Here is a 57,671-nt window from a genome sequence, read left to right as displayed (position 1 = left end):
GGAGTCGAGTTGCAGACTCCAATCCGGACTACGACATACTTTATGGGATTCGCTCACTATCGCTAGCTTGCCGCCCTTTGTATATGCCATTGTAGCACGTGTGTAGCCCTACTCGTAAGGGCCATGATGACTTGACGTCATCCCCACCTTCCTCCGGTTTATCACCGGCAGTCTCCTTTGAGTTCCCGACCGAATCGCTGGCAACAAAGGATAAGGGTTGCGCTCGTTGCGGGACTTAACCCAACATTTCACAACACGAGCTGACGACAGCCATGCAGCACCTGTCTCAGAGTTCCCGAAGGCACCAATCCATCTCTGGAAAGTTCTCTGGATGTCAAGAGTAGGTAAGGTTCTTCGCGTTGCATCGAATTAAACCACATGCTCCACCGCTTGTGCGGGCCCCCGTCAATTCATTTGAGTTTTAACCTTGCGGCCGTACTCCCCAGGCGGTCGATTTAACGCGTTAGCTCCGGAAGCCACGCCTCAAGGGCACAACCTCCAAATCGACATCGTTTACAGCGTGGACTACCAGGGTATCTAATCCTGTTTGCTCCCCACGCTTTCGCACCTGAGCGTCAGTCTTTGTCCAGGGGGCCGCCTTCGCCACCGGTATTCCTCCAGATCTCTACGCATTTCACCGCTACACCTGGAATTCTACCCCCCTCTACAAGACTCTAGCTTGCCAGTTTCAAATGCAGTTCCCAAGTTGAGCTCGGGGATTTCACATCTGACTTAACAAACCGCCTGCGTGCGCTTTACGCCCAGTAATTCCGATTAACGCTTGCACCCTCCGTATTACCGCGGCTGCTGGCACGGAGTTAGCCGGTGCTTCTTCTGCGAGTAACGTCAATGCCACTAGGTATTAACTAGTGACCCTTCCTCCCCGCTGAAAGTGCTTTACAACCCGAAGGCCTTCTTCACACACGCGGCATGGCTGCATCAGGCTTGCGCCCATTGTGCAATATTCCCCACTGCTGCCTCCCGTAGGAGTCTGGACCGTGTCTCAGTTCCAGTGTGACTGGTCATTCTCTCAAACCAGTTAGAGATCGTCGCCTTGGTGAGCCATTACCTCACCAACTAGCTAATCCCACCTGGGTTCATCCGATAGCATGAGGTCCGAAGAGCCCCCACTTTGGTCCGTAGACGTTATGCGGTATTAGCTACAGTTTCCCGTAGTTATCCCCCTCTATCGGGCAGATCCCCAGGCATTACTCACCCGTCCGCCGCTCGTCACCCAAGGAGCAAGCTCCTCTGTGTTACCGCTCGACTTGCATGTGTTAGGCCTGCCGCCAGCGTTCAATCTGAGCCATGATCAAACTCTTCAATTTAAAGTTTGTCGCTCGAATAAACTGGCAAATAAATTGTTCAGTCACTCGTTTAACTTAATATCTTTTGGATATCAGCATTCTCAAACGAGTGCCCACACAGATTGTCTGATTAACTTTTTAAAGAGCATTTTGCGCCAAGGTCACCCTTAACGACAGGACGCGAATTATTCCACTATCCTTAAGCAAAGTCAACACTAAGTGCTAACTGAAAGTTGAATCTCGGCAGTTCCCTACTCTCGCATGGGGAGACCCCACACTACCATCGGCGCTACGGCGTTTCACTTCTGAGTTCGGCATGGGGTCAGGTGGGACCACCGCGCTATCGCCGCCGAGAAAATCCTAATAAATAATGGTGCTGATACCCAGAATCGAACTGGGGACCTCACCCTTACCAAGGGTGCGCTCTACCGACTGAGCCATATCAGCACACTTATTTATTAGAACTAGACTCGTTCTAATAAAATTTTGATGCCTGGCAGTTCCCTACTCTCGCATGGGGAGACCCCACACTACCATCGGCGCTACGGCGTTTCACTTCTGAGTTCGGCATGGGGTCAGGTGGGACCACCGCGCTATCGCCGCCAGGCAAATTCTGTTTCTCTATCGCGTACACACTATGTTGTTGTGTCTCGCGCCAGAGCTAAAATCTAAAAACAAGCTAAATAACTGATGTATTGTTCTTTTGAACAAGTAACTGTGACTTCATTCTTCCAACATCACTTTGGCGTTGTATGGTTAAGCCTCACGGGCAATTAGTACAGGTTAGCTCAACGTATCGCTACGCTTACACACCCTGCCTATCTACGTCGTAGTCTCCAACAACCCTTTAGGAGGCTTTAAGCCTCAGGGATGACTCATCTCGGGGCAAGTTTCGCGCTTAGATGCTTTCAGCGCTTATCTCTTCCGCATTTAGCTACCCGGCAATGCCACTGGCGTGACAACCGGAACACCAGAGATGCGTCCACTCCGGTCCTCTCGTACTAGGAGCAGCCCCCCTCAATCATCCAACGCCCACGACAGATAGGGACCGAACTGTCTCACGACGTTCTAAACCCAGCTCGCGTACCACTTTAAATGGCGAACAGCCATACCCTTGGGACCAACTTCAGCCCCAGGATGTGATGAGCCGACATCGAGGTGCCAAACACCGCCGTCGATATGAACTCTTGGGCGGTATCAGCCTGTTATCCCCGGAGTACCTTTTATCCGTTGAGCGATGGCCCTTCCATTCAGAACCACCGGATCACTAAGACCTACTTTCGTATCTGCTCGACCTGTCCGTCTCGCAGTTAAGCTAGCTTCTGCCTTTGCACTAACCGCATGATGTCCGACCATGCTTAGCTAACCTTCGTGCTCCTCCGTTACTCTTTAGGAGGAGACCGCCCCAGTCAAACTACCCACCAGACACTGTCCGTATCCCGGATTACGGGACAACGTTAGAACATCAAACATTAAAGGGTGGTATTTCAAGGTCGGCTCCACGCAAACTGGCGTTCACGTTTCAATGCCTCCCACCTATCCTACACATCAAGGCTCAATGTTCAGTGTCAAGCTATAGTAAAGGTTCACGGGGTCTTTCCGTCTTGCCGCGGGTACACTGCATCTTCACAGCGATTTCAATTTCACTGAGTCTCGGGTGGAGACAGCCTGGCCATCATTACGCCATTCGTGCAGGTCGGAACTTACCCGACAAGGAATTTCGCTACCTTAGGACCGTTATAGTTACGGCCGCCGTTTACCGGGGCTTCGATCAAGAGCTTCGCTTTCGCTAACCCCATCAATTAACCTTCCGGCACCGGGCAGGCGTCACACCGTATACGTCCACTTTCGTGTTTGCACAGTGCTGTGTTTTTAATAAACAGTTGCAGCCAGCTGGTATCTTCGACTGATTTCAGCTCCATCCGCGAGGGACTTCACCTACCATCAGCGTGCCTTCTCCCGAAGTTACGGCACCATTTTGCCTAGTTCCTTCACCCGAGTTCTCTCAAGCGCCTGAGTATTCTCTACCTGACCACCTGTGTCGGTTTGGGGTACGATTTCTGGTAACCTGATGCTTAGAGGCTTTTCCTGGAAGCGTAGTATCAGCTACTTCAGCACCGTAGTGCTTCGTCATCACGCCTCAGTGTTAATGAAAGACCGGATTTGCCTAGTCTCTCCACCTTCACGCTTAAACCGGGACAACCGTCGCCCGGATAGCCTAACTTTCTCCGTCCCCCCTTCGCAGTTACCACAAGTACGGGAATATTAACCCGTTTCCCATCGACTACGCTTTTCAGCCTCGCCTTAGGGGTCGACTCACCCTGCTCCGATTAACGTTGAACAGGAACCCTTGGTCTTCCGGCGAGCGGGCTTTTCACCCGCTTTATCGTTACTTATGTCAGCATTCGCACTTCTGATACGTCCAGCATACCTCACAGTACACCTTCAACCGCTTACAGAACGCTCCCCTACCCAATAACACCTAAATGTCATTGCCGCAGCTTCGGTGCATGGTTTAGCCCCGTTACATCTTCCGCGCAGGCCGACTCGACTAGTGAGCTATTACGCTTTCTTTAAATGATGGCTGCTTCTAAGCCAACATCCTAGCTGTCTAAGCCTTCCCACATCGTTTCCCACTTAACCATGACTTTGGGACCTTAGCTGGCGGTCTGGGTTGTTTCCCTCTTCACGACGGACGTTAGCACCCGCCGTGTGTCTCCCGGATAGCACTCTACGGTATTCGGAGTTTGCAAAGGGTTGGTAAGTCGGGATGACCCCCTAGCCTTAACAGTGCTCTACCCCCGTAGGTGTTCGTCCGAGGCGCTACCTAAATAGCTTTCGGGGAGAACCAGCTATCTCCCGGTTTGATTGGCCTTTCACCCCCAGCCACAAGTCATCCGCTAATTTTTCAACATTAGTCGGTTCGGTCCTCCAGTTAGTGTTACCCAACCTTCAACCTGCCCATGGCTAGATCACCGGGTTTCGGGTCTACACCTTGCAACTAATTCGCCCTATTAAGACTCGGTTTCCCTACGGCTCCCCTATTCGGTTAACCTCGCTACAAAATGTAAGTCGCTGACCCATTATACAAAAGGTACGCAGTCACACCACGAAGGTGCTCCCACTGCTTGTACGTACACGGTTTCAGGTTCTATTTCACTCCCCTCACAGGGGTTCTTTTCGCCTTTCCCTCACGGTACTGGTTCGCTATCGGTCAGTCAGGAGTATTTAGCCTTGGAGGATGGTCCCCCCATCTTCAAACAGGATACCACGTGTCCCGTCCTACTCATCGAGCTCACAGCAATGCGTCTTCGTGTACGGGGCTATCACCCTGTATCGCCGGACTTTCCAATCCGTTCCACTAACGCATCCACTGATTCAGACTCTGGGCTGCTCCGCGTTCGCTCGCCGCTACTAACGGAATCTCGGTTGATTTCTTTTCCTCGGGGTACTTAGATGTTTCAGTTCTCCCGGTTCGCCTCGTTAAGCTATGGATTCACTTAACGATACCTAAGTTATCTTAGGTGGGTTTCCCCATTCGGACATGGTTGGCTATAGCGCTCCATCCCAGCTCACCAACCCTTTTCGCAGGGTAGCACGTCCTTCATCGCCTCTGACTGCCAAGGCATCCACCGTGTACGCTTAGTCACTTAACCATACAACCCAAAATAATGTCGGGCTGAATGCTAGTCACTAAACTGGTCGTTGCCAGTTTCTCAAGTCGCTTGTTCTTAAGAACTTCAGTTATTTTTCAGCTTGTTTTCAAATTTTTAAAGAGCATGTCGAGAATGACTTACGTCACAATGACCATATCGCAAAATAAACTGTTGATTTCAATTCATTTTGCGATATGGTGGAGCTAAGCGGGATCGAACCGCTGACCTCCTGCGTGCAAAGCAGGCGCTCTCCCAGCTGAGCTATAGCCCCGACGTTTTTCTTACTTTCCACTTTCTTGTACAAGAAGTGGTGGGTCTGAGTGGACTCGAACCACCGACCTCACCCTTATCAGGGGTGCGCTCTAACCACCTGAGCTACAGACCCATCGTAAGTGTCGCTCGTATTTATTAACCAAACAATCTGTGTGAACACTCAGCTTAAGCGCCGAATATCTCAGGTAAGGAGGTGATCCAACCGCAGGTTCCCCTACGGTTACCTTGTTACGACTTCACCCCAGTCATGAATCACAAAGTGGTAAGCGCCCTCCCGAAGGTTAAGCTACCTACTTCTTTTGCAACCCACTCCCATGGTGTGACGGGCGGTGTGTACAAGGCCCGGGAACGTATTCACCGCGGCATTCTGATCCGCGATTACTAGCGATTCCGACTTCATGGAGTCGAGTTGCAGACTCCAATCCGGACTACGACATACTTTATGGGATTCGCTCACTATCGCTAGCTTGCCGCCCTTTGTATATGCCATTGTAGCACGTGTGTAGCCCTACTCGTAAGGGCCATGATGACTTGACGTCATCCCCACCTTCCTCCGGTTTATCACCGGCAGTCTCCTTTGAGTTCCCGACCGAATCGCTGGCAACAAAGGATAAGGGTTGCGCTCGTTGCGGGACTTAACCCAACATTTCACAACACGAGCTGACGACAGCCATGCAGCACCTGTCTCAGAGTTCCCGAAGGCACCAATCCATCTCTGGAAAGTTCTCTGGATGTCAAGAGTAGGTAAGGTTCTTCGCGTTGCATCGAATTAAACCACATGCTCCACCGCTTGTGCGGGCCCCCGTCAATTCATTTGAGTTTTAACCTTGCGGCCGTACTCCCCAGGCGGTCGATTTAACGCGTTAGCTCCGGAAGCCACGCCTCAAGGGCACAACCTCCAAATCGACATCGTTTACAGCGTGGACTACCAGGGTATCTAATCCTGTTTGCTCCCCACGCTTTCGCACCTGAGCGTCAGTCTTTGTCCAGGGGGCCGCCTTCGCCACCGGTATTCCTCCAGATCTCTACGCATTTCACCGCTACACCTGGAATTCTACCCCCCTCTACAAGACTCTAGCTTGCCAGTTTCAAATGCAGTTCCCAAGTTGAGCTCGGGGATTTCACATCTGACTTAACAAACCGCCTGCGTGCGCTTTACGCCCAGTAATTCCGATTAACGCTTGCACCCTCCGTATTACCGCGGCTGCTGGCACGGAGTTAGCCGGTGCTTCTTCTGCGAGTAACGTCAATGCCACTAGGTATTAACTAGTGACCCTTCCTCCCCGCTGAAAGTGCTTTACAACCCGAAGGCCTTCTTCACACACGCGGCATGGCTGCATCAGGCTTGCGCCCATTGTGCAATATTCCCCACTGCTGCCTCCCGTAGGAGTCTGGACCGTGTCTCAGTTCCAGTGTGACTGGTCATTCTCTCAAACCAGTTAGAGATCGTCGCCTTGGTGAGCCATTACCTCACCAACTAGCTAATCCCACCTGGGTTCATCCGATAGCATGAGGTCCGAAGAGCCCCCACTTTGGTCCGTAGACGTTATGCGGTATTAGCTACAGTTTCCCGTAGTTATCCCCCTCTATCGGGCAGATCCCCAGGCATTACTCACCCGTCCGCCGCTCGTCACCCAAGGAGCAAGCTCCTCTGTGTTACCGCTCGACTTGCATGTGTTAGGCCTGCCGCCAGCGTTCAATCTGAGCCATGATCAAACTCTTCAATTTAAAGTTTGTCGCTCGAATAAACTGGCAAATAAATTGTTCAGTCACTCGTTTAACTTAATATCTTTTGGATATCAGCATTCTCAAACGAGTGCCCACACAGATTGTCTGATTAACTTTTTAAAGAGCGTTTCGCTTCGGGCTTCACCCTTAGCGACAGGACGCGCATTATTCCGCTTTCCTGCTGTGCCGTCAAGCATTTTTTATCATGCTTAACTGCGTTGTTTCGTTGACTACCGACCACTGTGATTTGCATCACTGCTGCCGTGTCAGTGGGGTCGCATTATAGGGCGTTTTGCGGCGGGCGCAAGAGGGAAAATTAGGTTTTCATCCTGTTTGATTAATTTCTGCGCCGAACGTCTGAAATGACAGCGTTTCCTTCGTTGAAAAGCCTAGATAGAGCCAAACTGACAGTAAAACTCAGAGCATGCTCAGGGCTATTTGTGCGGTTTAGGTTTATGACGATATAGAGGGAATGAATGTAGGGAGCGTGCACTGGAACAGTGTTTCGATTGATGCCGTAGAAGTAACGTGCAATCTAAAAGCCAAGCTCAGAATGCAACAACCGCTTTACTCATGTGGCTTTGCACATGGGATAAAGCGGCTGTCTATGACGTCTATCGCTAGCTGATACTGGTCGGTTCACGCTGTTCGCTGCTGAACCTTACTTTTATATAAGCTATATGCACTATATAAGATAGGCGTTCAGCGCTGTAGGAAAAGCGCGGGCCGACAACTGGTATCAGAACGGAATGTCATCATCAAAATCCATTGGAGGCTCAGCGCTACCGAAACCGGCGTTATTCGCTGGTGCCGCATTCGGGGTATTGTTGGCGTAGCCGCCTTGCGCTGGGGCATTGCCGTAGTTACCTTGGGACTGCTGTGGAGCAAAACCTTGGTTTTGTGGCTGCTGTGGTTGACCCCAACCGCCTTGTGATTGGCCTGCCGGTGCGCCCATGCCGCCACGGGAATCCAGCATTTGCATCTCATCGGCTTGAATTTCGGTGCTGTAACGCTCTTGGCCGTTCTGATCCTGCCATTTACGGGTACGCAGTTTACCTTCAATGTAAACCTTGGCACCTTTCTTCAGGTATTCACCCGCTACTTCTGCCAGACGACGGTACAGCACAACACGGTGCCATTCGGTCATCTCTTTTTGCTCGCCGGTATTCTTGTCGCGCCAGCTTTCAGAGGTCGCGATGCTGATATTAGCGACAGCATTACCGTTCGGCATATAGCGTACTTCAGGGTCCTGCCCCAAATTACCGATCAGGATAACTTTGTTAATGCCACCTCTGGCCATAACTCTCTCCGCTTCTTGGATGTCAATGATGTGTAATTTCTGATTGTATCACGCTCCTTTCGGATCTGAGCACCTTCCCAATAAAGAAGCGCGAAATCCTGCGCAAAGCAGCGCTCGCATGCTGTCAGTGTGGTGCACCGAAATCGGTACGGGAGAATTACTGGATATCTATTCAGTTATTTTTATTTTGTGCGATACTCAGATTTTGACCGTTTTCACCTTTATTACCTTCTCTTCCTTTACGACCTAAAGTGACGCTATGGATAAGATCGAAGTCAGGGGTGCCCGCACCCACAACCTGAAAAACATCAACCTGATTATCCCGCGCGACAAGCTGATTGTGATCACCGGTTTGTCCGGCTCCGGCAAGTCATCGCTGGCGTTTGATACGCTGTACGCGGAAGGTCAGCGCCGCTATGTGGAGTCACTGTCGGCTTATGCACGCCAATTTCTGTCTTTGATGGAAAAGCCGGATGTGGATCATATCGAGGGGCTGTCGCCGGCTATCTCTATCGAGCAAAAGTCCACGTCACATAACCCGCGCTCTACCGTCGGGACCATTACCGAAATTCACGACTATTTGCGCTTGCTGTTTGCCCGCGTGGGTGACCCGCGTTGTCCGGTGCACGATGTGCCGCTGGCGGCACAAACGGTCAGTCAGATGGTGGACAAGGTATTGAGCTTGCCAGAAGGGCAAAAGCTGATGCTGTTGGCGCCCATCATCAAAGAGCGTAAAGGTGAGCACAGTAAGACGTTACAAAATCTGGCCGCGCAGGGTTATATCCGCGCCCGTATAGATGGCGAGGTGTGTGATTTATCCGATCCCCCAGCGCTAGAGCTGCAAAAAAAACACACCATTGAAGTGGTGGTAGATCGTTTCAAAGTGCGCGCAGATTTAGCGCAGCGCTTGGCCGAAAGCTTCGAAACGGCGCTCACACTCTCTGGCGGCACCGTGGTGGTAGCCGACATGGAGGATAGCAACGCACCGGAGCTGGTATTCTCCTCCAACTTTGCCTGTCCGCACTGTGGTTACAGCATGCACGAGCTGGAGCCGCGTCTGTTCTCCTTTAATAACCCCGCAGGCGCATGCCCGACCTGTGATGGTCTTGGGGTACAGCAGTATTTTGACCCCGAGCGAGTGGTGCAGCATCCGGAGCTGTCACTCGCCGGCGGTGCAATTCGCGGCTGGGATAAGCGTAACTTCTACTACTTCCAGATGCTCAAATCGCTGGCGGAATACTATAACTTCGATATTGAAGCGCCGTTCAATTCACTGCCTCCGCGAATTCAAAAGGCGGTGCTGTCCGGCTCGGGGCGAGAAAATATCGAGTTTAAGTACATTAACGATCGCGGTGATACCACGATTCGCCATCATCCCTTCGAGGGGATCTTGCACAACATGGAACGGCGCTATAAAGAGACCGAATCCATGGCGGTGCGTGAAGAGCTGGCTAAATACATCAATAACCGCCCCTGTGCCAGCTGCCACGGGTCACGGCTGCGTGAAGAGGCACGTCATGTGTTTATCGAAGACACCACGCTGCCGGATATCGCACAGATGAGTATCGCCGAGGCGCTGACTTTCTTCCACCAGCTACAACTGGCTGGGCAAAAAGCGCAGATTGCCGAGAAAGTGTTGAAGGAAATTCGTGATCGCCTGATGTTTTTGGTGAATGTCGGCTTGAATTACCTGACACTGGCCCGCTCGGCGGAAACGCTGTCTGGCGGCGAGGCGCAGCGGATCCGTTTGGCTAGCCAAATTGGTGCAGGTTTAGTTGGCGTGATGTATGTGCTGGATGAACCGTCGATCGGCTTGCACCAACGCGATAACGAGCGCTTGCTCAATACGCTGATCCACCTGCGCGATCAGGGCAATACCGTGATTGTGGTAGAGCACGATGAAGATGCGATTCGCGCTGCCGATCATATTATCGATATCGGCCCGGGTGCTGGCGTGCATGGCGGGGAAATCGTAGCCGAAGGCACCGCCAGCGAGATTATGGCCAATCCGAATTCCGTCACCGGGCAATATTTGTCCGGTCAGCGTGAAATTGCGGTGCCGACGGAGCGTACACCGGCTGATCCTGCCAAAGTGCTGCGTCTGATCGGGGCGCGCGGCAATAACCTCAAAGACGTCACGCTATCGATTCCGGTCGGGTTGTTTACTTGCGTCACTGGGGTGTCAGGCTCAGGCAAGTCGACCTTGATCAACGATACCCTGTTTCGTATCGCCCATCGCGAGTTAAATGGAGCGACCGCTGAAGAGCCGGCGCCGTATCGTGAGATCCAAGGCTTAGAGCATTTCGATAAAGTAATTGATATCGACCAAAGCCCGATAGGTCGTACCCCACGCTCTAATCCGGCCACTTATACCGGCATTTTCACCCCGATCCGTGAGCTGTTTTCTGGCGTACCGGAATCGCGGGCACGCGGGTATACCCCAGGGCGCTTTAGCTTTAACGTGCGCGGTGGACGCTGCGAAGCCTGTCAGGGCGATGGCATGATTAAAGTGGAGATGCACTTCTTACCGGATGTGTATGTGCCTTGCGATCAGTGCCACGGCAAACGCTATAACCGCGAAACCTTAGAGATCAAATACAAAGGTAAGAGTATCCACGAAGTGCTGGATATGACGGTTGAAGATGCGCGCGAGTTTTTCGATGCCGTACCGGCACTGGCGCGTAAGCTGCAAACTTTGATGGATGTGGGATTGTCCTATATTCGTTTGGGTCAATCGGCGACCACCTTGTCCGGCGGGGAAGCGCAGCGGGTGAAACTGGCGCGTGAGCTGTCTAAACGCGATACCGGTAAAACCTTGTACATTCTGGATGAACCAACCACCGGTTTGCACTTTGCCGATATCCAGCAATTACTGACCGTGCTACATAAGCTGCGCGATCACGGTAACAGCATTGTGGTGATTGAACACAATCTGGATGTGATTAAAACTGCTGACTGGATTGTCGATCTGGGGCCGGAAGGCGGCAGTGGCGGCGGTGAGATATTGGTCGCTGGTACGCCAGAAACCGTGGCGGAAAGTGCCGACTCGCATACCGCGCGCTTCCTCAAACCGATTTTGCAACGCGCCCTGCATAACGCTAAACAGCAGGACTAACGGCACCTTACCGGAATGACGAGTATTACTGGATTACCGGTAAGTGTGTCAAAACAGGGGCGAGTTCTGACTCGCCCCTGTTTTACGCTGATTCAGCGCTTAACTGAGCACTTCTTGTAACGCCCGTAAGCACAGCGCCACGTTTTCACGCCGCGCACCGTATCCCATCAAACCGATCCGCCATGCTTTACCCGCCAGCGCACCTAGACCAGCCCCAATCTCCAAGTTGTATTCCTTCAACAACCGGCTACGTACCGCTGCATCATCCACCCCATCGGGGATATACACCGCATTAAGCTGGGGCAAACGCGCGGACTCGGCTACCACAAATTCCAACCCCAAGGCCTGTAACCCATCGCGCAGCAATTGGTGCATCTGGGCATGGCGCGCCCATGCCTGCTCTAATCCTTCTTGATGCAATGCCAACAAAGCTTCGTGCAGAGCATACAGCGTGTTTACCGGCGCGGTATGGTGATAACTGCGCTTCGCGCCGCCTTGCCAATACCCCAGCACCAAGGTTTGATCTAAAAACCAGCTACCGACTTTACGCTGGCGCCGCTCGATTTTTTCTACTGCCCGTGGTGAGAACGATAACGGCGAGAGACCCGGCACGCAGGATAAACATTTCTGACTGCCGGAATACACCGCATCAATGCCCCACGCATCCACATACAGCGGCACGCCGCCCAACGAGGTCACCGCATCCACAATCGTCAAGCAATCAAACTCACGGGCAATCTGACACAAGGTTTGTGCATCAGAGCAGGCGCCCGTGGAGGTTTCGGCGTGCACAAAGGCCAGCATTTTTATCTCAGGATCGGCGGCGAGCGCCGCGCGCACTTTGTCTGGCGACACCGGCTCGCCCCAAGCGTCATCCACCAGCACCGGGATCCCGCCGACGCGCTCCACATTCTCCGCCATACGGCCACCAAACACGCCATTCCGGCAGACCAGCACTTTTTCACCCGGCTCCACCAAATTGACAAAGCAAGCTTCCATCCCTGCCGAACCGGGGGCGGACACCGCGATGGTAAATGGATTTTGTGTTTGCAGCGCGTACTGCAGCAATTGCTTGAGCTCATCCATCATGCCGATGAACAGCGGATCCAGATGGCCCACGGTCGGACGCGAGAGCGCATTTAACACGGTAGGATAAACATCCGATGGCCCCGGCCCCATTAAAATCCGATGCGGCGGCATAAATGAACGAAAGTGCATAGCAGTGGACATAGAACTCTCCTTGTAGGTGTAGGGTGCAGAGTGCTGCATTTTCCAGTATCCGCAGCCACGGCAAAAATGGCAATACACTGCTCGGAGCACAATTCCGTTGACAGGTTAAAAATAAACCGATATTTCTGATGTCAACCTAGCTTGCCAGGTTTACGGACAACCGGCAGGCGGGCCAGAAGAGGTGCGTCATTCAGGCAGCTGCCGGTCAACCGGAAATTTGCGGCAGTCAGGGGAATGTACGCCGAGATAGTTCAGGGTTCCGGAGCCCTGCCTATCGGCCGCGGAGGCTGAATCCTTCCGGCTGTCACCTTGCGAGGTGGAGCGCTTCTGGGTGCAGGAATTACATCGGTAGGCTCGGGGCTTCCCTTGTTTTCGGACGGATTCCGTTCGCGTCTGCGACCCCCACGTTCAGCTCTTCCCGTTCTACGGGCCACGTGCCAAGACGTAAGGACTCATTTCTAGGACACGAGGAATTTTCATGATGTCTCATCTGACGGTCGCCAAATTCGGCGGAACCAGTGTGGCGGACCATACCGCCATGAATCGCTGTGCCAATATCGTCCTTGACGATCCGAACACCAAAGTGGTGGTGCTATCGGCCTCGGCCGGTGTCACCAACTTGCTGGTCGCTCTGGCCAATGGCTGCGATGCCGAGCAACGCGCCTACTATCTGGATGAAGTGCGCCGCATCCAACTGCGTATTTTGCAAGATCTCGGCAACCCCCCCGCCATCCAAGAAAAAATTAATCGGATGCTCGACAGCATTGCCGCTCTGGCCGAAGCCGCCAGTCTTGCCACCTCGGCGGCGCTGACCGACGAGCTGGTCAGCCACGGTGAGCTGATGTCGACCCTGCTGTTTACCGAGCTGCTGCTGCAACGCGGCGAGCGTGCGGTCTGGGTGGATGTACGCAAAGTTCTGCGTACCGACAGCCATTTTGGCAAAGCCGTACCCGATCTGGTGGCGACGGCCGCCTTGTGCGAACAACATCTGCTGCCACATCTGGATGCCGGTCTGATTATCACCCAAGGCTTTATTGGTTCAGACGACAAAAAGCGCACCACCACCCTCGGTCGCGGCGGTAGCGACTACAGCGCCGCACTGCTGGCCGAAGCGATGAAAGCGGATAGCCTGATTATCTGGACCGATGTGGACGGTATCTACACCACCGATCCGCGCATTACCGCGGCCGCCAAGCGTATCGATGAGATCAGTTTCTCGGAAGCCTCTGAGATGGCGACCTTCGGCGCTAAGATCTTGCATCCGGCTACTTTGCTGCCAGCGGTACGCAGTGATATCCCCGTGTTTGTCGGCTCCAGCAAAGAGCCAAAAGCGGGCGGTACTTGGGTTACCCGTAATGCCAGCCGCAAACCGCTGTTTCGCGCGGTGGCGGTGCGCCGCGATCAAATTTTGCTGACCCTGCACAGCCTAAATATGTTGCACGCCCAAGGCTTTCTGGCCGAAGTGTTCAATATTCTGGCGCGACATAAGATTTCAGTGGACTTAATCACCACCTCGGAAGTCAGCATTGCCCTGACCCTAGATAAAACCGGCTCCGCCTCCTCCGGCGCCAGTTTGCTCACCGATGGCCTGCTCGAAGAGCTCAGTCAGTTGTGCCGCGTGGAAGTGGAAAGCGATTTGGCTCTGGTGGCCCTGATTGGCAATCAGATGAGTCATACCGCCGGCGCCGGTAAGCAAATCTTCGATACCTTGAGCGCCTTTAATATCCGCATGATCAGCTATGGTGCCAGCGCCCACAATCTATGCCTGCTGACCCGAGGCGATGATGCCGATAAGGTCGTGCAAACCTTGCATCGTCATTTGCTGGAATAATGACCGGCAATAACACCGGAACTAACAAGGCCACCTTATCGGTGGCCTTTTTGTCGCGACGGATGAACGACGCATTGGTACGCTAAGTATGTTAACTCAAGCGTCTTGGTCATAACCCAAGTTCGGGGTTAACCAGCGTTCGGCTTCCGACAAGGTGATCCCTTTGCGCGCGGCGTAATCTTGTACCTGATCGCGCTGAATTTGTGCCACGGCAAAATACTTGCTCTGCGGATGACTGAAATACCACCCCGACACCGACGCCCCCGGCCACATGGCATACGATTCAGTCAGCCGCATACCAGTACGCTCCTGCGCTTGCAACAATTGCCAGATCACCGCCTTTTCACTGTGCTCGGGGCAAGCGGCATAGCCTGGCGCGGGGCGAATGCCCTGATAGTTTTCACGGATCAGCTCTTCATTACTCAGAGCTTCATCCGGTGCATAGCCCCACAGCTCAGTTCGTACGACTTGGTGTAAATATTCGGCAAAAGCTTCCGCCAACCGATCGGCCACCGCTTTGACCATGATTTTGTTGTAGTCATCCTGCTGGGCATCGAAGGCATCGGCCAGTGCGTGCTCTTCCAAGCCGCCGGTCACCGCAAACGCGCCCAGATAATCGGCCAGCCCAGTCTCTTTCGGCGCTACAAAATCACTCAGGCAGTAATTAGCAAACTCCTTTTTCTCGGTTTGCTGACGCAAATGGTGGCTGACCGCGACACACTGCTGACGGGTCTCATCGGCATAAATTTCAATATCGTCTCCGACACTGTTGGCCGCAAATAACCCGACGACCCCGCGCGGTTGCAATAACTGCTCGGCATGCAAGGTATCCAGCAAGGCATTGGCATCGGCAAATACCCGCTGCGCCTCTTCGCCGACCACCTCGTCTTGCAAAATCATCGGGTATTTACCGGCCAGTGACCATGTCATGAAAAACGGTGTCCAATCGATATACTCGCGCAGCACATCAATCCCCACCTCGATACTTTGCACGCCAAGCCACTGCGGCTTCGGCGGTTGGTATTCCGACCACGCTATCGCCACCCGATTAGCACGCGCCTGCGCCAAAGTCACCGGCGGGGTACGCGGCTTTTTCCGCGCAAATTGCACTCGGAGCTGCTCATATTCACGGCGGGTGCGCGCTAGCAGAGGTTCACGCTGCTCCGCGGACAGCAAGTTGGAGCAAACCCCGACCGTGCGTGAGGCATTTTGCACATACAAGGTCGGCCCGCTGTAGTTCTGCTCAATTTTCACCGCGGTGTGCGCCTTGGAAGTGGTCGCACCACCGATGAGTAGGGGCAGCGTAAAGCCTTGCCGCTCCATCTCTTTGGCCACATGCACCATCTCATCGAGTGACGGTGTGATCAGGCCCGATAGCCCGATAATATCCACCTCTAGCTCACGGGCAGTTTTCAAGATCTTCTCGCACGGCACCATGACCCCGAGATCGATAATCTCGTAGTTATTACACTGCAGCACCACCCCAACAATGTTCTTGCCGATGTCGTGCACATCGCCTTTTACCGTCGCCAGTAAGATTTTCCCCGCCGATGAGCCTTGCTGTTTGGCGGCTTGAATAAACGGCTCCAAATAAGCCACCGCTTGCTTCATCACCCGCGCCGACTTCACCACCTGCGGCAAGAACATTTTGCCCTCGCCAAACAGATCGCCGACCACATTCATGCCAGCCATCAATGGTCCTTCGATCACCTGCAATGGCTTGTCCGCCTCCAAACGTGCCGCTTCGGTATCCTGTTCGATAAACTCGGTGATCCCTTTAACCAGCGCATACTCCAAGCGCTTACTGACCGGCCAGCTGCGCCACTCGGCCGCTTGCTTATCTTCGCTCGCGCCCTCTTTACTGCCGCGATAACGTTCGGCCAAGGCCAGCAAATTATCAGTCGCCTGCGGATGACGGTTGAGCACCACATCTTCCACCGCTTCGCGCAGTTCAGCAGGCAGATCATCATAAATCGCCAATTGGCCGGCGTTGACGATCCCCATATCCATGCCGTTTTTAATGGCGTAATACAAGAACACCGCATGGATGGCTTCGCGCACCGGATCATTACCGCGAAACGAGAACGAAACGTTGGACACACCGCCCGAGATCAGCGCATGAGGCAAGTTCTGTTTGATATCCGCGCAGGCACCAATAAAGTCGAGCGCGTAGTTATTGTGCTCTTCGATACCGGTGGCAATCGCAAAAATATTGGGGTCAAAGATAATATCTTCCGGAGGGAAACCAGCTTGCTCGGTCAGCAAACGGTAAGCACGCTGGCAAATGGCAAACTTGCGCTCACGGGTATCGGCCTGCCCCACTTCATCAAAGGCCATCACCACCACCGCGGCACCGTAGCGGCGCACCAACCGCGCTTGGGCTAAAAAGCGCTCTTCGCCTTCTTTCATCGAGATGGAGTTGACGATCCCCTTGCCCTGAATGCATTTCAGGCCCGCTTCAATCACTTCCCACTTGGAGGAATCGATCATCACGGGTACGCGTGCGATATCGGGCTCGGCGGCAATCAGATTTAAAAAGCGCACCATGGCCAGTTCGGCATCCAGCATCCCCTCATCCATATTGATATCGATGATCTGAGCGCCACTTTCGACCTGCTGGCGCGCCACTTCCAGCGCCTCATCATACTTTTCTTCTTTAATCAGCTTCTTAAAACGCGCTGAACCGGTCACGTTGGTGCGCTCACCAACGTTCACGAACAAGGTCTGGGCATCAATGGTACAAGGCTCGAGACCTGACAACCGGCACGCCACCGGACGCGTGCTGATCGTTCGTGGCCGTAAATCGGCGACCGCCGCAACAATCGCCGCGATGTGCGCTGGAGTTGTCCCGCAGCAGCCGCCCACTAAATTCAGAAAGCCTTGCTGCGCCCATTCCCGGATCTGCGCCGCCATCGCCTGCGGCCCTAAATCGTATTCGCCAAAGGCGTTCGGCAAACCGGCATTCGGGTGCGCTGAGACGGCACATTCGGCAATTCGCGCCAGCTCCGCCACATACGGACGTAGCTCATCAGGGCCCAGCGCGCAGTTCAAGCCGAACGATAGCGGGCGCACATGGCGCAGCGAGTTATAAAACGCTTCAGTGGTTTGCCCCGACAAGGTGCGACCAGAGGCATCAGTGATGGTGCCCGAGATCATCACCGGCAACTGGATCCCGAGCGATTCGAACACACTTTCCACCGCAAACAGCGCGGCTTTGGCATTAAGGGTATCGAAAACCGTTTCAATCAACAGCAGATCGACGCCGCCGTCAATCAACGCCAAGGTCGCTTCTTGGTAGGCGCTCACCAGCTGATCAAAACTGATATTACGAAAGGCCGGATCGTTCACATCCGGTGAGATTGACGCAGTACGGTTGGTCGGCCCCAATACACCCGCCACATAACGCGGTTTATCTGGGGTTTTGGCACTCCACGCATCGGCGCAAGCGCGCGCTAAACGCGCCCCTTCACGGTTAATTTCCGCCGCCAATGCCTGCATCTGGTAATCGGCCATCGCAATCGAGGTGGCATTGAAGGTGTTGGTTTCTAAAATGTCGGCTCCCGCCTCCAGATAGGCGTGGTGAATGGCGCTGATCACCTCGGGTTGAGTCAACACCAACAGATCGTTATTGCCTTTCAAATCGCTCGGCCAATCGGCAAAGCGTTCACCGCGGTAATCCTGCTCCTGCAGCCGGTATTGCTGGATCATCGTCCCCATACCGCCGTCGATGATTAAAATGCGCTCTGCCAGCTGACGGCGTAATGCCTCTGTTACCGGATGCTCAACCATGATTCCCTTTGCACTCCCTGCGTCTACAACCTATCCATGAGCGTTAACTATGTCATATGGAAATCTAGACGTCTATATCCGATAAGCGTTAACCACCTCTAAAATAATCGCTTACGGCTATTTAATAACGGCAGATAATCCTCTACCGTGTTGGCACATATAAAAAGCAAAATCTTTGTAACACGCACACCCTGAGGTTGTTATGGATGTCTATTACATACTCTGTTTCTTAGCGGCAATCGCCATCATGATTGCCTATCTGAATCAGTACATTAATAAGGTACAAACCACGATAGCGATCACCGCCGGTGCCCTGATCTGTTCGCTGGGCATTATTCTGGCCGGTCAGTTTGGCTGGTTTCGGTTGGAAAGCATTGCGCAGGGCGTGGTGCAGCAGATCAACTTCCAAAATTTCCTGCTAAAAGGGATTTTGGGCTTCTTGCTGTTCGCTGGCGCGCTCGGAATCAAATTGCCGGTACTTAAAGATCAGAAGTGGGAAATTACCGTCTTATCGCTGTTCTCCACGCTGTTCTCCACCTTCTTAATTGGTTTTGCCACCTATGGCGTGACCCATTTAATCGGCATCGACATGGCGCTGATCCATTGTCTGCTGTTCGGCGCGCTGATTTCACCCACGGACCCGATTGCGGTACTGGCGATCATCAAAAAGCTCAACGCGCCACGCCGCGTCTCGATGCAAGTGGAAGGCGAATCGCTGTTTAACGACGGGGTTGGCTTGGTGATTTTCGTGACCATTTTTGCCGTCTCCTTCGGTGGTCGCTCACCAACTCTGATGGATGTCTCTTCGGTATTCCTGCACGAAGCACTGGGCGGCGTGGTCTACGGTCTGGTGATTGGCTATATCGCGCACCTGCTGATCTGCGCCACCGATGACGGTAGCTTGGAGCAATTGATCACGTTGTTGGTACCTACTGCCGGTTTTGCCCTGGCCAATATGCTGGGCGTATCCGGTGCGCTGGCGATGGTGGTGGCGGGGATCATGGTCGGTAACTGGACTCGCTATAAAGGTTTCTCCGAGCAAAGTGCCCACTATCTGGATCACTTCTGGGAGATGATTGACCACTTCCTGAACGCTCTGTTGTTCCTGCTGATTGGCCTGTGCTTGCTGCTAATTGATCTTAGCCGCGAAGGGATAATCCTGATGCTGCTGGCTATCCCAGTTTGCTTGCTGGCGCGCTATATCAGTGTCGCGGTGCCGTTTATCGCCTTCCGCTTCTTCCGCACCTATAACCCGTACACCCTGAAAATCCTCACTTGGGGCGGGTTGCGTGGTGGCCTGGCACTGGCCATGGCACTGTCGATTCCAGCCGGAGCGGCCTTTATTCCGGGTACCCAAACCGACGTGCGCGATCTGATTTTGGTGATGACCTACGCAGTGGTGCTGTTCTCCATTTTGGTGCAAGGCTCCTCCATCGAAAGCATGATCATCAAATCCAAGCGTGTTGAGCCAAGCAAATCAGAGCATCAACACCCGAGCATTGAGCACGGTCATCACTAATCTCACGCAATCGGCATTACCCACGTAATAGCCCGTGCACAGCCGAGCAGTCGGCTCACTCAACAAAAAAGGCGCCCGTCATACGGCGCCTTTTTTATGCTTAGGGTTTTAGCACTATTCACGTGTCGGCTGCATCACCCGCAAATCATATGGCGTGATCTGATACACGCAGTAATTCAGCCAGTTGCTAAATAGCAAATGGCCATGACTGCGCCAACTGGCCTCTGGCGGTCGCGTCGGATCATTGTCAGGGAAATAATTGACCGGGATTGCCGGTTGTAATCCTTCCCCCAGATCTCGCTGGTACTCTCCGGCTAACGTTAGCGCATCATATTCAGGGTGGCCGGTCACAAAGACCTGACGCCGATCGTCACTGGCTAGCAGATAGGCGCCAGCGTGCTCGGACTCGGCCAAAATCTGCAAATCGGTATACTCGCGGATCTGCGCAGTCGGAAAATCAGCATAGCGTGAATGCGGCGCCCAGAAATAATCATCAAAGCCGCGCGTCAGGGGAGCCAATGGCTCCAGTGTGGCATGGCGATAAACGCCAGACAGTTTTTCGCTGCGGGTAAGTTTAGGCAAGTCATACAGCACTTGTAGCGCCGCTTGCACCGCCCAACACACAAACAAAGTCGAGGTCACATGGGTCTTCGACCACTCAATCACCGTGCGGATCTGCTCCCAATAGGCCACATCAGAAAACGGTACCAAACCCAGTGGTGCGCCGGTCACAATCAAGCCATCGTAATTATGCGGCGCCAACTCCGCAAACTCGCGATAGAACATATCCAAATGCTCCGGCGGCGTGTTACGACTTGGCCGGCAATCAATGCGCAGTAATTCAATATTAATCTGGAGGGATGAGTTAGACAGGAGACGCAGAAACTGGTTTTCCGTCTCGATCTTTTTCGGCATCAGGTTCAGCAAAATCACCTTCAGCGGACGAATATCTTGGTGCAGCGCACGGGATTCCGGCATCACAAAGATGTTTTCCTGACGTAAAACATGGGCGGCGGGCAACTCATCGGGGATCCGGATTGGCATACGCGAAAACCTCTCGTTATATCCATATAAACGTTTAGACATCCAGATATCCATACTAGACAGAATCCGTACGAAGATCCAGCGCTAAACCGGTACGCGAAGCCAGAAACTGAGTCTGAAACCGGCAGTACCGCTATCAAATACGCAACAAGATCAGAGAAATAAGGAATTAAAGAGAAAAATAACAGGGAAGGAAGACGAAAATACAAAACCTAAAAACGCAAAAAGCCCATCCGTTAGGATGGGCTCTTCACTAATTTGATGCCTGGCAGTTCCCTACTCTCGCATGGGGAGACCCCACACTACCATCGGCGCTACGGCGTTTCACTTCTGAGTTCGGCATGGGGTCAGGTGGGACCACCGCGCTATCGCCGCCAGGCAAATTCTGTTTCTCTATCGCGTACACTACTTGTGTCTCGCGCCAGAGTTAAAATCTAAAAACAAGCTAAATAACTGATGTATTGTTCTTTGAACAAGTAACTTATGACTTCATTCTTCCAACATCACTTTGGCGTTGTATGGTTAAGCCTCACGGGCAATTAGTACAGGTTAGCTCAACGTATCGCTACGCTTACACACCCTGCCTATCTACGTCGTAGTCTCCAACAACCCTTTAGGAGGCTTTAAGCCTCAGGGATGACTCATCTCGGGGCAAGTTTCGCGCTTAGATGCTTTCAGCGCTTATCTCTTCCGCATTTAGCTACCCGGCAATGCCACTGGCGTGACAACCGGAACACCAGAGATGCGTCCACTCCGGTCCTCTCGTACTAGGAGCAGCCCCCCTCAATCATCCAACGCCCACGACAGATAGGGACCGAACTGTCTCACGACGTTCTAAACCCAGCTCGCGTACCACTTTAAATGGCGAACAGCCATACCCTTGGGACCAACTTCAGCCCCAGGATGTGATGAGCCGACATCGAGGTGCCAAACACCGCCGTCGATATGAACTCTTGGGCGGTATCAGCCTGTTATCCCCGGAGTACCTTTTATCCGTTGAGCGATGGCCCTTCCATTCAGAACCACCGGATCACTAAGACCTACTTTCGTATCTGCTCGACCTGTCCGTCTCGCAGTTAAGCTAGCTTCTGCCTTTGCACTAACCGCATGATGTCCGACCATGCTTAGCTAACCTTCGTGCTCCTCCGTTACTCTTTAGGAGGAGACCGCCCCAGTCAAACTACCCACCAGACACTGTCCGTATCCCGGATTACGGGACAACGTTAGAACATCAAACATTAAAGGGTGGTATTTCAAGGTCGGCTCCACGCAAACTGGCGTTCACGTTTCAATGCCTCCCACCTATCCTACACATCAAGGCTCAATGTTCAGTGTCAAGCTATAGTAAAGGTTCACGGGGTCTTTCCGTCTTGCCGCGGGTACACTGCATCTTCACAGCGATTTCAATTTCACTGAGTCTCGGGTGGAGACAGCCTGGCCATCATTACGCCATTCGTGCAGGTCGGAACTTACCCGACAAGGAATTTCGCTACCTTAGGACCGTTATAGTTACGGCCGCCGTTTACCGGGGCTTCGATCAAGAGCTTCGCTTTCGCTAACCCCATCAATTAACCTTCCGGCACCGGGCAGGCGTCACACCGTATACGTCCACTTTCGTGTTTGCACAGTGCTGTGTTTTTAATAAACAGTTGCAGCCAGCTGGTATCTTCGACTGAGTTCAGCTCCATCCGCAAGGGACTTCACCTACCATCAGCGTGCCTTCTCCCGAAGTTACGGCACCATTTTGCCTAGTTCCTTCACCCGAGTTCTCTCAAGCGCCTGAGTATTCTCTACCTGACCACCTGTGTCGGTTTGGGGTACGATTTCTGGTAACCTGATGCTTAGAGGCTTTTCCTGGAAGCGTAGTATCAGCTACTTCAGCACCGTAGTGCTTCGTCATCACGCCTCAGTGTTAATGAAAGACCGGATTTGCCTAGTCTCTCCACCTTCACGCTTAAACCGGGACAACCGTCGCCCGGATAGCCTAACTTTCTCCGTCCCCCCTTCGCAGTTACCACAAGTACGGGAATATTAACCCGTTTCCCATCGACTACGCTTTTCAGCCTCGCCTTAGGGGTCGACTCACCCTGCTCCGATTAACGTTGAACAGGAACCCTTGGTCTTCCGGCGAGCGGGCTTTTCACCCGCTTTATCGTTACTTATGTCAGCATTCGCACTTCTGATACGTCCAGCATACCTCACAGTACACCTTCAACCGCTTACAGAACGCTCCCCTACCCAATAACACCTAAATGTCATTGCCGCAGCTTCGGTGCATGGTTTAGCCCCGTTACATCTTCCGCGCAGGCCGACTCGACTAGTGAGCTATTACGCTTTCTTTAAATGATGGCTGCTTCTAAGCCAACATCCTAGCTGTCTAAGCCTTCCCACATCGTTTCCCACTTAACCATGACTTTGGGACCTTAGCTGGCGGTCTGGGTTGTTTCCCTCTTCACGACGGACGTTAGCACCCGCCGTGTGTCTCCCGGATAGCACTCTACGGTATTCGGAGTTTGCAAAGGGTTGGTAAGTCGGGATGACCCCCTAGCCTTAACAGTGCTCTACCCCCGTAGGTGTTCGTCCGAGGCGCTACCTAAATAGCTTTCGGGGAGAACCAGCTATCTCCCGGTTTGATTGGCCTTTCACCCCCAGCCACAAGTCATCCGCTAATTTTTCAACATTAGTCGGTTCGGTCCTCCAGTTAGTGTTACCCAACCTTCAACCTGCCCATGGCTAGATCACCGGGTTTCGGGTCTACACCTTGCAACTAATTCGCCCTATTAAGACTCGGTTTCCCTACGGCTCCCCTATTCGGTTAACCTCGCTACAAAATGTAAGTCGCTGACCCATTATACAAAAGGTACGCAGTCACACCACGAAGGTGCTCCCACTGCTTGTACGTACACGGTTTCAGGTTCTATTTCACTCCCCTCACAGGGGTTCTTTTCGCCTTTCCCTCACGGTACTGGTTCGCTATCGGTCAGTCAGGAGTATTTAGCCTTGGAGGATGGTCCCCCCATCTTCAAACAGGATACCACGTGTCCCGTCCTACTCATCGAGCTCACAGCAATGCGTCTTCGTGTACGGGGCTATCACCCTGTATCGCCGGACTTTCCAATCCGTTCCACTAACGCATCCACTGATTCAGACTCTGGGCTGCTCCGCGTTCGCTCGCCGCTACTAACGGAATCTCGGTTGATTTCTTTTCCTCGGGGTACTTAGATGTTTCAGTTCTCCCGGTTCGCCTCGTTAAGCTATGGATTCACTTAACGATACCTAAGTTATCTTAGGTGGGTTTCCCCATTCGGACATGGTTGGCTATAGCGCTCCATCCCAGCTCACCAACCCTTTTCGCAGGGTAGCACGTCCTTCATCGCCTCTGACTGCCAAGGCATCCACCGTGTACGCTTAGTCACTTAACCATACAACCCAAAATAATGTCGGGCTGAATGTCAGTCACTAAACTGGTCGTTGCCAGTTTCTCAAGTCGCTTGTTCTCAAGAACTTCAGTTATTTTTCAGCTTGTTTTCAAATTTTTAAAGAGCAGTTGTGCATCCGAAGATACATCAAACAATCTGTGTGAACACTCAGCTTAAGCGCCAAATATCTCAGGTAAGGAGGTGATCCAACCGCAGGTTCCCCTACGGTTACCTTGTTACGACTTCACCCCAGTCATGAATCACAAAGTGGTAAGCGCCCTCCCGAAGGTTAAGCTACCTACTTCTTTTGCAACCCACTCCCATGGTGTGACGGGCGGTGTGTACAAGGCCCGGGAACGTATTCACCGCGGCATTCTGATCCGCGATTACTAGCGATTCCGACTTCATGGAGTCGAGTTGCAGACTCCAATCCGGACTACGACATACTTTATGGGATTCGCTCACTATCGCTAGCTTGCCGCCCTTTGTATATGCCATTGTAGCACGTGTGTAGCCCTACTCGTAAGGGCCATGATGACTTGACGTCATCCCCACCTTCCTCCGGTTTATCACCGGCAGTCTCCTTTGAGTTCCCGACCGAATCGCTGGCAACAAAGGATAAGGGTTGCGCTCGTTGCGGGACTTAACCCAACATTTCACAACACGAGCTGACGACAGCCATGCAGCACCTGTCTCAGAGTTCCCGAAGGCACCAATCCATCTCTGGAAAGTTCTCTGGATGTCAAGAGTAGGTAAGGTTCTTCGCGTTGCATCGAATTAAACCACATGCTCCACCGCTTGTGCGGGCCCCCGTCAATTCATTTGAGTTTTAACCTTGCGGCCGTACTCCCCAGGCGGTCGATTTAACGCGTTAGCTCCGGAAGCCACGCCTCAAGGGCACAACCTCCAAATCGACATCGTTTACAGCGTGGACTACCAGGGTATCTAATCCTGTTTGCTCCCCACGCTTTCGCACCTGAGCGTCAGTCTTTGTCCAGGGGGCCGCCTTCGCCACCGGTATTCCTCCAGATCTCTACGCATTTCACCGCTACACCTGGAATTCTACCCCCCTCTACAAGACTCTAGCTTGCCAGTTTCAAATGCAGTTCCCAAGTTGAGCTCGGGGATTTCACATCTGACTTAACAAACCGCCTGCGTGCGCTTTACGCCCAGTAATTCCGATTAACGCTTGCACCCTCCGTATTACCGCGGCTGCTGGCACGGAGTTAGCCGGTGCTTCTTCTGCGAGTAACGTCAATGCCACTAGGTATTAACTAGTGACCCTTCCTCCCCGCTGAAAGTGCTTTACAACCCGAAGGCCTTCTTCACACACGCGGCATGGCTGCATCAGGCTTGCGCCCATTGTGCAATATTCCCCACTGCTGCCTCCCGTAGGAGTCTGGACCGTGTCTCAGTTCCAGTGTGACTGGTCATTCTCTCAAACCAGTTAGAGATCGTCGCCTTGGTGAGCCATTACCTCACCAACTAGCTAATCCCACCTGGGTTCATCCGATAGCATGAGGTCCGAAGAGCCCCCACTTTGGTCCGTAGACGTTATGCGGTATTAGCTACAGTTTCCCGTAGTTATCCCCCTCTATCGGGCAGATCCCCAGGCATTACTCACCCGTCCGCCGCTCGTCACCCAAGGAGCAAGCTCCTCTGTGTTACCGCTCGACTTGCATGTGTTAGGCCTGCCGCCAGCGTTCAATCTGAGCCATGATCAAACTCTTCAATTTAAAGTTTGTCGCTCGAATAAACTGGCAAATAAATTGTTCAGTCACTCGTTTAACTTAATATCTTTTGGATATCAGCATTCTCAAACGAGTGCCCACACAGATTGTCTGATTAACTTTTTAAAGAGCGTTTCGCTACCGAAGCAGCGACAGGAAGTGAATTATTCCGCAATCCTGTTTCGCTGTCAAGAAAATGTTTTGCATTTTCTCAAGAGCCGATATTCATTACTGCAGGCCAATCAGTGATTTGCATCACAGCTGCCGTGTCAGTGGGGTCGCATTATAGGGCGTTTTGCGGCGGGCGCAAGGGATTATTCAAGATAATTTGCATATTTGCCGCTGTTTGGTGAAAATCCGGTCAGAAGGCTGATTTTTGCTAGTTATTTAGCCAAAAACAGCACGGTTATGGTCGATTAAAAAGGATAAGTGATGAAGATTGCAGCGCTCGATGTCGATCCGCAGTGCACGTTCTCTCCGCTGTGCCCACAGGAGTTGCCAGTACAAGAAGGCGATCAGATAGCTGACGCACTCAATGCGCAAGCACAACTGGCCGATCTGCGGGTGCTGACCAAAGATGCCCATCCCGCCAATGCGCTATGGGTGGTTGATGATCCTCAGCACATGCTGCAACCACTGCCACATCCCAATGCCGATCTGACCTGGGTCGCGCATGCGGTTCCCGGTACCCGAGGCTTTGAAACCATTCCGGGTCTGCCGGCTGTCACCGAGTATGACTTTGTGGTGTGGAAAGGTATCGAGCCCGATCTGCATCCATACGGTGCTTGCTATCATGATTTACAGGAGAAACTCAGCACCGGCCTTATCGAGTGGCTGCGCTGTCAGGGGGTGACCCATATTGTGCTGGGTGGGCTGGCGACCGATTACTGTGTGAAAACCACAGCATTGCAGTTACAGCGCAGTGGCCACTTTACCGTGTTACTGAATCTGGCGGCCTGTCGCGGGATTGCGCCGGAAACTACCGCTCTGGCCTGTCAGGAAATGGCCGCGGCGGGAGTTTACCTGTGTGACAACCAAGAGACGCTGCAGCACACATTGCAGCAACTGATCCGCTGATCGCCCTGCACCACTGACGGATATCGCAACAGGCTATCTCTATATCTTCTATATATCTTCTATATAGCTATATAGAAGATATATCACTCGCTTGCTGTGCCGCTGAGCGAGAAAGCCAAGTCGTGAAGCAAGAGAGATTACACTCAACGCGGGCAGCCATATACGACAGCGTGATAAAGAAGAAGAGTGTGAAGGGATGAGTAAATGCAGAAAAACAAAAAGCCCGCTCAAAGAGCGGGCTTTTCACTATGATGGTCGGTGAGAGAGGATTCGAACCTCCGACCCACTGGTCCCAAACCAGTTGCGCTACCGGACTGCGCTACTCACCGAATATTCATGTTTACAAGAAGTGTGGTGCGAAGAGAGGGACTTGAACCCTCACGTCCGTTAAGACACTAACACCTGAAGCTAGCGCGTCTACCAATTCCGCCACCTTCGCGTATCACTTATCTTCTTGCTCAGTACCGCTTACGCCATACTGTTTAATCTGGGGTGGCTGATGGGGCTCGAACCCACGACAACTGGAATCACAATCCAGGACTCTACCAACTGAGCTACAGCCACCATAGAGTTTTTTCTTTCAGCTTATATCCACAACGTTGGGCTAAATCACTACCACATGCTTATATGGCGCGCCCGACAGGATTCGAACCTGAGACCTCTGCCTCCGGAGGGCAGCGCTCTATCCAGCTGAGCTACGGGCGCCCTGCGCGCCGTTGCGGGGTCGCATATTACGGATTTCATATCCGGCTGTCTAGCCCTTTTCGTATTTTTTTATGCAAAAAGAACCGACTGCTGATACTTTACCCGAAACTTGCTTAAAACTACAGCTTTCCGCTGTAATGATACGCGACATACTTCAAAAGTTTGAGCTGGCGCCGCCAACGGGTCGGTTGTGATAGCAAGCGATACAGCCATTCCAGACCAAACTTACGCCATACTGCCGGTGCGCGCAGCACATGACCAGTAAACACGTCATAAGTGCCACCGACGCCCATATACAAGGCATCCGGATAAACCTGACGACAATCGCGCATAAACAGCTCTTGTTTCGGCGAGCCCATCGCTACCGTGACCAACTTGGCTCCACTGGCACGAATTTGCTCGAACAAATCGGGAGTCTGCTCGGCGGTGAAGTATCCGTTCTGGCTGCCGACAATATTAACCTGCCATTGCTGACGCAGTTTATCTTCCACTTCACTTAAGACATCTTGGCGGCCACCAACCAAAAACACCGGTAACCCTTGGCGACCAGCCTCTTCCATCAAGGCTTCCCACAGCTCACAACCTGGGATGCGTTGCAGTTTCGGGCTGTCTGGGTATTTACGGCGGATAGAGTTAACGATACTGACGCCATCGGCGTACTTGTATTCAGCCGCATCCAACAGAGCTTTCAGTGCCGGAGACTCTTCAGCGGTCATCACTTTTTCCGCATTGATCGCCACCAGAGTACCGGTTTTGGTGTCGTGCGGCGTCAGCAGGTGTGCGACAAACTGCGCCATGTCGGCAAAACCCCAGATCTGCAAACCGCGCAGGGTGTACTTAGGAATATCACTCATGTTCTTGCACCTTCAACCGCCGGCGGATCAAGCCGCAGGCTTCAAACAGCCAATACAGTAACTTGGCCAGTAACAGACACAGCCCGAAAATAATCGAGAAAAACGCCATCCGTGACACAAAAGAATCAAGCCCTTCGCGCACCAGCACGATCAGGGTAAACACGTTGCCAAAGCTGTACGCCAACAAAATCGCCGCTTTATAGCGATTGGTTTCTTGCATGCCGCTGTGATACAGCCAGTCCAGCCATTTGATCAGCAAACCGACAATCACCGCGCCAATCGGGATAAACAGCACGCCGCCCATGATCACCAACGAGCCAATCAGGGTTGGCGAAATGGCTAAGCCGGCAAAGTACTCGAGCACATCCCAAGTAAAGTAGTTAGCGGTATTCACCACCAAGCTTGGGCGATCCGGCCACAGCGAGGACGGAATAAAGACATAGAAGTCGCGGATAATCGGGGCCAGCCCCTGAAAATCAATCTTGTGATAGTTTTCCAGCAGCAGCGCCAAGTTCTCCCACGGCGAAAAGGTATCGCGCGTGAGGTACAAGAAGGTGTAAAACGCCTCCGAGCCGCTCACATCCAAGCTGTAACGCTTTAACGCCAGCCAGAACATGCCGACCACACTGGCCGCGCCCGCAGCAATCAGCATCGGTAAGGTGATATAACCGCGGATAATGCCGATGAACAAAAACAGCGCAAAAGCGATGATGATGTTGGCTCGCGTACCGCCAACAATCACATAAGTCAAAATCCCGAATGCCACAGTAGTGACTAAAAACATCAGCCACCCTTTGGTGTCCTGACGCAGGAAATAGACCACCAACATTGCCGGGATAAAGAAGTAGAAGAAGCGCTTAAGCGCCACCGCCGACACATCCTTGGAGAAAATCTGGCTGTAGCTTTGCAACTTGAACAGCAAAAAGCCGTTTTGCAGGAAGAAGATCCCCACCGTGACCACGGCCACCAGCATCAGCAAAATCCAAGTCAGGTTGGTTTCCACCCGATTCATGCTTAACACCGGACGCTGACGCTGACGGCGAACAATCCGCGTCTTGTACACCACGTAATACAAGGCATAGAAAGCGGTCGAGGCCAGCATGGCGTACATCAGGTACTCCGGCGGCTCGGTCTGCACATCAAAGCGAAAGCTCAGAATGCAGGTAAACGGAAAGCCAAAGTAAAACGTCAGCAGGTAGATCAAGGTGAAAAAGATATTGAAGTTAAAGCGCTCACGACGAAATTCGTGATAGCCCAATGTCAGGATCAGCGCCAATGACAGCAGGTAAACGACCAGCAGGCCAGAAAAATCAGTCAGGGTCATGCGCCGGCTCCTCGGTCTGCAGATGCAATAGCGTCACCGCCGGCCTGCTGCAGCGCTTGCTGCCAGCCCGCAAGGTAATTCGGTTTAAAAAAGGCAATCTGGCTACGATCGAGCGCGCCCAGTTGGGCCTGCGCCTGGCACACACGTGCCACATCCAGCGGCTCACCGCTGAGCAGCACCGGCACCCCTTGCTCACGCAAATCCACGCAGAATGGGTTTTGCTCACTGAGCACAAACGGCACGCCAAACTGGATCAGTAAACACAAGGTGCCAATCCCCTGCTGGCGGGCAAACAGGAAATAGCCCAGATCGCACTGCGCCAGCAGTGTCAGATAGCGGTCAAACGGAATTTGCTCAGTAAGCAGCTCCACCTGTCCATGCGGATACAGTTGCTGCGCGACCTCGGCAATCTGCGCGATATAGGCTTCATTATGCGCCGGATAGCCTAGAGGAATTTGCACTTTCACCTTGTCACCAAAGGTGGCGTGAATTTCACGCAGTGCTTCAATGTGGCGGTTAGAGCGATCGCCCGAGTTACCGAGCAAAATGGTGAGCGGCTGCGCAGGGTCATGTTGACGGACCCCACCGGTCAGCGCCGGATCCATTTTGGTCGGAAAATAAAGACGCTGCGTAGCACAATGCGGATGACGCTGAGCGAAGTACTGCAAATCGCCTTGCGTGGCAAACACGCGGCCAATACGCCCCTGCGCCGGACGGCGCAGATGATAGAACAGCTTGAATTTCCAGCTCTGCGCATCCTCATACAGATCCGCGCCCCAGATATGCCAGCTGACTTGTTGCTTTCGGATTTTTCCCGTCAGCAACGCCAGCCATAACCACGGGTTAAATTGGCCATGCAGGAAAAAGCGCTGCGCCGGGTCACGAGCCGCCAGCGTCACCGCACGTGCTAGACTCTTTTTGTCGGCAAAGCAGTGCAGCCGGAGCGCCGGATAACGCGCGGCCAGCTCCGGCTCGTTACTGACCACGTAAAACTCACGGGTCAGCGCCGGTTGCTGTAATGCCGGCGTCAGCACCTCGGCAAAAAAGGTGAGCACCGTATGGTTATGATGCGGGATCTCAGATCCCAGAACATGGATTAAGGCTGTCATGCACGCTTTCGATAAATGAGGAACGCCCCAACACAGAGGCAAAAATACACAATGTAAGTCAGCATATAGGCCTGCGCCGCACCCAGCGCACCCTCGCGCGGGATCAACCAGTGCGCCAGCCCCGTTAACAGGGCAAACTGGCTCACTTCAGCTAACAAGTAATAGCGTAATGCCGCTTTGGCTACGACCAGATAACCAAAGACATACGCGCCGACTTTGAACACATCGCCGGTCAGCTGCCAGGCAAACAGATCGCGCATCGGCCGAAACTCGGGCGAGAACAACAGCCAGATTGCCACATCACGCAGTAGATAAACGGCAAAACTGACCGTGGCAACCGCAGGCAACACAAAGCGCAGGGTGCGGCCAATCTCGCGCACAATCTCATCGCGCTGCTGTAAGCGCGACAGAGTCGGCAGCAGGTATACCGAGAACGAGGCGGTAATAAACTGCAGATAGGCATCCGAGATTTTACTCACCCCTTGCCACATCCCGACCGAATCCCAGCCATAATCGGTGGCCAGACTATTTCGCAGCATCACGTAAGCGGCGGGCAAGGTGACCGAGGTGATCACCACCATCAGGGTAAACTTCAGCAGCTGACGAGCCAGCGGCTTATCCCACAGCGGACGCAAGTCGGCAAAACGAATGTTGTTGCGCTTTTTAATCACCACTGCGGCAGGCAGCACCGTGATGGCAGGCACTAACGCCATCCCGGCTAAAGCGCCGGCATAGCCGCCTAACCAGAAACACAGACAGTACGCCACCACACCAATTACGCTACCGGCAATCAGCGCCAACGCATTGCCCATCGCGTCGCGCTGGCCTTTGAGGATCGCCAGCAGCAAGTTGGCGTAGGCAATCCCCATTTGAATCAAGCCCACCGCGCGGATCACCGGCACAAAATCGGGGTGATCGAATAAAGCGCGGCTAATCGGGCCGGCACCGAGTACAAACACCAGTGCCAACAGCGATGAGGAGAGTAAGGTGATCGCCGAGGCCGTGCCCAATAAGCTGCGCAGTCGCGCGGGCTCTTGGTGAAACTCGGCCACGTACTTGGTCACGCCATTAAAAATACCGGCGCCGGACAATACGCCCAGCACCGTCACCATGGTCATGAAGTTACCGGCCTGGCCAACCCCTTGCGGGCCGAACGATACGGCCAGTAACTTGACCACTAACAGCCCGACCCCAATCTTGACCAGGGTCGAGGCTGCGGTCCATACCGAAGCTTTAGCTAACGACATAATCAGGCGAAAAAGTTCAGCATCGTCTGGATCACGGTACGCTGCGTCAACTCATCCATGTTGTAGAACAGCGGCAAACGCACCAAACGCTCGCTTTCCGCCGTTGTGAACTGATCCGCGCCATGCATCACACCGAATTTCTCGCCCGCCGGGCAAGCATGCAGTGGGATATAGTGGAACACGGTCATGATTTCAGCTTCTTTCATAAAGCTGATAAAGGCGCTGCGATCATCGATATCACGCAGTTTGATATAGAACATGTGTGCGTTGTGGGCGCAGTCAGCAGGATGGCTTGGCAACTCGATACGTCCAGCCTCTGCCAGCGGCGTTAAGGCATCAAAATAGGTCTGCCACAGCTTCAAGCGACGCTGATTGATACGCTCAGAGGCTTCCAACTGCGACCACAGATAAGCCGCCTGCAGATCGGACATCAAATAGCTCGAACCGATGTCGCGCCACGTGTATTTGTCTACCTGACCACGGAAGAATTGACTGCGGTTGGTACCTTTCTCACGAATAATTTCAGCCCGCTCAATCAGCGCCGGATCATTGATGAGAGTCGCGCCACCTTCACCGCCTGCGGTGTAGTTTTTGGTTTCATGGAAGCTGTAGCAACCAATGTGACCGATGGTGCCCAGCGCACGCCCTTTGTAGGTCGACATCACGCCTTGCGCCGCATCTTCGACAACCCACAGGTCATATTTTTCAGCCAGCGCCATGATGGTATCCATCTCGCACGCCACACCGGCATAGTGCACCGGCACAATCGCCTTAGTACGCTCGGTGATGGCCGCTTCAATCTTGCGCTCATCGATATTCATGGTATCGGGACGCAGATCGACAAACACTACCTTGGCACCACGCAGCACGAAAGCATTGGCAGTCGACACAAAGGTGAAACTTGGCATGATCACCTCATCCCCCGGCTGGATATCCAGCAGGATGGCGGCCATCTCCAGTGAGGCTGTACAGGACGGGGTCAGCAACACTTTGGCGCTGCCAAAATGCTGCTCCATCCACTGCTGACAGCGGCGAGTAAAGGCGCCGTCACCACACAGCTTACCGCTGCCCATGGCAGCCTGCATATACTCCAACTCCGTGCCGACAACCGGCGGGGCATTAAATGGGATCATGCTTATCACCTGTAAAACCAATACGCAGTGTCGGTTATAACGGCACCGCTGCGAATATAAAGACGTAAGGCCGCCACATTACCGGTTTGTGTTGCCACTCGCAGAGTAGAAATCCCTTGCGTCTGGCACCAGTTTTGCGCTGCCCACATCAACTGTTGGCCCACACCACGCCCAGCACAAGTAGGTATCGCGGCTAAAAGGCCGATCCGAGCCTGTTGCTGGCCCAGATCGCGCAGGGTTACAAACCCCAGAATCTGTTCATCCTGCTCAATCAGCAGGCATTGATGATCGAACGTGCCACGGATCGCTTTTTCGATCCATTCAGCATAAAAACGGCCACTGTCGCTAGGCTGATACCAAGGCGCGCGAAAACGGCTATGAGCAAAGGTCTGCGCCGCCGCACTGCGCAGCAGCGCAATGTCAGTCTCAGTGGCGACGCGGCAGCGCCAACCACTCGGCAGCGCTTGCACCGGTAAGGAAGCAGGCAAGCTCAGCGCCAGATCCACTTCGCCTTCCGCCAACTGAAAGCCCAAGCGAGCCAATCCATCGGCCAGATCCAGACGCGCCGCCGGTACTTTGGCTTGTACCAGTGCATACGGCTGTAAATCTGCCGCTTGCACCGGCGCGGCCAGCTCATCCCACACCAATTTGGCACTGGAGAGTGCGAAAAAGGCGCTTTCCCAGCCTAATGGCTCAATATTGGCGTGGACGGACATGCAGCAAGGTCTTCAGATATTGACCGTAACCGGTCTTAGCTTGTGCCTGTGCGGCAGCAGCCACTTGTTCGTCACTCAGCCAACCATTGCGCCAAGCGATTTCTTCCAAGCACGCTACTTTGAAGCCCTGACGTTTTTCCACTGTCTGCACAAAGGTGCTGGCTTCAATCAGGCTGTCATGAGTGCCGGTATCTAACCACGCAAAACCACGGCCCAGCAATTCCACCTTGAGCTGTCCTTTTTGCAGGTACATCTCGTTTAAGGTAGTGATTTCCAGCTCGCCGCGGTGCGATGGTTTGACCTGCTTGGCCAACTCAACCACTTGGTTGTCGTAGAAATACAGGCCGGTTACCGCCCAATTAGATTTGGGTTGAGCCGGTTTTTCTTCGATCGACAGTGCATTGAAGTCGTCATCAAACTCCACTACTCCGAAGCGCTCCGGATCCATCACCTGATAGCCAAACACTGTTGCGCCACTGGTACGCGACGCCACCACTTTCAGCTTGTCACTGAAATATTGGCCAAAGAAGATGTTATCCCCCAGCACTAAGCACACACTGTCATCACCGATGAACTCTTCACCGATAATAAACGCCTGCGCCAGACCATCCGGACTAGGCTGGATGGCATACTGCAGGTTAATGCCAAAGTCGCTACCGTCACCCAGCAAACGCTGAAACGCGGGCTGATCATCGGGTGTAGTGATAATCAGGATGTCACGGATCCCGCTGAGCATCAGTACTGACAGCGGGTAGTAAATCATGGGTTTATCATACACCGGCAGCATCTGCTTAGAGACGCCGCGGGTGAGCGGATACAGGCGAGTACCGGAGCCACCCGCCAGAATAATACCTTTCATGCTCAGGCTCCTAAGCCAAGGCGCTCACCGGCATACGAGCCGTCTTGCACTCGGCGCCACCAAGTTTCATTTTCCAGATACCAGATCACAGTTTTGCGGATCCCGCTTTCGAACGTCTCTTGCGGCACCCAACCCAGATCATGGGCGATCTTCGAGGCATCGATCGCATAGCGCAGATCATGGCCTGGACGATCCGCCACATAAGTGATCAGATCGCGATAGTGCGCCACACCGGCCGGCTTGTTTGGCACCAGCTCTTCCAACAGGTCACACAGGGTGTGTACCACGTCGATATTCTTGCGCTCGTTGTGACCACCAATGTTATAGGTCTCACCGACCGCGCCTTCCGTTGCCACTTTCACCAGCGCACGAGCATGATCTTCCACGTACAGCCAATCACGGATCTGCTCCCCCTTGCCATACACTGGCAATGGCTTACCGGCTAATGCATTTAAAATCATCAGCGGGATCAACTTTTCTGGGAAATGGAAAGGACCGTAGTTATTCGAGCAGTTGGTGATCAGCGTTGGCAAACCGTAGGTTCGACGCCACGCGCGGACCAGATGATCACTGGACGCTTTAGAGGCCGAATACGGGCTGCTTGGGGCGTACGGCGTGGTTTCAGTAAACAGCGAATCAGGACCTTCCAGATCGCCATACACCTCATCGGTGGAGATATGGTGGAAACGAAACGCCGCTTTCGCCTGTGGCTCCAGCGCATTCCAATAGTTACGCGCCGCTTCCAGCAGGGTATAGGTACCGATAATGTTGGTTTCGATAAACGCTGCCGGACCATCAATCGAGCGATCGACATGGCTTTCCGCCGCCAGATGCATCACCACATCTGGGCGATATTGAGCAAAAATACGCTCCATCGCGCTGCGATCGCAGATGTCTGCCTGCTCGAACTGATAGCGCGGGCTATCGCTGACACTGTTCAGTGACTCCAGATTGCCGGCATAGGTCAGCTTATCCAGATTGACCACGTGATACGGAGTATCTTGGATAATGTGGCGTACTACCGCCGAACCGATAAAACCTGCACCACCGGTTACCAGAATCGTTTTCACCGCCATACCCCCTTGGTATCCACTACCCAGCTCTGCGTCACTTGAGCAGGAGAAATGGCCTTGAACTGCTGATGGTCGACCAACAGCACCAATACATCGGCCTGCGCCAGCGCCTGCTCGGTCGACACCAACTCAACTTTGCCGTGCAGCTTTTTCGGCAGCTCATGCACGTTTGGCTCCACCGCCAATACCTGACCGGCATGCCAATCGGCGATCAGCTGGGTAATTTCCATCGCAGGGCTTTCACGCAGGTCATCGATATCCGGCTTAAATGCCAGTCCCAGACACGCAACCTTCACATCTTGCGCACGCTTACCGGTCGCGGTCAGGCACTCGGCTACCGCCAGTTTGGTTTTTTCCACCACCCAATGCGGCTTGCCGTCATTCACTTCACGCGCCACACGAATGAGGCGCGCCTCTTCTGGGTTTTGCGCCACGATAAACCATGGGTCAACCGCGATGCAGTGGCCGCCAACACCCGGTCCTGGCAGCAGGATATTCACGCGCGGATGGCGGTTAGCCAGACGGATCAGCTCCCATACGTTGATGCCTTGCTTATCACAGATCAGCGACAGCTCATTGGCAAACGCGATGTTGACATCACGGAAGCTGTTTTCAGTCAGCTTACACATCTCGGCGGTACGGGAGTTGGTGATCACGCACTCCCCTTTTACAAAGGTCTTGTACAGACTCGCGGCACGCTCAGAGCAGCGCGGAGTCATCCCGCCAATCACGCGGTCGTTTTGAATCAGCTCCACCATCACTTTGCCTGGCAGTACGCGCTCAGGGCAGTAGGCGATATTCACATCGGCCGCTTCACCGGCTTGTGGCGGGAAGCTTAAATCGCTGCGCGCATCCATCAGCCACTGCGCCATTTGCTCAGTCGCAGTCACTGGAGAGGTGGATTCCAAGATCACCAAATCGCCTTTTTTCAGCACCGGCGCAATCGACTTGGCTGCCGCTTCGACATAGGCCAGATCCGGCTCGTAATCACCTTTGAACGGCGTAGGCACCGCAATTAAAAACGCATCCGCTGGTTGTGGCTGGGTGCTAGCGCGCAGGAAACCACCCTCCACGGCGGCTTTCACTGCCAGATCCAAATCCGGCTCCACAATGTGAATTTTGCCCTGATTGATGGTATCAACGGCGTGCTGATTGATATCAATACCGATCACCTTTTTCTGGGCAGACGCGAATGCTGCCGCCGTTGGCAGACCGATATATCCCAAACCGATAACTGAAATGGTGTCAAAGCTCATGACTGGTCACCTGAATTAATCTTCAATGCTTCAAGAATTTGCGCGCAAGCCTGCCCGTTACCGTACGGGTTATGAGCACGGCTCATGCGGTGGTATTCATCATGGTCGGTCAGCAGACGTGATACTTCGCTGACGATCGTTTCAACTTTTGTCCCCACCAAACGCACCGTGCCGGCATCTACCGCTTCCGGGCGTTCGGTCGTATCCCGCAGCACCAATACCGGCTTGCCCAGTGACGGCGCTTCTTCTTGAATCCCACCGGAGTCGGTCAGGATCAGATAAGCACGGTTCATCAGGTAGACAAACGGCAAGTAATCTTGCGGGTCAATCAGGATCACGTTGTCGATGCCACGCAAAATGCGGTTCACCGGCTCACGGACATTCGGGTTTAGGTGCATCGGATAGAGAATTTGCGCCTCTGGATGCTGACGCGCAATCTCGGCCAGCGCATTACAGATCCGCTCAAATCCACCGCCAAAACTTTCACGGCGATGACCGGTGACCAGAATCAGTTTCTTATCGTCTTGCAAGAACGGATAACGCGCTTCGATGCTGGCCAGCAGCGCGGTATCTTGCTGCAGCTTATTGCGTACCCAAAACAGGGCATCAATCACCGTATTGCCGGTGACGAAAATATGCGCATCGGGAATATGCTCTTGCAGCAGGTTGTGACGCGAGGTTTCGGTCGGTGCAAAATGGAAACGGGCCAGATGGCCGGTCAGTTTACGGTTGCCCTCTTCCGGCCACGGTGAGTACAGGTTACCGGTACGCAGACCGGCTTCCACGTGCCCAACCGGAATTTGCTGATAAAACGCTGCCAAGCTGGCCGCCATCGTGGTGGTGGTATCACCATGCACCAACACCACATCTGGATTGAATTCGTTCAGTACCGGCTTCAGGCCTTCCAGAATACGACAGGTGATCTCGGTCAGGCCCTGACCGGGACGCATGATGTTGAGATCATAATCCGGTACGATCTCGAACAAGTGCAATACCTGATCCAGCATCTCGCGATGCTGCGCGGTGACACAAACTTTAGACTCAAACTCAGGATGTTGAGCCAGCGCGTGGACCAGCGGCGCCATTTTAATGGCTTCTGGACGGGTACCGAAAACGGTCAACACTTTCACAGCAATACTCTTTTGGTTGTCAGAGGATCTCACCACACACGTAGTCAAATCCGACATCAGGAGTACCGGACAACCGGCGCCCCTGCCTTCTTACGCAACAAATTAACGGGCAGCAATCCGCCGACCAATCGCAATCCCAGCACCGGTCATGCCACCAATCACACCCCACAGGATCAACAAGAACAGACGACGCGGCTTATCACGATTCACCGGCTCGACCGGAGTGCGCAGATAACGGAAGGTCTGAATATTCTGATCCAGTTTCGGTGCAATGGCTAACGCAGCCAGTACCGCTTTATTCTGGGCATAGTCCACATCGAAGTTAGCCGCTTGCATAGCTTCATCGGCGGTGGTTTTGCCATCTTGCTCACGTTGCAACAGCGCTTTATTCACTGACTCTTGACGCGAAACCAGTGCTTTCACGGATTGCAGCCGCGAAGCCCAACGGCCCGCCAAGTTAGCATCCAGCGCCGCCACCGCGCGCGCATTGGCAAACGCGATGTATTGCTTGAGTAAGTTGCTGGCATCAGCTGCAGTTTCCGCGCTCAAACGAATGCTGTCGAACGGGGTTTTCTTGTCATCTTTGGCCGTGAAGGTGATGTCGTTGATCAGATCATCGAGCAGTTGACCATCGGCACGTGCGTTGCCTTCAGTGCGGCTGCGGTAGTAATCGGTCTGCAACCAAAAATCACGACGGGTATCGTAGGAGCCCAGCTGCATGCGCAGCTCGTCATACGCTTCGTCTTGCACCGGTGGCAAGGTGACGTTGGCGGTATCCTGCACATCCAGTCCGCGCAGGAACTGCTGCTGCGCAAAATAGCTGCCCAGCTGCGTGGTCAATGGACGGTCGGTCATCGCGTTAGCGCTCCACTCCTCTTTCACCACATAGGAGTAAACCAACGCCAGCGCAGCAAACAGAACACCGGTACCGATGATCCACGCTTTACCTGACCACAAAATACGAAACAAGCCACGGATATCCAGTTCGTTATCCACAGTGCTATGTGTCTGTTCTGATACTTGCTTTATCACGGCGCTATAATCCTCGAATGGCGCAAAAACCCGTACACCTTAGAAATGCCGACCTACCCAGACTTTCAACCGGCGACGCATACGACGAACAAACCGGGTGGCAACCCACGCACGGCTGATACAGTATCCATAAACGATAAAGGTCACTAAAAACGCGGCCAACATCACCCACTCCGGCCAACCTAGCCACTCCCCCATGATGCCGAATGCTGCCAGTGCAGCAGCTAAACCCGTGATCAGCAAGAACGCTTGGCCGGAGGTAAAACCGGCGCGCATCACCATATGGTGAATATGCTGACGATCAGGGGAAAACGGGCTTTGACCCTTTTTAATGCGGCGATAGGTGATGGTGATCATGTCCATCAAGGGAATAGCGATCACCCACAACGCAGTGACCGGATTGAGCGGATGGCCTTGCCCTTGGGTACTTTGCAGCAACAACCACACCACGGTAAAACCAATCACGGTACTGCCGGCATCACCCATAAAGACTTTGAATTTGCGCCCCCACGGGATCCCGAGGTTAAGCAAAATATAGGGCAGCGTGGCGGCAATGATGGCAAAGCACCACAGCGCCAAATCGGGCTGCTTATCGAGGACAAACAAAACCCCAAGCGAGCCAAACGTCACGCAAGATAAGCCGCCCAGCAAGCCATCGATGCCGTCGACCATATTGAATGCATTGATCGCCGCCAACACCGCCAAGAGCGTCAGAACATAGCCGAATGGCCCTAGCACCAGCTCCCACGGACCAAAAATTTGGCCGAGACTGTTCAGATACAAGCCACCTGCGGTCATCATAATGATGGCGATAGTCGCCTGCACACAGGCGCGAATTTTTACGCTGATATCAAACCGGTCATCTAAAATACCGACCACCAGTAATACGCCAGCACACAACAGATATAAACCCGGCTGACGCAAATTATTCCAGTGCTGGATGAAAAAGAAGGCCATCCCAGCGAACACCGAAATACCGCCCACCAGCGGGATCAACCCATGGTGCAATTTACGGTAATTAGGTTTGTCCACCAGGCCAACTTTGCGTGCCACTTTGCGCGCGACAAACAGTGAAGCCAGTGAAAACAGAAATACAAAGAAAAGATCACTACTCATCATGAGCACGTCACTGCGAATAAAGTCCACCATCCATAGCCCTTGAGTGAGGTGCGCACCTGCACCCGATAAACTATTACTGCCATATAGACAAAAATGACGTTATGCCGCAATCATTCGGCCGGAATTACATCAGTTACTCCGCCAGCCTGAGAGCTTTTACCGCCCTTTGTCACAGGTCAGTCCATTCATATTACCGTGAATTTGAGCCGTGCGAAACGCGTCGCCGATCAGCGACAACCCCGTGTGCTAAAAGCAAAATTTGGCGACCAGAAAGCAAAAAAGCGTCGCCCGAAGGCGACGCTTTTTTCATGTAACGTGATCTTTATCAGACCGAATTATGAACGCTTCATCATGTCGAAGAATTCATCGTTGGTCTTGGTCATCGCCAGCTTGTTGATCAGGAACTCCATCGCATCAATCTCACCCATTGGGTGCAGGATTTTGCGCAGGATCCACATCTTTTGCAGCTCTTCTGACGAAGTCAGCAGCTCTTCACGGCGGGTACCGGAGCGGTTGTAATCAATGGCTGGGAACACACGCTTCTCGGCAATCTTACGCGCCAAGTGCAGTTCCATGTTACCGGTGCCTTTGAACTCTTCGTAGATCACTTCGTCCATCTTCGAGCCAGTATCAACCAGCGCGGTGGCAATAATGGTCAGGCTACCGCCCTCTTCCACGTTACGCGCCGCACCGAAGAAACGCTTCGGACGATGCAGGGCATTCGCATCCACACCACCGGTCAGGACTTTACCGGACGCTGGCACCACGGTGTTATAGGCACGGGCCAGACGGGTGATGGAATCGAGCAGGATCACCACATCTTTCTTGTGCTCAACCAGGCGCTTAGCCTTTTCAATCACCATCTCCGCCACTTGCACGTGACGGGAGGCTGGCTCATCAAAGGTGGACGCCACCACTTCACCGTTCACCAGACGCTGCATCTCAGTTACTTCTTCTGGACGCTCGTCAATCAGCAGCACCATCAGTACACAGTCTGGATGGTTAGCGGAAATGCTCTGGGCAATGTTTTGCAGCAGCATGGTCTTACCGGCTTTCGGTGGCGCCACAATCAGGGCACGCTGACCACAACCGATTGGCGACGCCAAATCCAGTACGCGGGCAGTTAAGTCTTCGGTAGAGCCATTACCACGCTCCATGCGCAAACGGCGATTAGCATGCAGTGGGGTTAAGTTTTCGAACAGGATCTTGTTGCGGGAGTTTTCCGGCTTGTCGTAGTTAACTTCGTTGACTTTCAGCAGGGCAAAATAGCGTTCGCCTTCTTTTGGCGGGCGGATTTTACCAGCAATGGTGTCACCTGTACGAAGATTGAAACGGCGGATTTGACTCGGGGAAACGTAGATATCATCAGGACCGGCAAGGTAGGAGCTGTCTGCGGATCGCAGGAAACCGAAACCATCCTGCAAAATCTCTAACACGCCATCACCAAAAATATCTTCACCGCTCTTGGCATGTTGTTTCAGGATGGCAAAGATAATGTCTTGTTTGCGCATCCGGGCCATATTTTCGAGGCCCATTGACTCCCCAAGCGCCACAAGCTCGGAGACAGGTGTATTTTTCAGTTCGGTAAGATTCATAACGATGGGTTCTTGATAGTGAACTCGGGGTAAGTCAATTACGATGATACTGGCGATACAAAGCATGCGGTGAGCACGCACCAGCTATCAGCAATAAGAAGAAAAGTTGCGTTTCAGCAGTAGGAATAAACTAGCATCAAATCAGAAATGCGTCTAGCGGTTGGTCAAATAAAATGCGCTGCCAACCGCTAAACGTGAGGCGTATTACAGGTGGGTGTCCAGGAACTCTTTCAGTTGAGTCTTAGACAGTGCGCCGACTTTGGTGGCGGCAACCGCACCGTTTTTAAACAGCAGCAGGGTCGGGATACCACGGATACCGTATTTTGGCGCCGTGTCGGTATTCTGATCGATGTTCAGTTTCGCTACCGTTACCTTACCTTGGTACTCAGTGGCGATCTCGTCCAGAATCGGGGCGATCATTTTGCAAGGACCACACCACTCTGCCCAGAAATCCACCAGTACCGGACCGGTTGCTTTGATTACATCGTTTTCAAAGCTGCTGTCGGTCAGCTGAACAATTTTATCGCTCATCTTCCACTCCCAAGTGTTATATCGCATTGTTGGTGTAACATTGACCAACAGTTGTTATTGACTTTATTTCAATGGATACGCTTTCGTAAAGCAAGAGTTAGCTGATATTCTATCACCTATGAGCAAAACACACTTAACTGAACAGAAATTCGCCGATTTCGGGTTGCATCCGGATGTCCTGCGTGCCTTGGCTCAGCAAGGGTTCCAATACTGCACACCAATCCAGGCGCTCGCACTGCCTTATTCTTTGGCAGGGCGTGACATCGCCGGTCAAGCTCAGACGGGTACAGGAAAAACCCTGGCTTTTCTGGCATCGACCTTCCACCACTTACTGACCCACCCAGCTGCCGCTGATCGTCAGATTAACCAACCACGGGCGCTGATCATGGCACCAACCCGTGAGCTGGCGATCCAGATCCACACCGATGCTGAGACCTTGGCGCAGTCCACCGGTTTACGCCTTGGTTTGGCGTATGGCGGCGACGGCTACGACAAGCAGCTCAAAACGCTGGAAGCTGGGGTTGATATCCTGATCGGTACCACCGGCCGGATTATCGATTACCAGAAACAGAATATTATCAACATGGGTGCCATTCAGGTGATGGTTCTGGATGAAGCCGATCGGATGTTCGATCTCGGTTTTATTAAGGATATCCGTTATCTGCTGCGCCGCATGCCAAAACCGGATCAGCGTCTCAATATGCTGTTCTCCGCCACCTTGTCATACCGCGTACGTGAGCTGGCTTTCGAGCACATGCACAATGCCGAGTATGTGGAAGTGGAGCCGGAGCAAAAAACCGGCCATCGGATCAAAGAAGAGCTGTTCTATCCGTCGAACGAAGACAAAATGCGCCTGCTGCAGACTCTACTGGAAGAAGAGTGGCCGGATCGGTGCATTATTTTCGCCAACACCAAGCATCGCTGTGAAGATATCTGGGGCCATCTGGCTGCCGATGGTCACCGCGTCGGTCTGCTGACCGGTGATGTGGCACAGAAAAAGCGCATGCGCATTCTGGATGACTTCACCCAAGGCAATCTGGACATTCTGGTGGCAACCGATGTGGCGGCCCGTGGCCTGCACATTCCAGCCGTGACCCATGTGTTCAACTATGACCTGCCGGACGACTGCGAAGATTACGTGCACCGTATTGGCCGTACCGGCCGCGCCGGTGCCAGCGGTAACTCAATCAGCTTCGCCTGTGAAGAGTACGCGCTGAATCTGCCGGCGATCGAAACCTATATCGAGCACAGCATTCCGGTCAGCAAATATGACCCGGATGCCCTGTTGCAAGAGCTGCCGGCACCGTTTCGCCTGCACCGTCAACACCGTCCTAACAACGGTCGTGGCGGCAATACCCAGCGTCGCCCGGGCAACCGTGGGCCGCGTAAACGTCATCCGGCCTGAGTTTGACTCTGTATGATGAGTGCTGTCTCGCCTTGTTATGCCGCCATCGATTTGGGCTCCAACAGCTTCCATATGCTGGTGGTGCGCGAGGTGGCGGGGACTATCCAGACCATCGCGCGCATCAAGCGTAAGGTGCGTCTGGCGGCCGGTTTAGATCAGGATAACCGCCTGTCAGCCGAAGCCATTGAGCGCGGTTGCCAGTGTCTGGCACTGTTTGCTGAGCGGCTACAAGATATTCCGCTGCAACACGTGCGGGTGGTCGCGACCGCGGCGCTGCGCAGTGCCTGTAACGCGGCGGAGTTTCTCGCCCCAGCAGAGCGCATTTTAGGTCACCCGATCGAGATCATTGCCGGTGAAGAAGAGGCGCGCCTGATTTATCAAGGCGTGGCGCACACCACCGGCGGCCCAGAGCAGCGTCTGGTGGTCGATATTGGCGGCGCCAGCACTGAGCTGATTGTCGGCGCTGGGGTGCAACCGCAGCAATTGGTCAGCCTGCACATGGGCTGCGTCACCTGGCTGGAGCGTTTTTTTGCCGATCGCCGTCTGTGCGCGCACAATTTTGCCGCCGCCGAAGCGGCCGCGCGTGACGTGCTAGCGCCGATTGCCGAACAATACCGCGCTGCGCGCTGGCAGATTTGTGTCGGCGCCTCCGGTACCGTGCAAGCCTTGCAAGAGATTATGCAAGCACAAGGGATGGATGAACACATTACCTTGTCCAAGCTGTATCAACTGCGCGAACAGGCGATCCAGTGCTATAAGCTGGAAGAGCTGGAAATTGATGGCCTGACCCTCGACCGCGCACTGGTCTTCCCGAGCGGTTTGTCGATCCTGATTGCCATCTTTGAAACCCTTTCTATCCGTGAAATGACCTTGTCGGGCGGCGCCCTGCGTGAAGGGTTGATCTACGGTATGCTCGGCTGCGTCGGCGAAGGTGATGTGCGGGCGCGCACCATGTGCGCCTTGCAGCAGCGTTACCAAATAGATACCGAACAAGCCTTGCGGGTGCGCAATACGGCCTGGCAATTGTTTGATCAAGTGGCCGATGACTGGCATTTGAGCCTGCTGAGCCGTGAGTTACTCGGCTATGTGGCCTTAGTGCACGAGATTGGGCTGGGTATCGACTACAAACGCGCCCATGAACACGCCGCCTATCTACTGGCAAACTCCGATGTGCCAGGGTTCACCCCAGCGCAACGTAAGTTGCTGGCCGCACTGCTGTTTAATCAGCGTGAGCAACCGGACTTAACCCGTCTGGCTGGGCAAAACGCCTTGTCAGTCAGCGATGCGCTGAAGCTGTGCCGTTTACTGCGCTTGGCGATTATTCTGGCCTCGCGTCGCCGTGACGACACCTTGCCACAAGTGCGGTTACAGGTAAGTGGTGAGCAATTGTGCCTGTATTTACCGGCCGGTTGGTTGCATCAGCATCCACTGCGCGCCGAAGATTTGCGTCAGGAAAGTCGCTGGATGAACAATCTGCATCTGCCGCTGTTACTGCCGGAAGATACGCATTTTAGCAGTGGCGCTTGCTCGCATTAAGCATCACGGTTATGAGTGCTTAGCCTTCACTGAACAGCACAACAGACGATAAAAAAGCGGCCGGTGGCCGCTTTTTTTGTCCGCAGAGATAGCTCGCGCAATTCGCCTCTTCGCGAACACGCACACCGCTACGCTTAGCGCTGCTCGTCACGCAGCCACTGGGCGGCTTGCTTAGCAAAGTAGGTCAAAATGCCATCGGCACCGGCCCGCTTGAAACACAGCAAGGATTCCATAATGGAATCGCGCTCTTTCAGCCAGCCGTTTTGGATTGCCGCCATGTGCATCGCGTACTCGCCGGAAACCTGATAGGCAAAGGTTGGCACGCCGAACTGATCTTTGACCCGCCGCACCACATCCAGATACGGCATGCCCGGTTTCACCATCACCATGTCCGCGCCTTCTTGCAGATCTTGCGCCACTTCCTGCAAGGCTTCGTTGCTGTTGGCCGGATCCATCTGGTAAGTCTTCTTGTTACCACCTTTGAGGTTACCGGATGAGCCGACTGCATCGCGGAACGGGCCGTAATAGCAAGAAGCATATTTGGCTGAATAAGCCATGATTTGGGTGTTCACAAACCCATTGGCTTCCAGCGCCTCACGAATCGCGCCGATACGGCCGTCCATCATGTCACTTGGGGCAATCACATCAACACCGGCCTCCGCTTGCGCCAGTGCTTGTTTCACCAGCACCTCGGTGGTGATGTCATTGAGCACGTAACCTTGCTCATCGATGATGCCATCCTGACCGTGTACGGTGTACGGGTCTAATGCCACATCGGTGATGATGCCAAGCTCGGGGTGACGCGCTTTCAGCGCCCGTACTGTTTCTTGTACCAGCCCTTGTGGGTTATAGGCCTCTTCCGCCAGCAGGGATTTTTTCTCCTGCCCGATCACCGGAAACAGGGCAATCGCCGGGATCCCCAATGCCACCAGCTCTGCGGCCTCTTCCAGCAATAAATCCAGCGACAAACGCTCAATCCCCGGCATGGACGATACCGCTTCACGGCGGTTTTCCCCTTCCAGAACAAACACCGGATAAATCAGATCGTCCACGCTCAAACGATGTTCGGCCACCAGACGGCGGCTAAAATCTTGATAGCGCCCCCGGCGCAGACGACGACCCGGGAATGAACCGGGAATATTGATACTCATGCTCTTTCTCCTTTCCTGTACACTCACGCCGTTAGCGGCAGCCGGAACAAGGTGGCTGCATTGCGGGTGGTTTGCCGGGCTAATGCGTGCGGACATTCGCCGCGTAACGCTGCCACGGTGGATACAATATGCGGCAGTATGCCAGGTTCGTTGCGGCGGGATTTCGGCTTAGGTTGCAGATCCCGCGGCAGTAAATAAGGGGCATCGGTTTCCAGTAGCAGACGCTCGGCAGGAATGCGTTGTACCTGCTGGCGTAACAGCTCGCCACGACGCTCATCGCACAGCCAACCCGTCACGCCGATGGATAACCCAAATTCCAGTGCGCTATCTAGGTCTTGGTCACTGCCGGTAAAACAGTGCAATACGCCACCACACAGCTGCGCACGATGCTCGCGCAGCAGGGCAAAAAACGGCTCAAACGCATCGCGGCAGTGCAAAAATAGGGGCAGTTGCACCTCGGCAGCCAAGGCCAATTGCGCCGCAAAGGCGGCCAGTTGCTGCGGCCGTGGAGAGAAGTCGCGATTAAAGTCCAACCCACACTCCCCGACCGCAACCACTTCTTCGTGCTGATATAAGGCGCGTAAGCGCTGCGCGCTCTGGGCATCCCAGGTTTTAGCATCATGTGGATGCACGCCCGCGGTACACCACACGCGTCCGGGCGCCAGCGCTGTCATCGCTAGTGCTTGCTCGCTCTCCGCCAGTGAGGTACCGGTCACTAACAGCCCCTGTAACCCCGCTTGCCAACTGCGCGCCAGCACTGCTTCGCGATCGCTAGCAAACTGACTGCTGGTTAAATTAACGCCGATATCAAACATTGCTTATCCTGCCCCCGCCATTGATGGCTGATGTCGTGTTCGCCCCATTGAAAGCGATAACGGTCAATACGATACCAATCAATGCGGTAAAAATGCCCGGTTGTAAAAAGGCCGTCGTGATGACGGCCTCATAGGGTTGCGCTGGCAGCGCGAATGATCTCGAAGCGCGACCGCCTCAATGGGAGGCATTAGCCTCTTCATCATCCGCCTCGCCTTCGGCGTCACGGCGCACGTAAAAACGTGAGCAGAACACCCCGAGTTCAAACAGCAAACACATCGGGATCGCCAGCAAGGTTTGGGAAAACACATCCGGCGGCGTCAGTAGCATTGCGACCACAAACACACCCACGATGATGTATGGCCGCTTCTTGCGCAGCTCATCGGCGGTGGTCACGCCGCTCCAACACAACAGGACAATGGCGACCGGAATTTCAAACGCCAAGCCAAAGGCCAAAAATAGCCCCATCACAAAATCGAGATAGCTGTTGATGTCGGTGGCGATAGTCACCCCTTCCGGCGCCGTTTTGGTAAAGAAACCAAAAATCAGCGGGAACACCACGTAATAGGCAAACACCATGCCCAGATAAAACAGCGCTGAGCTGGAAACCAGCAACGGCAGGATCAAGCGCCGCTCATGGCGATACAAGGCCGGCGCAATAAAGCCCCACACCTGATACAGCACCAAAGGTGCGGCCAAAAAGACCGATACCAGCAAAGTCAGTTTGATCGGGGCGATAAACGGTGAAGCCACTTCGGTGGCAATCATGCTGGCGCCATGCGGCATCCGCTCCACCAAGGGGGCGGACACCCACGCGTAGATATCGTTAGAGAACCACACCAGACAGAGGAAAATCACCAGAATACTGATGATGGCGCGCAGCAAACGGGTTCGCAACTCAATCAGGTGTGAGATTAAAGGCTGGGTATCTTCCACCGTCATGCCGGATCCCTCTTGTTATCACTCTGCAACGCAGGCTGAGCGGACGTAGACTTCGCTACCGCAGGCTCAACTGGTACCGGCTCAGCGGAGGTCAACGGTTCATGCAAACCGGCCACCAGCAGCGGATGGTCACCCTCGTCTTCTTCCTGCTCGGCCAACTCCGCGGCATTCGGTTGCAACGCGGCGCTCGCCATTGACGCAGGACTATCCGAAGTGGCCGTCGTCACATCGGCAGCCGTCGACGCCGTAGCGTCACTGGCCGTGGCCGACTCCGACGAAGCCGCGGTTGGGCTGTTGGCATACGGGCGCTGCACTGAGGCCGCCGCTTCTTTGAGCTCGCGCAGTGACGCATCGACCTCGGGAGCCAGATCCTTGAGGTTCATCTGCTCGGCTTTTTTCAGGTTCTCCTGCATCTCTTGCAGTTTGAGCTCCTGATTCAGTTCGTTCTGTACTGATGCCGCCATAGCACGGAAGGTACGTACCCAGCGCGCCACGGTGCGAACCGCGACCGGCAAGCGCTCAGGGCCGAGCACCACCAGACCGATCACCGCAATCAGTACCAGCTCCCAGAAACCGATATCAAACACGGCTTACACCTGCTCTTTGTTATTCTGGTTGCTCTGGCTCTTGTCGGCTGGCTCAGCGCTCTGGCGCTGATCGGCGATTTTCGGGTTAAAGTCAGCATCGGCCGCGTTATCAGACTGTGCTGGCTGTTGTGGTTTAGTCGGTTGCTCATCGGGATTGAGGGCTTTTTTGAAGTCACGTACTGCACCGCCCAGATCACCGCCGATATTGCGCAGTTTCTTGGTGCCGAACAACAGCACTACGATCACCGCAATAATGAGTAATTGCCAAATACTGATCCCACCCATTTCTCTATACCTCGTCGTTAACGGTATACCGCAGTTACGGTATGTTCACACAATTCAATATGACGTCATGTCATCCGAAAATCAGGACTGACGCAGCCAGCCGGCAACCCAGCACACCACGCCGCCCAGTAACAAACCGGCCGGCCACCAAGCTATCTGATTGACCTCAACGATCACTGCAGATAATACCAAGGTCGCACCGACGGTCAGCAAATAGCGCGACTGCGATCCGCGCTGATTGCGCTTATCCAGTTGCTGACTGAGCAGCATGATTTGCTGGCTCAGTTGCCGCTGCTGACGCAGCGAATCGTAAACTAACTCCGGCAATTCCGGCAGTTTTTCTGCCCAGAACGGCGCCTTTTCCTTACAGGCTTTCACTAACGCCTGTAGCCCGACCTGCTCACGCATCCAGCTTTCCAAAAACGGCTTCGCGGTGCTCCACAGATCCAGCTGCGGGTACAATTGTCGCCCAAGGCCTTCCACATATAACAGGGTTTTTTGTAACAAGACCAGCTGCGGTTGTACTTCCATATTAAAACGGCGCGCGGTGTTAAACAGATTGAGCAGAACATGACCGAAGGAGATTTGATCCAACGGCTTTTCAAAAATCGGCTCACACACCGTGCGGATCGCAAACTCGAACTCTTCGACATTGGTATCCGGCGGCACCCAGCCGGAATCCACGTGCAGCTCGGCCACTTTGCGATAATCGCGATTAAAAAAGGCGATAAAGTTACCGGCCAAATAGCGTTTATCTTCGCGATTCAATGACCCGACAATGCCGCAATCAATGCCGATATATTGCGGGTTTTCCGGATGCTCACGGCTGACAAAAATGTTGCCGGGGTGCATGTCAGCATGGAAAAAGCTGTCACGAAACACTTGGGTGAAAAAGACCTGCACGCCCCGCTCAGCCAACAGTTTCATGTCGGTGCCGTTGGCTTTGAGCGCCGCCACATCGGACACCGGGATGCCGTAGATGCGCTCCATCACCAGCAGATTTTCACGGCAATAATCGGTGTACATCTCGGGGACATACAGCATCGGGCTGCCGGTAAAATTGCGCCGCAGTTGGATGGCGTTCGCCGCCTCGCGCATCAGATTCAGTTCATCGAGCAGAGTCTTTTCATACTCGCGCACCACTTCCACCGGACGCAATCGGCGACCATCGGGCAGCAAGCGCGGCAAGGTACGTGCTAAACGGTACATTAAGCGCACATCGGCGCGGATCACCGGCAGAATATCCGGCCGGATCACTTTGAGTACCACTTCCTGCCTGTTCTCTTTCAACCGCGCGGTATGCACCTGCGCAATCGAGGCCGAGGCGAGAGCTTGCGGGTTAAAATCATCAAACTGGGTTTCCAGCGGTACGCCTAGCGCTGCTTCAATTTGGCTGCGCGCCAACTCACCGTCAAACGGGGCGACTTGATCTTGCAATAAGGCCAGCTGATCGGCGATGTGCGGCGGAAACAGATCGCGCCGGGTTGAGAGCATCTGACCGAATTTGATCCACACCGGCCCTAACTCTTGCAGCGCCAAACGTAGACGCATGCCAAGTGGCTTTTCCGCGTGCTGCGGACGGATCCAGAAAATCGCGCGGCGTGCAACGCGCAGCGGCAAGGTCAGCCGGATTGGCGGCAACAACTCATCCAATCCATAGCTGAGAAAAACCTGAGTGATGCGGTACAGGCGGCGCAATTCAGCGGGCGTCATGCCGAGGTCTCCAGACGCTGCAAGCGGCGCTCTAAACGCGTCAGCTGCGTCGCCAACTCTTCAACCTGATCGGCAAAGTAGGCCACTTCCAAGGCTCCCGGTGCCAAGCGCCACTCCTCGGTTACCACCTCACCGAGATAAGCCAGATTTCGAGCATGCTGACGCTGCACGCCTGCCACGGTGCCTTGCACCAAACGGCTGACACCGTGCGCCACCAGATCTCCGGTATAAGGCGCCAGCAACTCGGCCGGATCCCAGCCGAGCGCTTCCATCAATGCCACAAAATGCTGCAGCACCTGAATATCGCCCTGCACATCCAGCGCTTGTTCGCGGATCAAGCGGGTGACCTGTGATCGGTCACGCAGCTCAGGCAACACCAGTACGCCAGTGCGGACACGGCAATCCGCCTCATCTTCCCAAGCCGCCAGCACATCAATCCGATTCGAAAACACAAACACCAGCGGCGCCGGTAATTCCCATAACTGCAACGCCAAGACTTTGCCGCGCAGTCGGGGCAGTTTGTTTTTCGCTTCGGCATTTTTTGCCAGCAAGGCATTCAGTGCGGTCTCCAGAACACCGGTAACCAAAGGGAGCAGAGGCATCATCATCCTTAGTGTTGAGCAAGCCGTTAAAACTTATACCCGCGGTGCAAAGCCACGATGCCGCCAGTCAGGTTGTAGTAACTCACCTGTTCAAAGCCGACCTCTTCCATCATGCCTTTAAGCACGTCCTGTGCCGGGTGCATGCGAATGGACTCAGCCAGATAGCGGTAACTTTCGCTGTCGTTAGCCACCACTTCGCCGATTTTCGGCAAAATGCGGAAGGAATAGGTATCGTACACCTTACCCAGCAGCTCGATCGTCGGCTTGGAAAACTCCAGCACCAACAGACGACCACCCGGTTTTAATACCCGGAACATCGATTTTAAGGCTTTTTCTTTCTCGGTGACGTTACGCAGGCCAAACCCGATGGTAATACAATCAAAATAATTATCAGGGAACGGCAAAGCTTCCGCGTTCGCTTGTACGTAACTGACATTGCCAACCACGCCCAGATCGCGCAATTTGGCACGCCCTACCTTAAGCATGGAATCATTAATATCGGCCAGCACCACTTCACCGCTATCGCCCACTAAACGAGAGAATTTAGCGGTCAAATCGCCGGTGCCTCCGGCCAGATCCAGTACCCGCTGTCCACGGCGCACCCCACTGCAATCGATGGTAAAGCGCTTCCACAAACGGTGAATACCGAATGACATCAAGTCATTCATCAAATCGTATTTGCCGGCGACGGAATGAAAAACCTCAGCCACCATCCCGGCTTTCTCGTCCTTGGCTACGGTGCGAAAACCAAAGTGAGTGGTTTCCTGCAACTGATCAACCATGTCTACTGCTGCCTTTGCCTGAATGAAATATGTGCATGCCAGTGTACCGCAAGGCGTTGGCCGTCACCAACAAGGAAAGAGAAACAAACGTCCGATTAATCCGGCAATTTATCCCGCCAGTGGATTGCACTAGCCTACGGCGATTTAACCAGACGCCTTGTCAGCGCATTAATTAAATGCCACAGCCTGACGCTGAATTAAATAGCCCGAAAGGTGTAAAAATCTCCGTCATATCCCATAACAGAAAAATAAAGCGCGATGGCGATTGCGCCGAGCCATAACCTGCGCAACGCGGTTGATAATCAATAAGAAACCCATCGCCCAGACACAATACGAAAAAACAATATAAGGGAACAATAAACACGGGATTACAGAGAACGGCCACGCACGATTAAAGCCAAAGACAGGTCGCACGAAAAGAACGCGCGAAAAGAAAAGGGGCAATACACATCGGCCGACAATAAATGCCAACAGCCTGTGCTAATTATGGCGATCACGGTTGTTGATGCTCACGGCGAGCTCGCGCATTAAGCAAAATAACTGCGGCGGCCGCCCAACAGGGAGGTCGATTGATGATTGGCTATCACGCCAAGCGTTACTGGCCTGAGGCGGCAGCTCCGAGGTCAGCTGCCGCGCTATTCGCGCCGAACGCGAAGGGGATCAGGACTCCAACAAATCCTGTGGATTAATACCTTCGGCGGCCATCGCGCGCAGGATCTGCTGCTTACGCTCTTCACGCTTTTCTTCAATCACCGCACTGACCTGATGCACCAGATCGCGCAGCTCTTTAATATCCACGTGACGCGCAGCAGAGCGGATCCGCTCAGGGCTTTGATGACACAGTTCTTTTAACACACGACCAAACATGACTTTCTCTGGAGAGTCCTCCAGTTGATTCATAATTTTGGCCATTTCAAATGTAGTGAACGACGACATAGTTCTTCTTCTATAAATAATAAAATTAGATATACACCGGCAGGACAAATTACGCCGGAGAATTTATTACCATCATAAATGGCTAAGAGCGTATCCCAGTAGGCATAATGGCATGGCCCATTTCGTGACCCATTTTTAGTATAGGCAAGGTGCAAAAACTCGTGCGTAGCGTACAGTGCGTACGTAACGTACGTGAAGATTTCGAACAAGTGCCCAAGGCTCACCGAACAGCGAAATAGCCCTAATGGGATAGGCTCTGTGTATCCCGCAGGACAGGGACACTGAATAAGGCCAACTGATATTTAAGCATACGCATTTTGACGAAAAAAAGCCTGCTTGAATAGCAGGCAAAGCCTCGTTGTCGTCAGTTTTTTTATTTATTTTATTCAGTAATCATTTCATATTGTTGTTTTGCGCCTTTTTGCACACACCACAGCCATAATGGCACCGCAGGTAACAACACACTGACCGCTACCGCTAAGCGTGGCTCTAACGCCCATTGTTGGATTAATGCCGCCAATAAAGCCGCACCACTCATTTGCAAACAGCCCAACAATGCCGATGCGGTACCGGCACAGCCGGCAAATGGCATCAGCGCCAACGCCGACGCCGACCCCAACATCACGGCAAAGCCGCTGCACAAGACAGTCATCGGTAACATATAGGCGGCAGCCGACAGTGGCCACCACAGCCACGAGCCAATCAAGAATAACCCGCTCAGTGCAAACACGCTCAAACCCGTAATCACGGTACGCACTTCGCCTAAGCAGCGCACGATGCGTGGCGCGGCAAAGAAGGCCACGATATTGATCAGCGCATTGGCGCCAAACCAAGCACTAAACTCCAGCTCCGACACGCCCAGTTGCCCCACCAGCACCATCGGCGCATAAGTGACGTAGCATAAAATACCGGTCATCCCCGCCATGCAGACCAAGGCATAGCGGATAAACGTAGGGGAGCGTAAAATAGGCTGATAACGTGACCAGCGATACAGCGCCCCGGTAGATACCGCGCTAGCCGGACGAGTTTCAGCAAACAAGCCCCATACCGCCACCAGCACCAACAGAGCAAACAGCAACATAAAGGCAAAACAGGCACGCCAACCGAACTGCACCGTCAGCAAGCCGCCCAACGTCGGGGCCAATGCCGGAATGATGCACAGCGCGCCATTGAGGTACGAGTACATGCGGGCACATTCGCGCGCAGCAAAGCTGTCACGCACGGCGGCGAAAGCCACAATGGAGGTCGAACAGGCGCCGATACCTTGTCCAATACGCGATAACAGTAAGCCCGTAAAGTCGTGGGTCAGCATGCCCGCCAACGCACTGACGGCATACAAACTGATTCCCGCCAACGCCACCGGACGACGACCAAAGTGATCGGTCAACGGACCAATAATGATTTGCCCGACCCCTAAGCTAAACAAAAATAAGCCTAAGGTGGCTTGGATTTGCTCTTGGTTAACGGCAAAGTCTTGCTGCATCAGCGGTAACGCCGGCAGATAAATATCGATCGCCAGTGGGCTGAACATCACCAAAGCCACCAGCAAACCAATCAGTTGACGCGTTTTCATTCAGTTATCCTATTATTTTTGCCGTACCCTACCGGAAAGCGGATATGATGTGAAATGGCTTATTTTCCCGACCATTTTTCCTCTGAGGAATATCTGTGAATCTGGATCGTCTCGCCCGCATGGATTTGAATTTGTTGGTCTGCCTGCATGTGCTGCTGGAAGAGTGCAGCGTATCGCGCGCCGCCCAACGTCTGCATCTGTCACAGTCAGCGGTCAGCAAATCGCTGGCGCGACTGCGTCAATTACTGGATGATCCTCTGTTTTTTCGCACCGCGCACGGTCTGACACCCAGCGCCCATGCCGAACAGTTGGCGGCGCCGCTGCGCACTTTATTGCACGAGTTGCATTTACTGACTCGCCCTCCGCACTTTGACCCGCAATGCAGCGATCGTCACTTTAATCTGGTGATGCTGGAAAGCGCCTACCAAACGCTGCTACCGAGCTTTATCAATGCCCTACTGCAAACGGCGCCGCACTTACAACTGCATGCCCACCTGTGGGATGCGCAATCGCTGCAAGGCTTGGCCGATGGTCAGTTTGATTTAGCCCTTACCATTCGCGAGCTGTACCCCAGCACCGATCAGCAGCTCACCCAGCTGCCGCCCGGCATTGCCTTTCAAACGCTATTTACCGATGAACATGTGTGCCTGCTGCGCGCTGGGCATCCGGCGCTACGCAAACCGTGGGATCTGGAGCAGTACTTGACGCTGCGCCATGTGCAGGCGCGCTGTGAAGGTCGCGAGTGGTGGTCGCTGGATTATTTGCTGGCGCAAGCCGGACGGCGGCGCAGCACACCGGTCAGCATGCCGGATTTTTTCGGCGCGATCGCCATCTGCTGTCACACCGATCTGGTGTTCACCGCGCCGCGCTGCTTTGCCGATCATGTCTGTCGCCACTACCCGTTAATGCAGCGGCCACTGCCGCTCAACCCGTCGCCAGTGGCCTACCAGATGCTGTGGCATGAGCGGCACGAACAGGATGCGGGCCATCGCTGGCTGCGTGATTTTCTCTCGCGCCACCTAACCCGACCGCCTGAACTCGCACTGTAAATACCAGTACAGTCATATCTGCGCGGAGAATGGGCGCTGCTAAGAATATCAAAAGTAGGACGTGAAAAAGCGGCGATGGCGAGTGCCATCACCGCAAGTGAGTAGTGAGTATAGCTATCGCTACCGAAACGGCCCTTAGCGAAATGCCGGCTCCCAATCTTTCCACACCGGTTGAAAACCGCGCGCTCGGATCGCCGCGGCGACTTGGGCCGTCGAGCGCGTATCATCGATACGAAACTGCTCCAAACGCGCATCTTGCTCTGCATAACCGCCCGGTTGGGTGGAGGACTCCGCGCTCATACTGGTAATGCCCAACGGCAGCACCTGATCGCGAAACGCCGCCGATTCGCGGGTCGACAAACTGAGCTCCGCCTGTGGGCTGGCAATGCGGCAGGCACAAATCAGCTGCACCAACTCACGTTCGCTCATCCCCGAAAACTGCTCGCGATTACTGCTACATGGCCGCAAGCGTGGGAAAGAGATGGAGTAACGACTGCGCCAGTAGGTCTGCTCCAGCAAGCGCACATGTTGCAGCGTAAACCACGAATCCGTGCGCCAATCAGCTAACCCGAGCAGCGCCCCTACGCCGATTTTGCTAACCCCCGCCTGACCTAAGCGATCTGGCGTTTCCAATCGCCAGTCAAAGTCCTGCTTTTTACCGCGCAAATGATGGCGAGCGTACACCGCGCGCTGATAGGTCTCTTGGTACACCAACACCGCATGCAATCCCTCTTCGACCAGCATCTGGTATTCCGCCGTGGTCAGCGGCTGTACCTCCAACGACAACTGGGCAAATTGCGGACGCAGTAACTGCAGCGCCTGACGAAAATAGGCCGCGCCAACTTTGGTTTCTGTCTCCCCCGAAACCAGCAGTAAATGCTGATAACCCCGCGAGCGGATCGCCGCGCCCTCACGCACAATCTGCTCGGCTGACAGCGCCAGACGGCGGATCGGCTGATTGACCGAAAAGCCACAGTACGAGCACTCATTGCTGCACAAGTTGGACAGATACAACGGAATGTACATCTGAATTGCTTGGCCAAAACGCTGACGAGTCAACGCATACGCGCGTTGGGCCATCGGCTCCAGATAATCAGCCGCCGCCGGGGACAGCAATGCCTGAATATCGCCCTGATCCAGCTGCGGTTTAGCCAACGCCCGCTCAACATCCGCCGCCGTTTTGCTGTATAGCGATAAGCGGATCGCTTCCCAATCCCATTGCCGCAGCCGGTCAGCCACCGGCGCATTTGACGATACGGCGCGGCTCATAGCCAAAACCCCGTCAGTGGACTGCTGGCCTGTGCCTGCGTAGAGCTGCCGGCCAAGCCCGCCAGATAGGCTTGTCGTCCAGCCTGCACGGCCAAACGAAACGCACTGGCCATCGCAACCGGATCGGCGGCCGCCGCAATCGCGGTATTGACCAGCACCGCATCTGCGCCCAGCTCCATCGCCTGCGCTGCCTGCGACGGCGCACCAATCCCCGCATCAACAATCACCGGTACGCTGGCTTGTTCAATGATGATGCGCAAAAAGGCTTGCGTTTGTAGCCCTTGATTGGAGCCTATCGGCGCGCCGAGCGGCATCACCGCCGCACAG

At 53.9% G+C, this 57,671-nt stretch carries 38 protein-coding genes, 7 tRNA genes, 8 rRNA genes and 1 riboswitch (2 of these 54 only partly in view); of the genes, 8 read left to right on the top strand and 45 right to left on the bottom strand.

The window, feature by feature from the left end:
* From LQ901_RS14145 to ssb, 9 genes are all read right to left on the bottom strand, one after another.
* A 16S ribosomal RNA gene (locus LQ901_RS14145) occupies positions 1-1,328 on the bottom strand; it reaches 214 nt to the left of the window's first position.
* Between the two features lie 217 nt (positions 1,329-1,545).
* A 5S ribosomal RNA gene (gene rrf / locus LQ901_RS14140) occupies positions 1,546-1,661 on the bottom strand.
* 17 nt (positions 1,662-1,678) lie between these two features.
* Positions 1,679-1,754 (bottom strand) — tRNA-Thr (locus tag LQ901_RS14135).
* Positions 1,755-1,798: 44 nt separating this feature from the next.
* Positions 1,799-1,914, bottom strand: a 5S ribosomal RNA gene (rrf, locus tag LQ901_RS14130).
* A gap of 145 nt (positions 1,915-2,059) precedes the next feature.
* Positions 2,060-4,963, bottom strand: a 23S ribosomal RNA gene (locus LQ901_RS14125).
* A 195-nt stretch (positions 4,964-5,158) separates the two neighbouring features.
* Positions 5,159-5,234, bottom strand: a tRNA-Ala gene (locus LQ901_RS14120).
* Between the two features lie 37 nt (positions 5,235-5,271).
* Positions 5,272-5,348, bottom strand: a tRNA-Ile gene (locus LQ901_RS14115).
* A gap of 74 nt (positions 5,349-5,422) precedes the next feature.
* Positions 5,423-6,964: ribosomal RNA gene (locus LQ901_RS14110) — 16S ribosomal RNA — on the bottom strand.
* The 16S, 23S and 5S rRNA genes sit together here with 3 tRNA genes alongside, the layout of an rRNA operon.
* 739 nt (positions 6,965-7,703) lie before the next feature.
* The gene (gene ssb, locus LQ901_RS14105; protein ID WP_039046679.1) at positions 7,704-8,264 is read right to left on the bottom strand and encodes a single-stranded DNA-binding protein; all 561 of its coding nucleotides are present in this window, start codon (positions 8,262-8,264) and stop codon (positions 7,704-7,706) included.
* Positions 8,265-8,382: 118 nt separating this feature from the next.
* On the opposite strand from ssb, the gene LQ901_RS16795 reads away from it, so the two are divergent.
* Together LQ901_RS16795 and uvrA are read left to right on the top strand one after the other, a co-directional pair.
* Entirely contained in the window at positions 8,383-8,514 is a 132-nt protein-coding gene (locus tag LQ901_RS16795) for a hypothetical protein (protein WP_255698463.1), read from the top strand.
* 9 nt (positions 8,515-8,523) lie between these two features.
* The gene (gene uvrA / locus LQ901_RS14100) at positions 8,524-11,379 is read left to right on the top strand and encodes an excinuclease ABC subunit UvrA (protein WP_064978338.1); all 2,856 of its coding nucleotides are present in this window, start codon (positions 8,524-8,526) and stop codon (positions 11,377-11,379) included.
* Positions 11,380-11,478: 99 nt separating this feature from the next.
* On the opposite strand, the gene LQ901_RS14095 is transcribed toward uvrA, so the two are convergent.
* Positions 11,479-12,609, bottom strand: a complete 1,131-nt coding sequence (locus LQ901_RS14095; protein ID WP_152135851.1) for an alanine--glyoxylate aminotransferase family protein — start codon at positions 12,607-12,609, stop codon at positions 11,479-11,481.
* A gap of 168 nt (positions 12,610-12,777) precedes the next feature.
* A riboswitch (Lysine riboswitch) is annotated at positions 12,778-12,944 on the top strand.
* A gap of 146 nt (positions 12,945-13,090) precedes the next feature.
* Here LQ901_RS14095 and lysC point away from each other — a divergent pair.
* Positions 13,091-14,440: a lysine-sensitive aspartokinase 3 gene (lysC, locus tag LQ901_RS14090; RefSeq protein ID WP_010863076.1), complete on the top strand. Its 1,350-nt coding sequence runs from the start codon at positions 13,091-13,093 to the stop codon at positions 14,438-14,440.
* A 96-nt stretch (positions 14,441-14,536) separates the two neighbouring features.
* Here the strand turns inward: lysC and metH are convergent, their stop codons facing one another.
* A complete protein-coding gene (metH, locus tag LQ901_RS14085; protein ID WP_152136845.1) occupies positions 14,537-18,229 on the bottom strand; it encodes a methionine synthase in 3,693 nt (1,230 codons plus the stop codon).
* Between the two features lie 202 nt (positions 18,230-18,431).
* On the opposite strand from metH, the gene LQ901_RS14080 reads away from it, so the two are divergent.
* Entirely contained in the window at positions 18,432-19,748 is a 1,317-nt protein-coding gene (locus LQ901_RS14080) for a sodium:proton antiporter (RefSeq protein WP_010863074.1), read from the top strand.
* 114 nt (positions 19,749-19,862) lie between these two features.
* Here LQ901_RS14080 and metA read toward each other — a convergent pair whose 3' ends face one another.
* The 4 genes from metA to LQ901_RS14060 form a co-directional block, all read right to left on the bottom strand.
* Positions 19,863-20,792 (bottom strand): homoserine O-succinyltransferase, encoded by a 930-nt coding sequence (metA, locus tag LQ901_RS14075; RefSeq protein ID WP_039046676.1) that lies wholly within the window; start codon positions 20,790-20,792, stop codon positions 19,863-19,865.
* Positions 20,793-21,055: 263 nt separating this feature from the next.
* A 5S ribosomal RNA gene (rrf, locus tag LQ901_RS14070) occupies positions 21,056-21,171 on the bottom strand.
* Between the two features lie 139 nt (positions 21,172-21,310).
* Positions 21,311-24,214: ribosomal RNA gene (locus tag LQ901_RS14065) — 23S ribosomal RNA — on the bottom strand.
* A 191-nt stretch (positions 24,215-24,405) separates the two neighbouring features.
* A 16S ribosomal RNA gene (locus LQ901_RS14060) occupies positions 24,406-25,947 on the bottom strand.
* 426 nt (positions 25,948-26,373) lie between these two features.
* Between LQ901_RS14060 and LQ901_RS14055 the strand changes: the two genes are divergently transcribed.
* A complete protein-coding gene (locus tag LQ901_RS14055) occupies positions 26,374-27,018 on the top strand; it encodes a nicotinamidase (RefSeq protein WP_064978342.1) in 645 nt (214 codons plus the stop codon).
* 252 nt (positions 27,019-27,270) lie between these two features.
* Here the strand turns inward: LQ901_RS14055 and LQ901_RS14050 are convergent.
* From LQ901_RS14050 to trxA, 18 genes are all read right to left on the bottom strand, one after another.
* Positions 27,271-27,347, bottom strand: a tRNA-Pro gene (locus LQ901_RS14050).
* A 23-nt stretch (positions 27,348-27,370) separates the two neighbouring features.
* Positions 27,371-27,457: transfer RNA gene (locus tag LQ901_RS14045), tRNA-Leu, on the bottom strand.
* A 49-nt stretch (positions 27,458-27,506) separates the two neighbouring features.
* Positions 27,507-27,582, bottom strand: a tRNA-His gene (locus LQ901_RS14040).
* A gap of 64 nt (positions 27,583-27,646) precedes the next feature.
* Positions 27,647-27,723: transfer RNA gene (locus LQ901_RS14035), tRNA-Arg, on the bottom strand.
* 119 nt (positions 27,724-27,842) lie between these two features.
* On the bottom strand, positions 27,843-28,577 hold the full coding sequence (wecG, locus tag LQ901_RS14030; RefSeq protein ID WP_064978343.1) for a lipopolysaccharide N-acetylmannosaminouronosyltransferase: 735 nt from the start codon (positions 28,575-28,577) through the stop codon (positions 27,843-27,845).
* Positions 28,570-29,901 (bottom strand): ECA oligosaccharide polymerase, encoded by a 1,332-nt coding sequence (gene wzyE / locus LQ901_RS14025; protein WP_010863071.1) that lies wholly within the window; start codon positions 29,899-29,901, stop codon positions 28,570-28,572. The genes wecG and wzyE overlap by 8 nt, the downstream gene beginning before the upstream one ends.
* Entirely contained in the window at positions 29,898-31,010 is a 1,113-nt protein-coding gene (locus LQ901_RS14020; RefSeq protein WP_064978344.1) for a TDP-N-acetylfucosamine:lipid II N-acetylfucosaminyltransferase, read from the bottom strand. Before LQ901_RS14020 ends, wzyE begins: the two co-directional genes overlap by 4 nt.
* A complete protein-coding gene (gene wzxE / locus LQ901_RS14015; RefSeq protein ID WP_064978345.1) occupies positions 31,007-32,257 on the bottom strand; it encodes a lipid III flippase WzxE in 1,251 nt (416 codons plus the stop codon). Before wzxE ends, LQ901_RS14020 begins: the two co-directional genes overlap by 4 nt.
* 2 nt (positions 32,258-32,259) lie before the next feature.
* On the bottom strand, positions 32,260-33,390 hold the full coding sequence (gene rffA, locus LQ901_RS14010; protein ID WP_233672347.1) for a dTDP-4-amino-4,6-dideoxygalactose transaminase: 1,131 nt from the start codon (positions 33,388-33,390) through the stop codon (positions 32,260-32,262).
* A gap of 5 nt (positions 33,391-33,395) precedes the next feature.
* Positions 33,396-34,106, bottom strand: a complete 711-nt coding sequence (rffC, locus tag LQ901_RS14005; RefSeq protein ID WP_064978346.1) for a dTDP-4-amino-4,6-dideoxy-D-galactose acyltransferase — start codon at positions 34,104-34,106, stop codon at positions 33,396-33,398.
* The gene (gene rfbA, locus LQ901_RS14000; RefSeq protein ID WP_064978347.1) at positions 34,084-34,965 is read right to left on the bottom strand and encodes a glucose-1-phosphate thymidylyltransferase RfbA; all 882 of its coding nucleotides are present in this window, start codon (positions 34,963-34,965) and stop codon (positions 34,084-34,086) included. The genes rffC and rfbA overlap by 23 nt, the downstream gene beginning before the upstream one ends.
* 2 nt (positions 34,966-34,967) lie before the next feature.
* Entirely contained in the window at positions 34,968-36,041 is a 1,074-nt protein-coding gene (rffG, locus tag LQ901_RS13995) for a dTDP-glucose 4,6-dehydratase (RefSeq protein WP_177323824.1), read from the bottom strand.
* The gene (gene wecC / locus LQ901_RS13990; RefSeq protein ID WP_064978348.1) at positions 36,032-37,294 is read right to left on the bottom strand and encodes a UDP-N-acetyl-D-mannosamine dehydrogenase; all 1,263 of its coding nucleotides are present in this window, start codon (positions 37,292-37,294) and stop codon (positions 36,032-36,034) included. Before wecC ends, rffG begins: the two co-directional genes overlap by 10 nt.
* Positions 37,291-38,424: a non-hydrolyzing UDP-N-acetylglucosamine 2-epimerase gene (gene wecB, locus LQ901_RS13985; RefSeq protein ID WP_010863063.1), complete on the bottom strand. Its 1,134-nt coding sequence runs from the start codon at positions 38,422-38,424 to the stop codon at positions 37,291-37,293. The genes wecC and wecB overlap by 4 nt, the downstream gene beginning before the upstream one ends.
* A gap of 102 nt (positions 38,425-38,526) precedes the next feature.
* The gene (locus LQ901_RS13980) at positions 38,527-39,456 is read right to left on the bottom strand and encodes a Wzz/FepE/Etk N-terminal domain-containing protein (protein WP_010863062.1); all 930 of its coding nucleotides are present in this window, start codon (positions 39,454-39,456) and stop codon (positions 38,527-38,529) included.
* A gap of 39 nt (positions 39,457-39,495) precedes the next feature.
* On the bottom strand, positions 39,496-40,572 hold the full coding sequence (gene wecA / locus LQ901_RS13975) for a UDP-N-acetylglucosamine--undecaprenyl-phosphate N-acetylglucosaminephosphotransferase (protein WP_047709227.1): 1,077 nt from the start codon (positions 40,570-40,572) through the stop codon (positions 39,496-39,498).
* A 338-nt stretch (positions 40,573-40,910) separates the two neighbouring features.
* Complete coding sequence (gene rho, locus LQ901_RS13970; RefSeq protein WP_010863060.1) at positions 40,911-42,170, bottom strand: transcription termination factor Rho; 1,260 nt, start codon at positions 42,168-42,170, stop codon at positions 40,911-40,913.
* Between the two features lie 204 nt (positions 42,171-42,374).
* Positions 42,375-42,701 (bottom strand): thioredoxin TrxA, encoded by a 327-nt coding sequence (gene trxA / locus LQ901_RS13965; RefSeq protein ID WP_010863059.1) that lies wholly within the window; start codon positions 42,699-42,701, stop codon positions 42,375-42,377.
* Positions 42,702-42,819: 118 nt separating this feature from the next.
* Here trxA and rhlB point away from each other — a divergent pair, with 118 nt between their 5' ends.
* Together rhlB and ppx are read left to right on the top strand one after the other, a co-directional pair.
* Positions 42,820-44,106: an ATP-dependent RNA helicase RhlB gene (gene rhlB, locus LQ901_RS13960; protein ID WP_233672346.1), complete on the top strand. Its 1,287-nt coding sequence runs from the start codon at positions 42,820-42,822 to the stop codon at positions 44,104-44,106.
* Between the two features lie 12 nt (positions 44,107-44,118).
* Positions 44,119-45,642: an exopolyphosphatase gene (ppx, locus tag LQ901_RS13955; RefSeq protein ID WP_233672345.1), complete on the top strand. Its 1,524-nt coding sequence runs from the start codon at positions 44,119-44,121 to the stop codon at positions 45,640-45,642.
* Between the two features lie 134 nt (positions 45,643-45,776).
* On the opposite strand, the gene hemB is transcribed toward ppx, so the two are convergent.
* The 10 genes from hemB to LQ901_RS13905 all read right to left on the bottom strand — a co-directional run bounded on the left by hemB (position 45,777) and on the right by LQ901_RS13905 (position 55,026).
* Positions 45,777-46,793, bottom strand: a complete 1,017-nt coding sequence (gene hemB / locus LQ901_RS13950; protein ID WP_233672344.1) for a porphobilinogen synthase — start codon at positions 46,791-46,793, stop codon at positions 45,777-45,779.
* A 23-nt stretch (positions 46,794-46,816) separates the two neighbouring features.
* The gene (locus tag LQ901_RS13945) at positions 46,817-47,608 is read right to left on the bottom strand and encodes a TatD family hydrolase (RefSeq protein ID WP_233672343.1); all 792 of its coding nucleotides are present in this window, start codon (positions 47,606-47,608) and stop codon (positions 46,817-46,819) included.
* A 175-nt stretch (positions 47,609-47,783) separates the two neighbouring features.
* Entirely contained in the window at positions 47,784-48,548 is a 765-nt protein-coding gene (tatC, locus tag LQ901_RS13940) for a Sec-independent protein translocase subunit TatC (RefSeq protein ID WP_039045231.1), read from the bottom strand.
* On the bottom strand, positions 48,545-49,135 hold the full coding sequence (gene tatB, locus LQ901_RS13935) for a Sec-independent protein translocase protein TatB (RefSeq protein WP_233672342.1): 591 nt from the start codon (positions 49,133-49,135) through the stop codon (positions 48,545-48,547). Before tatB ends, tatC begins: the two co-directional genes overlap by 4 nt.
* A gap of 3 nt (positions 49,136-49,138) precedes the next feature.
* Positions 49,139-49,420: a Sec-independent protein translocase subunit TatA gene (gene tatA, locus LQ901_RS13930; RefSeq protein ID WP_010863051.1), complete on the bottom strand. Its 282-nt coding sequence runs from the start codon at positions 49,418-49,420 to the stop codon at positions 49,139-49,141.
* A gap of 81 nt (positions 49,421-49,501) precedes the next feature.
* A complete protein-coding gene (gene ubiB / locus LQ901_RS13925; protein ID WP_233672341.1) occupies positions 49,502-51,133 on the bottom strand; it encodes a ubiquinone biosynthesis regulatory protein kinase UbiB in 1,632 nt (543 codons plus the stop codon).
* Positions 51,130-51,735: an SCP2 domain-containing protein gene (locus LQ901_RS13920; RefSeq protein ID WP_233672340.1), complete on the bottom strand. Its 606-nt coding sequence runs from the start codon at positions 51,733-51,735 to the stop codon at positions 51,130-51,132. The genes ubiB and LQ901_RS13920 overlap by 4 nt, the downstream gene beginning before the upstream one ends.
* Before the next feature lie 26 nt (positions 51,736-51,761).
* The gene (gene ubiE, locus LQ901_RS13915; RefSeq protein ID WP_010863048.1) at positions 51,762-52,517 is read right to left on the bottom strand and encodes a bifunctional demethylmenaquinone methyltransferase/2-methoxy-6-polyprenyl-1,4-benzoquinol methylase UbiE; all 756 of its coding nucleotides are present in this window, start codon (positions 52,515-52,517) and stop codon (positions 51,762-51,764) included.
* A gap of 660 nt (positions 52,518-53,177) precedes the next feature.
* On the bottom strand, positions 53,178-53,417 hold the full coding sequence (locus tag LQ901_RS13910; RefSeq protein ID WP_197665219.1) for a hypothetical protein: 240 nt from the start codon (positions 53,415-53,417) through the stop codon (positions 53,178-53,180).
* 418 nt (positions 53,418-53,835) lie between these two features.
* Complete coding sequence (locus LQ901_RS13905; protein WP_233672339.1) at positions 53,836-55,026, bottom strand: multidrug effflux MFS transporter; 1,191 nt, start codon at positions 55,024-55,026, stop codon at positions 53,836-53,838.
* Positions 55,027-55,121: 95 nt separating this feature from the next.
* On the opposite strand from LQ901_RS13905, the gene LQ901_RS13900 reads away from it, so the two are divergent.
* Entirely contained in the window at positions 55,122-56,075 is a 954-nt protein-coding gene (locus tag LQ901_RS13900; protein ID WP_233672338.1) for a LysR family transcriptional regulator, read from the top strand.
* 135 nt (positions 56,076-56,210) lie between these two features.
* Here LQ901_RS13900 and thiH read toward each other — a convergent pair whose 3' ends face one another.
* Positions 56,211-57,344 carry a 2-iminoacetate synthase ThiH gene (gene thiH, locus LQ901_RS13895; protein WP_233672337.1) on the bottom strand — a complete coding sequence of 378 codons (1,134 nt, stop codon included), beginning with the start codon at positions 57,342-57,344 and terminating at the stop codon, positions 56,211-56,213.
* Positions 57,341-57,671 carry the end of a thiazole synthase gene (locus tag LQ901_RS13890; RefSeq protein WP_152136855.1) on the bottom strand. Its footprint extends 536 nt past the window's final position, so 331 of the gene's 867 nt are visible here — the last part of the coding sequence; the start codon falls outside the window, past its right edge; the stop codon is at positions 57,341-57,343. Before LQ901_RS13890 ends, thiH begins: the two co-directional genes overlap by 4 nt.

This window comes from Plesiomonas sp. PI-19 (assembly GCF_021368255.1).
Lineage (GTDB): Bacteria > Pseudomonadota > Gammaproteobacteria > Enterobacterales > CAMTGL01 > Plesiomonas > Plesiomonas shigelloides.
The sequence above is the reverse complement of the archived record's forward strand: the minus strand, read 5'-3'. Positions and strand labels throughout refer to the sequence as shown.

Coding starts and splice junctions, on each gene's coding strand:
- ssb (WP_039046679.1), bottom strand. CDS start 8,264: ATGGCCAGAGGTGGCATTAACAAAGTTATCCTGATCGGTAATTTGGGG.
- LQ901_RS16795 (WP_255698463.1), top strand. CDS start 8,383: ATGCTGTCAGTGTGGTGCACCGAAATCGGTACGGGAGAATTACTGGAT.
- uvrA (WP_064978338.1), top strand. CDS start 8,524: ATGGATAAGATCGAAGTCAGGGGTGCCCGCACCCACAACCTGAAAAAC.
- LQ901_RS14095 (WP_152135851.1), bottom strand. CDS start 12,609: ATGTCCACTGCTATGCACTTTCGTTCATTTATGCCGCCGCATCGGATT.
- lysC (WP_010863076.1), top strand. CDS start 13,091: ATGTCTCATCTGACGGTCGCCAAATTCGGCGGAACCAGTGTGGCGGAC.
- metH (WP_152136845.1), bottom strand. CDS start 18,229: ATGGTTGAGCATCCGGTAACAGAGGCATTACGCCGTCAGCTGGCAGAG.
- LQ901_RS14080 (WP_010863074.1), top strand. CDS start 18,432: ATGGATGTCTATTACATACTCTGTTTCTTAGCGGCAATCGCCATCATG.
- metA (WP_039046676.1), bottom strand. CDS start 20,792: ATGCCAATCCGGATCCCCGATGAGTTGCCCGCCGCCCATGTTTTACGT.
- LQ901_RS14055 (WP_064978342.1), top strand. CDS start 26,374: ATGAAGATTGCAGCGCTCGATGTCGATCCGCAGTGCACGTTCTCTCCG.
- wecG (WP_064978343.1), bottom strand. CDS start 28,577: ATGAGTGATATTCCTAAGTACACCCTGCGCGGTTTGCAGATCTGGGGT.
- wzyE (WP_010863071.1), bottom strand. CDS start 29,901: ATGACCCTGACTGATTTTTCTGGCCTGCTGGTCGTTTACCTGCTGTCA.
- LQ901_RS14020 (WP_064978344.1), bottom strand. CDS start 31,010: ATGACAGCCTTAATCCATGTTCTGGGATCTGAGATCCCGCATCATAAC.
- wzxE (WP_064978345.1), bottom strand. CDS start 32,257: ATGTCGTTAGCTAAAGCTTCGGTATGGACCGCAGCCTCGACCCTGGTC.
- rffA (WP_233672347.1), bottom strand. CDS start 33,390: ATGATCCCATTTAATGCCCCGCCGGTTGTCGGCACGGAGTTGGAGTAT.
- rffC (WP_064978346.1), bottom strand. CDS start 34,106: ATGTCCGTCCACGCCAATATTGAGCCATTAGGCTGGGAAAGCGCCTTT.
- rfbA (WP_064978347.1), bottom strand. CDS start 34,965: ATGAAAGGTATTATTCTGGCGGGTGGCTCCGGTACTCGCCTGTATCCG.
- rffG (WP_177323824.1), bottom strand. CDS start 36,041: ATGGCGGTGAAAACGATTCTGGTAACCGGTGGTGCAGGTTTTATCGGT.
- wecC (WP_064978348.1), bottom strand. CDS start 37,294: ATGAGCTTTGACACCATTTCAGTTATCGGTTTGGGATATATCGGTCTG.
- wecA (WP_047709227.1), bottom strand. CDS start 40,572: ATGAGTAGTGATCTTTTCTTTGTATTTCTGTTTTCACTGGCTTCACTG.
- rho (WP_010863060.1), bottom strand. CDS start 42,170: ATGAATCTTACCGAACTGAAAAATACACCTGTCTCCGAGCTTGTGGCG.
- trxA (WP_010863059.1), bottom strand. CDS start 42,701: ATGAGCGATAAAATTGTTCAGCTGACCGACAGCAGCTTTGAAAACGAT.
- rhlB (WP_233672346.1), top strand. CDS start 42,820: ATGAGCAAAACACACTTAACTGAACAGAAATTCGCCGATTTCGGGTTG.
- ppx (WP_233672345.1), top strand. CDS start 44,119: ATGATGAGTGCTGTCTCGCCTTGTTATGCCGCCATCGATTTGGGCTCC.
- hemB (WP_233672344.1), bottom strand. CDS start 46,793: ATGAGTATCAATATTCCCGGTTCATTCCCGGGTCGTCGTCTGCGCCGG.
- LQ901_RS13945 (WP_233672343.1), bottom strand. CDS start 47,608: ATGTTTGATATCGGCGTTAATTTAACCAGCAGTCAGTTTGCTAGCGAT.
- tatC (WP_039045231.1), bottom strand. CDS start 48,548: ATGACGGTGGAAGATACCCAGCCTTTAATCTCACACCTGATTGAGTTG.
- tatA (WP_010863051.1), bottom strand. CDS start 49,420: ATGGGTGGGATCAGTATTTGGCAATTACTCATTATTGCGGTGATCGTA.
- ubiB (WP_233672341.1), bottom strand. CDS start 51,133: ATGACGCCCGCTGAATTGCGCCGCCTGTACCGCATCACTCAGGTTTTT.
- LQ901_RS13920 (WP_233672340.1), bottom strand. CDS start 51,735: ATGCCTCTGCTCCCTTTGGTTACCGGTGTTCTGGAGACCGCACTGAAT.
- ubiE (WP_010863048.1), bottom strand. CDS start 52,517: ATGGTTGATCAGTTGCAGGAAACCACTCACTTTGGTTTTCGCACCGTA.
- LQ901_RS13910 (WP_197665219.1), bottom strand. CDS start 53,417: ATGAATCAACTGGAGGACTCTCCAGAGAAAGTCATGTTTGGTCGTGTG.
- LQ901_RS13905 (WP_233672339.1), bottom strand. CDS start 55,026: ATGAAAACGCGTCAACTGATTGGTTTGCTGGTGGCTTTGGTGATGTTC.
- thiH (WP_233672337.1), bottom strand. CDS start 57,344: ATGAGCCGCGCCGTATCGTCAAATGCGCCGGTGGCTGACCGGCTGCGG.